Annotated in this window: 50 protein-coding genes, 4 pseudogenes and 1 riboswitch; of the genes and pseudogenes, 41 read left to right on the forward strand and 13 right to left on the reverse strand. The window is 73.2% G+C overall.

Going from position 1 to position 56,040, the window contains the following annotated elements; all coding sequences use genetic code 11:
* The first annotated feature begins 717 nt into the window (after positions 1-717).
* Complete coding sequence (locus EIO00_RS19215) at positions 718-1,422, forward strand: histidine phosphatase family protein (protein ID WP_140180948.1); 705 nt, start codon at positions 718-720, stop codon at positions 1,420-1,422.
* A 99-nt stretch (positions 1,423-1,521) separates the two neighbouring features.
* On the opposite strand, the gene EIO00_RS19220 is transcribed toward EIO00_RS19215, so the two are convergent.
* Together EIO00_RS19220 and EIO00_RS25385 are read right to left on the reverse strand one after the other, a co-directional pair.
* Positions 1,522-4,029 (reverse strand): VIT domain-containing protein, encoded by a 2,508-nt coding sequence (locus EIO00_RS19220; RefSeq protein WP_140180950.1) that lies wholly within the window; start codon positions 4,027-4,029, stop codon positions 1,522-1,524.
* Complete coding sequence (locus EIO00_RS25385; RefSeq protein WP_241661465.1) at positions 4,026-4,949, reverse strand: MerR family transcriptional regulator; 924 nt, start codon at positions 4,947-4,949, stop codon at positions 4,026-4,028. Before EIO00_RS25385 ends, EIO00_RS19220 begins: the two co-directional genes overlap by 4 nt.
* A 123-nt stretch (positions 4,950-5,072) precedes the next feature.
* Here EIO00_RS25385 and EIO00_RS19230 point away from each other — a divergent pair, with 123 nt between their 5' ends.
* The 3 genes from EIO00_RS19230 (at position 5,073) to EIO00_RS19240 (ending at position 9,071) form a co-directional block, all read left to right on the forward strand.
* Positions 5,073-5,846, forward strand: coding sequence for a nuclease-related domain-containing protein (locus EIO00_RS19230; RefSeq protein ID WP_140180952.1), 774 nt, complete (start codon positions 5,073-5,075; stop codon positions 5,844-5,846).
* 199 nt (positions 5,847-6,045) lie between these two features.
* On the forward strand, positions 6,046-7,692 hold the full coding sequence (locus tag EIO00_RS19235) for an RNA polymerase sigma factor (protein WP_140180954.1): 1,647 nt from the start codon (positions 6,046-6,048) through the stop codon (positions 7,690-7,692).
* 194 nt (positions 7,693-7,886) lie between these two features.
* Entirely contained in the window at positions 7,887-9,071 is a 1,185-nt protein-coding gene (locus EIO00_RS19240; RefSeq protein WP_241661466.1) for an NlpC/P60 family protein, read from the forward strand.
* A gap of 64 nt (positions 9,072-9,135) precedes the next feature.
* Here the strand turns inward: EIO00_RS19240 and EIO00_RS19245 are convergent, their stop codons facing one another.
* Positions 9,136-9,651: an inorganic diphosphatase gene (locus tag EIO00_RS19245; RefSeq protein ID WP_140180956.1), complete on the reverse strand. Its 516-nt coding sequence runs from the start codon at positions 9,649-9,651 to the stop codon at positions 9,136-9,138.
* Between the two features lie 144 nt (positions 9,652-9,795).
* On the opposite strand from EIO00_RS19245, the gene dacB reads away from it, so the two are divergent.
* The 12 genes and pseudogenes from dacB to EIO00_RS19305 all read left to right on the forward strand — a co-directional run bounded on the left by dacB (position 9,796) and on the right by EIO00_RS19305 (position 20,760).
* Positions 9,796-11,157, forward strand: coding sequence for a D-alanyl-D-alanine carboxypeptidase/D-alanyl-D-alanine endopeptidase (gene dacB / locus EIO00_RS19250; RefSeq protein WP_140180958.1), 1,362 nt, complete (start codon positions 9,796-9,798; stop codon positions 11,155-11,157).
* Positions 11,158-11,327: 170 nt separating this feature from the next.
* A complete protein-coding gene (locus EIO00_RS19255) occupies positions 11,328-12,467 on the forward strand; it encodes a zinc-dependent metalloprotease (protein WP_140181036.1) in 1,140 nt (379 codons plus the stop codon).
* A 33-nt stretch (positions 12,468-12,500) separates the two neighbouring features.
* Positions 12,501-13,484 (forward strand): tRNA lysidine(34) synthetase TilS, encoded by a 984-nt coding sequence (gene tilS / locus EIO00_RS19260; protein WP_140180960.1) that lies wholly within the window; start codon positions 12,501-12,503, stop codon positions 13,482-13,484.
* Positions 13,485-13,510: 26 nt separating this feature from the next.
* Positions 13,511-14,071 carry a hypoxanthine phosphoribosyltransferase gene (hpt, locus tag EIO00_RS19265; RefSeq protein ID WP_140180962.1) on the forward strand — a complete coding sequence of 187 codons (561 nt, stop codon included), beginning with the start codon at positions 13,511-13,513 and terminating at the stop codon, positions 14,069-14,071.
* Between the two features lie 256 nt (positions 14,072-14,327).
* A complete protein-coding gene (gene ftsH, locus EIO00_RS19270; protein ID WP_140180964.1) occupies positions 14,328-16,349 on the forward strand; it encodes an ATP-dependent zinc metalloprotease FtsH in 2,022 nt (673 codons plus the stop codon).
* A pseudogene (locus EIO00_RS19275) lies at positions 16,346-16,627 on the forward strand (GTP cyclohydrolase I); the annotation flags it as partial. The gene ftsH and the pseudogene EIO00_RS19275, both read left to right, overlap by 4 nt.
* A gap of 951 nt (positions 16,628-17,578) precedes the next feature.
* Positions 17,579-17,938: pseudogene (gene folE, locus EIO00_RS19280) on the forward strand (GTP cyclohydrolase I); the annotation flags it as partial.
* Between the two features lie 100 nt (positions 17,939-18,038).
* Positions 18,039-18,893 (forward strand): dihydropteroate synthase, encoded by an 855-nt coding sequence (gene folP, locus EIO00_RS19285; RefSeq protein WP_479681613.1) that lies wholly within the window; start codon positions 18,039-18,041, stop codon positions 18,891-18,893.
* Complete coding sequence (locus EIO00_RS19290; protein ID WP_140180966.1) at positions 18,890-19,327, forward strand: nuclear transport factor 2 family protein; 438 nt, start codon at positions 18,890-18,892, stop codon at positions 19,325-19,327. Before folP ends, EIO00_RS19290 begins: the two co-directional genes overlap by 4 nt.
* 13 nt (positions 19,328-19,340) lie before the next feature.
* Positions 19,341-19,718 carry a dihydroneopterin aldolase gene (folB, locus tag EIO00_RS19295; protein ID WP_206664193.1) on the forward strand — a complete coding sequence of 126 codons (378 nt, stop codon included), beginning with the start codon at positions 19,341-19,343 and terminating at the stop codon, positions 19,716-19,718.
* On the forward strand, positions 19,715-20,290 hold the full coding sequence (gene folK / locus EIO00_RS19300; protein ID WP_140180968.1) for a 2-amino-4-hydroxy-6-hydroxymethyldihydropteridine diphosphokinase: 576 nt from the start codon (positions 19,715-19,717) through the stop codon (positions 20,288-20,290). Before folB ends, folK begins: the two co-directional genes overlap by 4 nt.
* Complete coding sequence (locus EIO00_RS19305; protein WP_140180970.1) at positions 20,287-20,760, forward strand: DUF3180 domain-containing protein; 474 nt, start codon at positions 20,287-20,289, stop codon at positions 20,758-20,760. The genes folK and EIO00_RS19305 overlap by 4 nt, the downstream gene beginning before the upstream one ends.
* Before the next feature lie 79 nt (positions 20,761-20,839).
* On the opposite strand, the gene EIO00_RS19310 is transcribed toward EIO00_RS19305, so the two are convergent.
* Positions 20,840-21,997: an NADH-quinone oxidoreductase subunit D gene (locus tag EIO00_RS19310; protein WP_140180972.1), complete on the reverse strand. Its 1,158-nt coding sequence runs from the start codon at positions 21,995-21,997 to the stop codon at positions 20,840-20,842.
* A gap of 285 nt (positions 21,998-22,282) precedes the next feature.
* On the opposite strand from EIO00_RS19310, the gene EIO00_RS19315 reads away from it, so the two are divergent.
* Together EIO00_RS19315 and EIO00_RS19320 are read left to right on the forward strand one after the other, a co-directional pair.
* Positions 22,283-22,717 carry a PH domain-containing protein gene (locus tag EIO00_RS19315; protein ID WP_241661467.1) on the forward strand — a complete coding sequence of 145 codons (435 nt, stop codon included), beginning with the start codon at positions 22,283-22,285 and terminating at the stop codon, positions 22,715-22,717.
* Positions 22,714-24,159, forward strand: a complete 1,446-nt coding sequence (locus EIO00_RS19320) for a PH domain-containing protein (RefSeq protein WP_140180976.1) — start codon at positions 22,714-22,716, stop codon at positions 24,157-24,159. Before EIO00_RS19315 ends, EIO00_RS19320 begins: the two co-directional genes overlap by 4 nt.
* A 3-nt stretch (positions 24,160-24,162) precedes the next feature.
* Here the strand turns inward: EIO00_RS19320 and EIO00_RS19325 are convergent, their stop codons facing one another.
* Positions 24,163-25,176, reverse strand: a complete 1,014-nt coding sequence (locus tag EIO00_RS19325) for an SAM-dependent methyltransferase (protein WP_338325943.1) — start codon at positions 25,174-25,176, stop codon at positions 24,163-24,165.
* Positions 25,177-25,268: 92 nt separating this feature from the next.
* On the opposite strand from EIO00_RS19325, the gene EIO00_RS19330 reads away from it, so the two are divergent.
* The 12 genes and pseudogenes from EIO00_RS19330 to EIO00_RS19385 all read left to right on the forward strand — a co-directional run bounded on the left by EIO00_RS19330 (position 25,269) and on the right by EIO00_RS19385 (position 37,965).
* On the forward strand, positions 25,269-26,471 hold the full coding sequence (locus EIO00_RS19330) for a sensor histidine kinase (protein ID WP_241661468.1): 1,203 nt from the start codon (positions 25,269-25,271) through the stop codon (positions 26,469-26,471).
* Complete coding sequence (locus tag EIO00_RS19335) at positions 26,468-27,139, forward strand: response regulator transcription factor (protein ID WP_140180980.1); 672 nt, start codon at positions 26,468-26,470, stop codon at positions 27,137-27,139. Before EIO00_RS19330 ends, EIO00_RS19335 begins: the two co-directional genes overlap by 4 nt.
* 147 nt (positions 27,140-27,286) lie before the next feature.
* Complete coding sequence (locus EIO00_RS19340) at positions 27,287-28,030, forward strand: ABC transporter ATP-binding protein (protein WP_140180982.1); 744 nt, start codon at positions 27,287-27,289, stop codon at positions 28,028-28,030.
* 3 nt (positions 28,031-28,033) lie between these two features.
* Complete coding sequence (locus EIO00_RS19345) at positions 28,034-30,544, forward strand: ABC transporter permease (RefSeq protein WP_140180984.1); 2,511 nt, start codon at positions 28,034-28,036, stop codon at positions 30,542-30,544.
* Positions 30,545-30,604: 60 nt separating this feature from the next.
* Positions 30,605-31,513 (forward strand): Rossmann-like and DUF2520 domain-containing protein, encoded by a 909-nt coding sequence (locus EIO00_RS19350; protein ID WP_140180986.1) that lies wholly within the window; start codon positions 30,605-30,607, stop codon positions 31,511-31,513.
* Between the two features lie 53 nt (positions 31,514-31,566).
* Positions 31,567-32,430, forward strand: a complete 864-nt coding sequence (gene panC / locus EIO00_RS19355; RefSeq protein WP_140180988.1) for a pantoate--beta-alanine ligase — start codon at positions 31,567-31,569, stop codon at positions 32,428-32,430.
* Positions 32,430-32,855, forward strand: a complete 426-nt coding sequence (panD, locus tag EIO00_RS19360; RefSeq protein WP_140180990.1) for an aspartate 1-decarboxylase — start codon at positions 32,430-32,432, stop codon at positions 32,853-32,855. The genes panC and panD overlap by 1 nt, the downstream gene beginning before the upstream one ends.
* Before the next feature lie 76 nt (positions 32,856-32,931).
* Complete coding sequence (locus EIO00_RS19365) at positions 32,932-34,662, forward strand: L-aspartate oxidase (protein ID WP_140180992.1); 1,731 nt, start codon at positions 32,932-32,934, stop codon at positions 34,660-34,662.
* A 10-nt stretch (positions 34,663-34,672) separates the two neighbouring features.
* Complete coding sequence (nadC, locus tag EIO00_RS19370; protein WP_140180994.1) at positions 34,673-35,530, forward strand: carboxylating nicotinate-nucleotide diphosphorylase; 858 nt, start codon at positions 34,673-34,675, stop codon at positions 35,528-35,530.
* A gap of 15 nt (positions 35,531-35,545) precedes the next feature.
* On the forward strand, positions 35,546-36,331 hold the full coding sequence (locus EIO00_RS19375) for a type III pantothenate kinase (RefSeq protein WP_140180996.1): 786 nt from the start codon (positions 35,546-35,548) through the stop codon (positions 36,329-36,331).
* 190 nt (positions 36,332-36,521) lie between these two features.
* Positions 36,522-36,881: pseudogene (locus tag EIO00_RS19380) on the forward strand (OB-fold nucleic acid binding domain-containing protein); the annotation flags it as partial.
* A gap of 34 nt (positions 36,882-36,915) precedes the next feature.
* A complete protein-coding gene (locus tag EIO00_RS19385; RefSeq protein ID WP_241661469.1) occupies positions 36,916-37,965 on the forward strand; it encodes a DAK2 domain-containing protein in 1,050 nt (349 codons plus the stop codon).
* A 145-nt stretch (positions 37,966-38,110) separates the two neighbouring features.
* On the opposite strand, the gene EIO00_RS19390 is transcribed toward EIO00_RS19385, so the two are convergent.
* The 4 genes from EIO00_RS19390 to EIO00_RS19405 form a co-directional block, all read right to left on the reverse strand.
* A complete protein-coding gene (locus tag EIO00_RS19390; RefSeq protein ID WP_140181000.1) occupies positions 38,111-38,383 on the reverse strand; it encodes a hypothetical protein in 273 nt (90 codons plus the stop codon).
* Positions 38,384-38,472: 89 nt separating this feature from the next.
* On the reverse strand, positions 38,473-39,327 hold the full coding sequence (gene thiD, locus EIO00_RS19395; protein ID WP_140181002.1) for a bifunctional hydroxymethylpyrimidine kinase/phosphomethylpyrimidine kinase: 855 nt from the start codon (positions 39,325-39,327) through the stop codon (positions 38,473-38,475).
* Between the two features lie 63 nt (positions 39,328-39,390).
* The gene (locus EIO00_RS19400; RefSeq protein ID WP_140181004.1) at positions 39,391-39,960 is read right to left on the reverse strand and encodes a cellulose binding domain-containing protein; all 570 of its coding nucleotides are present in this window, start codon (positions 39,958-39,960) and stop codon (positions 39,391-39,393) included.
* A 171-nt stretch (positions 39,961-40,131) separates the two neighbouring features.
* Complete coding sequence (locus tag EIO00_RS19405) at positions 40,132-41,094, reverse strand: thiamine-phosphate kinase (RefSeq protein ID WP_140181006.1); 963 nt, start codon at positions 41,092-41,094, stop codon at positions 40,132-40,134.
* Between the two features lie 92 nt (positions 41,095-41,186).
* On the opposite strand from EIO00_RS19405, the gene EIO00_RS19410 reads away from it, so the two are divergent.
* Genes EIO00_RS19410 through EIO00_RS19420 form a run of 3 tightly spaced genes read left to right on the forward strand, consistent with a single transcriptional unit; the run spans position 41,187 to position 42,626 of the window.
* Positions 41,187-41,420, forward strand: coding sequence for an Lrp/AsnC family transcriptional regulator (locus EIO00_RS19410; RefSeq protein ID WP_140181009.1), 234 nt, complete (start codon positions 41,187-41,189; stop codon positions 41,418-41,420).
* A 4-nt stretch (positions 41,421-41,424) separates the two neighbouring features.
* Entirely contained in the window at positions 41,425-41,880 is a 456-nt protein-coding gene (locus EIO00_RS19415; RefSeq protein WP_241661471.1) for a DUF3515 domain-containing protein, read from the forward strand.
* 41 nt (positions 41,881-41,921) lie between these two features.
* Positions 41,922-42,626 (forward strand): maleylpyruvate isomerase family mycothiol-dependent enzyme, encoded by a 705-nt coding sequence (locus EIO00_RS19420; protein WP_140181013.1) that lies wholly within the window; start codon positions 41,922-41,924, stop codon positions 42,624-42,626.
* On the opposite strand, the gene EIO00_RS19425 is transcribed toward EIO00_RS19420, so the two are convergent.
* The gene (locus EIO00_RS19425) at positions 42,578-43,483 is read right to left on the reverse strand and encodes an oxidoreductase (RefSeq protein WP_175596280.1); all 906 of its coding nucleotides are present in this window, start codon (positions 43,481-43,483) and stop codon (positions 42,578-42,580) included. The genes EIO00_RS19420 and EIO00_RS19425 overlap by 49 nt on opposite strands.
* A gap of 200 nt (positions 43,484-43,683) precedes the next feature.
* Here EIO00_RS19425 and EIO00_RS19430 point away from each other — a divergent pair, with 200 nt between their 5' ends.
* Positions 43,684-44,394, forward strand: coding sequence for a helix-turn-helix transcriptional regulator (locus tag EIO00_RS19430; RefSeq protein ID WP_140181016.1), 711 nt, complete (start codon positions 43,684-43,686; stop codon positions 44,392-44,394).
* Here EIO00_RS19430 and EIO00_RS19435 read toward each other — a convergent pair.
* Together EIO00_RS19435 and EIO00_RS19440 are read right to left on the reverse strand one after the other, a co-directional pair.
* Complete coding sequence (locus tag EIO00_RS19435) at positions 44,352-45,551, reverse strand: globin domain-containing protein (protein WP_140181018.1); 1,200 nt, start codon at positions 45,549-45,551, stop codon at positions 44,352-44,354. The genes EIO00_RS19430 and EIO00_RS19435 overlap by 43 nt on opposite strands.
* 113 nt (positions 45,552-45,664) lie before the next feature.
* Positions 45,665-46,126 carry an RrF2 family transcriptional regulator gene (locus EIO00_RS19440; RefSeq protein WP_140181020.1) on the reverse strand — a complete coding sequence of 154 codons (462 nt, stop codon included), beginning with the start codon at positions 46,124-46,126 and terminating at the stop codon, positions 45,665-45,667.
* A 420-nt stretch (positions 46,127-46,546) separates the two neighbouring features.
* On the opposite strand from EIO00_RS19440, the pseudogene lysS reads away from it, so the two are divergent.
* A pseudogene (gene lysS / locus EIO00_RS19445) lies at positions 46,547-47,641 on the forward strand (lysine--tRNA ligase); the annotation flags it as partial.
* 934 nt (positions 47,642-48,575) lie between these two features.
* Positions 48,576-48,794, forward strand: a complete 219-nt coding sequence (locus EIO00_RS19450) for a LuxR family transcriptional regulator (RefSeq protein WP_422100059.1) — start codon at positions 48,576-48,578, stop codon at positions 48,792-48,794.
* A 91-nt stretch (positions 48,795-48,885) separates the two neighbouring features.
* On the opposite strand, the gene EIO00_RS19455 is transcribed toward EIO00_RS19450, so the two are convergent.
* Positions 48,886-49,944: a C40 family peptidase gene (locus EIO00_RS19455; protein ID WP_140181024.1), complete on the reverse strand. Its 1,059-nt coding sequence runs from the start codon at positions 49,942-49,944 to the stop codon at positions 48,886-48,888.
* A 3-nt stretch (positions 49,945-49,947) separates the two neighbouring features.
* A riboswitch (cyclic di-AMP (ydaO/yuaA leader) is annotated at positions 49,948-50,092 on the reverse strand.
* A 210-nt stretch (positions 50,093-50,302) separates the two neighbouring features.
* Between EIO00_RS19455 and EIO00_RS19460 the strand changes: the two genes are divergently transcribed.
* From EIO00_RS19460 to EIO00_RS19480, 5 genes are all read left to right on the forward strand, one after another.
* Positions 50,303-50,809 (forward strand): amino-acid N-acetyltransferase, encoded by a 507-nt coding sequence (locus EIO00_RS19460; RefSeq protein WP_422100058.1) that lies wholly within the window; start codon positions 50,303-50,305, stop codon positions 50,807-50,809.
* Between the two features lie 8 nt (positions 50,810-50,817).
* Positions 50,818-51,546 carry an RDD family protein gene (locus EIO00_RS19465; RefSeq protein ID WP_140181026.1) on the forward strand — a complete coding sequence of 243 codons (729 nt, stop codon included), beginning with the start codon at positions 50,818-50,820 and terminating at the stop codon, positions 51,544-51,546.
* 17 nt (positions 51,547-51,563) lie between these two features.
* Positions 51,564-52,028 carry an RDD family protein gene (locus tag EIO00_RS19470; protein ID WP_140181028.1) on the forward strand — a complete coding sequence of 155 codons (465 nt, stop codon included), beginning with the start codon at positions 51,564-51,566 and terminating at the stop codon, positions 52,026-52,028.
* A gap of 711 nt (positions 52,029-52,739) precedes the next feature.
* Complete coding sequence (locus tag EIO00_RS19475) at positions 52,740-53,060, forward strand: histone-like nucleoid-structuring protein Lsr2 (protein ID WP_140181030.1); 321 nt, start codon at positions 52,740-52,742, stop codon at positions 53,058-53,060.
* Positions 53,061-53,461: 401 nt separating this feature from the next.
* On the forward strand, positions 53,462-56,040 hold a 2,579-nt coding region (locus EIO00_RS19480), incomplete at its 3' end, for an ATP-dependent Clp protease ATP-binding subunit (protein ID WP_140181032.1).

The following is a 56,040-nucleotide window of genomic DNA, read 5'->3' on the forward strand; positions in this document are numbered from 1 at the left end:
ACGCCGACCCGTCCTCACACCACTCCCGCAGCAGCCTCAGCTCATGTGCCCGTCCCAGGAACGGCACCACGCCTCGGTCCGGCCGCAGCAACTCCGTCGGGCTCTCGTCGGCCACCGCCGCCTCACGATGTGTCACCAGTGCCTCCCGTCGTGCAGTCTCCTCCGCTATGACGGCGTCCCGACGTGCCCTGCGGGCGCGCCGTGGTTCGGCCTCTCACTGACGAACGAGCCGCGGCCTTCGTCGTGACGACCGCCACCACGCTCGGCACCGGTCGCACCGCCAGGTGCCACGACGAGGACGGCGATGGCACCGTCGTCGTCGGCAGCGGGAACATGAGCGGTCGCCGATGCCCGGCGCCGTCCATGCCTGCAAGGCTCTCCCAAGCCCACCCCTCACGGCAGCGAAAACCGACGAAGACCATCAGGCCGTGACCGGCCGGACACACCGCCCCAGCCCTCCTGCACCACTCGATCGGCCCGGCGAACACGCGACGACAAGACGATCACCGCCCTCCGACGACCGGACAGACGGCCGAAAGACGATCGACCGAGGTCCGAAACGATCAGGCGGTCGAGGCCGCAGTGCCGCCGCAAGGGCTTTTCACTCCGGGGCTTTTTTGCTGACGCCTGCGCCGACGGCCGTGCTCGACGGGGCGGGCGCCTTCCGGGAGCCTCTCGAGAGCCCTTCGCGGTCGGGTCTTGTGCCAGCCTGGGGCCATGGCGACCGAGCGGCGAGTGTGGCTGATCAGGCATGGGGAGAGCGAGTCGAACGCCGGGCTGCCGACGGACGGACCGGGGGCGGCCCCGCTCACGGAGCTCGGGCGGGAGCAGGCGGCGCAGGTGGCCGCGGCCTTCACCGCGCCGCCGGCGCTGATCGTCAGCTCGCCGTTCGTCCGCGCGCGGCAGACCGCGGAGGCGACCGCGGCGCGCTTCCCCGAGGTGCCGTATGAGGAATGGCCCGTCGAGGAGTTCACCTACCTGGGCATGCTGCACGGGAGGCGGACCACGGCGGCGCAGCGGCTGCCCCATGTCGAGGCCTACTGGGAACGTTCCGACCCCGCCTATGTCAACGGCGGGAACGGCGAGTCCTTCACAGCGCTCATCGCGCGCGTCCGCGCCTTCCTGGATCGGCTCGCCGAACGCCCCGAAGAGGGCCTGATCGCGGTGTTCACGCACGGCATCTTCATGAAGGCCGTGATCTGGTCGGTGCTCACCGGGGTCGTCGATCCCGACGCCGCGGCGATGCGCGCCTTCCGCCGCTTCCACGGCGCGTGCGTCATCCCCAACGGCGCCGTCGTCGAACTGTGGCGCCCGAACGGGCTGCAGGGGTTCCGGGTCGTCGGCGGCGGAGCGCTGCACATGGCGGGAACGCCCGCCGCCGGGGAGGCGCCCTCTCCGGCGGCCGTGGACTCCCAGGACTAGGCGGCGGGAGGACCCCCGGGCGTCCGCGGCCCGCACGCGCGTGCGGGCCGCGGACGCCCATGCCGGCTTCGCGTTCGGCCCGGTGCCGGCCCGAACGGCTCAGGAGGGCCGCTTCCAGAACGGACGGCGCTTGGCGGGCTGTGCGGGCGCGTCCTCCAGGTACGAGGTGAGGGTCTGGACGGTCAGCGCCCACAGCTCCTCCAGGCGGGACTGCTGGGCGGGGTCGTCGGTGACCTCCAGGGCCTGCACCAGGGTGAGGAGGGGCTCGGCGGGGAGGCCGGCGAGGCGGGCCGTGTCGACCAGGCCGCGCAGGCGGGTGCGCAGGTCGGACAGGTGCCGCCAGCGTTCCGGGGCGGAAGCGTCGGCGGCGGCGGTCAGGTGCTCGAGCTCCCGGCCGATCAGCCGACGCACTTCGTCCCGGTCGGGGATCGCGCCTCCGCCGGGTGCGGCGGGGCCTCCCGCGAAACCTCCGATGCGGCGGAAGAACGGCTGCTGACCGCCGTGGACGGGAGGAACGGGCGGCGGAGCGGACGTGCTTCCCGGCGGGGGCGGAGTGGGCGCGCCGCCCGGCGGGGGCGGAGGAGGCGCGCTCTGCGGGCTGTAAGGAGGCGGAGGCGCGCTCTGCGGAGGCGGCGGGGCGGCGGGGGCCGTCCGAGGCCGGGCCGCCCGCCGGCGCGCCCGGGGCTTCTCCATGGGAGGCAGGTCCCAGGTCGCGGTCTGCTCCCAGCCCGCGGGCCGCTCCACCGGCTGGATGACGCGGTGGGTTGGCCCGCCCTCGGCGACCTGGCGGCTGTCGACGGCCACGAAGGCGGTGAAGCGGCACAGGACGTTGAAGCGCAACGAGGTCTCGACGATGCGGCGCTCCAGGTCGGGCAGGCCGGCGACGGCGTAGCGGTCCTCCAGGTCGCGCAGATGGGCTCGGGCCCAGATCGGGGCGAGGACGGCGGAGCGGGCGACGGTGGCGGCGGCGTCCCGCCGCCAGGCGGTGCCGTCGGCCGTGACGGCGCGGACGGTGACGCGGGCGTCGGCGGGCGCGCCGCGGTAGCGGCCCGAGACGGTGAGGGGGACGCCGGGGAACAGCGCGCCCAGCCGGCGGGGGGTGATCGAGTCCGGGTCGACGTCCACGCCGGCCCACTCCAGGGAGACGCCGGTGAGCAGCGGGGCGCCGATGCGGTGGTGGATGTGCTCCATCGCCTCGTCCAGGCGGTCCTCGGACTCCACCAGCTCCAGCCGGCCGCGACCGGCCAGGGCGAGCCGCCCCAGGAAGCCGGCGTTGACGGCCTGGTCGATGCCCACCGCGTGGACGCGCAGGCCGGCCAGGGAGGCGTCGATCCGGGCGAGGATGTGGTCCTCGTTGCCGACCTGGCCGTCGGTGATGAGCACCAGGACCCGGTCGCGGTCGGAGTCCTCGCCGCCGCCGAGCAGGGCGGTGGCCTTCTGGAGCGGGGGCAGCATCTCGGTGCCCCCCTCGGCCTCGAGGCCGGCCAGGAACTCCACGGCGCGGAACCTGTTGCGGTCGGTGGCCTGCGCCAGCTCGGTCCCCAGCTCGGGCGGGGCGGCCATGGTGTGATCGAAGGCGATGACCGCGAACCGGTCCCGGTCGGTGAGGGTGTCCACAATGCGGGCGGCCGCCCGGCGGGCCGCCACCATGCTCCAGCCGGCCATGCTGCCGGAGTGGTCCAGCACGAGCACCACGTCGCGCGGGCGGGGCGGCGCCTGCCCGGCCGGAGGGAGCACGGTGAGCGTGAACGTGCCGGGCCCTTCGGGGTCGTCGGGGTCGTCGGGCGACAGTGTCAGCGCCGCGGCCGTGTCGTCGGCGTGCGCGTACCTCAGCCGCAGGATGAAGTCGCGGTCGAGCCGCTCGCCGGGGTGCAGCCGCACGGTGGTGCGGCCGTCGTCGTCGCTCTCCTGGGCGACCGCGTGGAGGCTGGAGCGGATCTCCTCCAGCGACAGGCCCCCCGGGTCGATGCCGACCGACAGCGACAGCCGTACTGGGCTGGGGAACCCGGGCAGCAGGACGGGCGGGCTGATGCGGGAGGCGTCGGGCACCAGGTCGGTGTCGGGGGCGACGCCGTCGCCGGCCTGCTCGACGGGCAGGGGGGCGCCGGGGATGTAGCGGGGGGCCGTCACCAGGGGGAACCGGAAGGTGGCGGCGTCGTCCTCGTACGGCAGCGGCTGGTGCAGGGTGAGCCGCACGGTCACCCGCTCGCCGGGCAGGATGTTGCCGACCCGCATGGTGAAGACGTCGGGCCGGTCCTCTTCGGCGATCGCGGCGCGCCGCCCGGCGGCCAGGGCCGCGTCGTAGTCGGCCCGGGCCTCTTCGCGCTCTTTGAGCGTTCCCTCCACCACCCGGTCGGCGGCCTCCATCCGCATGCGGGTGACGGCGGCGCGGTCGGGCAGCGGGAAGACGTAGACGGCCTCCACCGGCACGTCGAAGGGGTTGCGGAAACCCTGGGTGATCTCGACGCCGGCGACCAGGCCGTTGATGTCGGCGCGGACGTCCACGCTGTCCAGCGGGAGGTTCCCCCGCTCGGTGGAGAGGGCGCCCAGACCGGCGTCGGGCACCGAGGGCGTCGCGTCGGGCAGCGGCAGGATGGGCGTGCTCATGGATGCCTCCCGGTGAGGTCGCTGGGGGGAGCGGGGGCGTCGGGCGATGGGCTGTCGTGGGTGAGCCCGCGGCGGCGCAGCTCGGCCAGCAGCGGCTCGGCGGCCTCCCCGATGGCCTGCACGTCCTCGAGGGTGAGAGCGGCGGCGTCGAGGATCAGGCGGACGCCGGGGGCGAGCCGGACTCCGTGGATCGGCGCCAAGTCCGTCGCGGACGACGGCGGGTGTGCGGGAGGATCCTCAGCGGGGACGCCGCGGGCCCAGAACCGTCGCCGTGTCGGTTCCGGCCGCCGGGGGTCCTCCGCCGTGTCGTCCGCGGCGGGGCGGCCGGGTGCCGTGTCCGTGACGGGCGCGTCGTCGTGTTCCGTCGGCGCGCCGGGGGCGCGACCGGCGTCGGGGGCGGATGAGGGCGGGGGCGACGTCTGCCGGCGCCCGGTGCGCGCCGCCCGCCGCTCCGTCGGGGCGGCGTCCGCGGCGCCGGGACCGCCGGCGGCGCGTCGGCGGCGCGATCCGGCCGCCGGTCCGGTCGTCGGTTCGCCCGCCGGTCCGGTCGGCGCGGCGTCGGGAGCCGACGGCGCGCCGTTCCGCCCCGCCGTGGTGAGGGCGGAGACGTCGGGGATCCCGGCGATGGCGCGGAGAGTGGTGTTGGTGGCGCCCAGGAGTTCGGCTTGGATTTGGGCGATGGTGCGGCCGGCGGCCTGACGCCGCTTGATGGCGACCAGTTGCAGCAGGTGACGTTCGCCGTAGAGGGCGGTGCGGCCGCGGCGGCCGGAGGGGGGATCGAGCAAGCCGATGGTGGTGTACCAGCGGATGAGACGTTCGTTGGGCAGGTCGCGGACGCGGCCGTTGACCTGGACCGGGGCGTCGTCGAGCACCGCGGCGGCCGCCGCGGCCAGCTCGGAGATCGTCCAGGTGGGCTCCATGCCATCGATAGTGACACTGTCATGATGACAGTGTCAACTTATGGTGCGGCCGTCCGGCGGGATCCTTGCCGGACCACCGCCGGGGACACCACGCTGACCGGTAGCAACGGAGGAGGCTGAAGGGTGCCGGGAGGCAGGGCAGGAGGCGGCGAAGCCTCGCGCGCCGGGGCCTCCGCCTGGGCGCGTTACCAGGCGATCGCCGCGGAGTACCGGCGGGAGCGGATCATGGTCCGGTTGGCGCTGGCCGGAGCCGTCGCCGTGATCGGGCTGGGGGTCGCCGAATGGCGGGCCGGCCTGGCGGCGGGCGGGACGGTGTTCGTCGCGCACCTGCTCTATGACCGGCATCGGCCCGGCCCCGCCTCCAGCTGGCGGCGCGGGGCGCTGGCCGAACGGCGCACCGGGCGGAAGCTGGCGCGGCTGGGCAGGGGCTACCGGGTGCTGCACGACCTGGCGCTGCCCGGCGGCGCCACCACCAACGTGGATCACCTGGTCATCGGGCGGACCGGGGTGTACGCCGTCATCAACCGGCGATGGCGGCTCGGCACCCGGCTGTGGTCGGACGAGCGCCGGCTGTGGGCCGGGGCCGAACCGGTGGCCGCGCTGCCGGCGACGGCTCGGCGGATCGCCCGCATCGTGGGCGAGCTGCTGAGCGACGAGATGCGTTACACGGTCCCGGTGCGGCCCGTGGTGGCCGTGCACGGGGTGCGGATGCGCCGGGACGGGCTGCGGCATCGCGGGGTGGACTTCCAGCGGGCCGCCCGGCTGCCGTATTTCATCGCCGAACGCCCCGAGGTGTTCACCGGCGCCGAGGTGGCGGCCATCGCACTGGCCGCAGAACGGATTCTCCCTCCCATGGCGGACATCCTTGTGAAAAGGCGCGTCAGGGCGCGCAGATAATCATTCTGGAATGAATTGTCGGCATGTCCTCCATGGCGGACCCGGCGGATCCGCTCGACGGGGATTCGGTCATGTGTTCCGGTCGGCCGGATCGGTGGAAGATCGCATGCGCCGCCCTTTGGATGATCGTCGGGAAACGCCCATTGCGATTCGTTCGATTTCCGTGTGAAAGGCGATTGCAGCCCTTACCTTCGGGGGCATGAACGACCATGCCCTGGTCGGCGCCCTGCGGTCGGGGGACCCCGTGGGCCCGGCCGCGCTGTACGACGCCTATGCCGAACGGCTGTACCGCTACTGCCGGTTCCGGCTGCCCGACGAGGCGGCCCGGGCCGCGCTGATCGACGCGTTCGCCGCGGCCGGGGCGCACATCCACGAGCTGGCCGATCCGGGCAGACTCGGTCCCTGGCTTTATGCGCTGACCCGGCTGGAATGCCTTCGGCGCGAAACGCAGGATCTTCCGCAGCCAGAGGAGTCGGCGCAGCGCCTGGCGGCATGGCGGGCGATCCGGGGAATGCCCCCGATGAGCCGGGACGTCCTCGAGCTGAAGATCAGGCACCGGCTCGACATTCCGGAGCTGGCCGCGGTCGTGGACCTTCCGCACCACCAGATCAGGCTCGCCCTCACCCGGGCGCACACCGATCTGACGGAGGCCCTGAGCGCCGAACTGTTGGCCCTGCAGGAGGGCCGCGGCTGCGCCCGGCTCGCCGCCCTGCTGCGCGGGCGAGAGGGGCGGGTGCTGCCGGCCGCACTGCGGCGGCGGCTGCTGGAGCACGCCCGCGGCTGCGCCGCCTGCGGCGCCCGCATCCCGCACAGCGTGGCCCCCGGCAAGGTGTACGCGCTGCTGCCCGACCCCCTGCTGCCGCCCTCCCTGCGGGAACGCGTGCTGAGCCGCCTGCGCGACCCCGCCGACCGGCCCCGCACCGACATCGCCTTCCGCCCCGACGGGTTCCCCCGGCAGCCGCACCCGTCCCCGGGCCCGGCCCGCCCGGACCTCCCCCACGCCGCACGCGAGGGCTCCGGATGGGGCATCGTCGCGGTGACCGCGGGAACGGCCGCCCTCGTGCTCGCGACGACCGCCGTGGTCTGGCTGGGACGGGGCGGGGGGAGCGGCGCGACGGGCGCCGCCCCTGCGGACGCGCCCCCCGCCGCGGGCGCCCCGGAACGCCCCCCGGCCGATGACGGCACGGCCTCCTCGCCCACCTGGCCCCTCGGGGCGGTGGGCTCCTCCGCTCCGCCCACCGCGCACCCCGTCCCGCCGCGCACGCCCTCCCGGCCCGGGACGTGGCACGCCGGCGCGTCGAACCTCCCCGGCCGCCCCGCCCGCGGAGCGCTCACGGTGGCTCCGCGCCACCTCGACCTGGGCGGGGGGTGCGAGGGGACCATCGAGCTGCTCGCACACGAAGGGCCGGTCCGCTGGCGGGCCCGCACCCCCTCCCGGATACGGCTCAGCCGCACCTCGGGCGCGCTGGCCGCCGGGCAGCGCATCGTGCTGCGGCTGCGGGTGGACCGCCGCCCGGGCGACCACGGCCAGCAGACCGTCACCTTCCACCCCGGCGGCGTCCAGGTCGTCGTCACCTGGCGCACGATCCCAGCCCACCCGGCGCCTGCGCCCCGCCCCACCCCGCGGCCCACCCGCCCGGACCCTCCGACACGGCCCGCGCCGCATCGGCCGACCGGCACCGCGCCCACCGCCTCGCCGGACCGCCCCGGCCAGGGGCGGCCCACCGCCCCGCCCGCCTCCTCGCCGCCGTCCCCGCCGCCGTCCTCGACCGCGCCCGAGCCCGGGCCCCGGCAGCCGAGCCCGCCGCCGGCCTCCGGCCCCGTCCCGAGGCGATCGCCCTCCTGACGCGGGCGCCGGAGGCCCGGTCGCCGCCCGGGGACTCGACCGTTTCCTAGATGAGCCGGTGCAGATATGTACGCCCGGGTGAGTGTGTCTAGACCCTTGCTTGGACGGCCGTGGAGCAGGCCCGGGTACGAACCCGCTGAGACCGGTGAGGTCACTGAGGCTCATGCGACGGCAGAGGCCGAGGAGTGGGGGCAGTGGGGCATTCCAAAGGAGCCGGGCTGCTGGCCGGGACCGCGGTGCTGGTGTGCACGGCCGTGACCGTCTCGAGCGCCGCCCTCGCAGAGCCGGTGCCGGAACGGGACGCGGCCGAGCGGCTGGGACGGGCCAAGGCGCGGCTGGCCATCGCCGACGGGAGGCTGGAGGAGCTCTCCGTCCGGGCCGAGACGGCCGTGGAGCGGTACCACGGCGAGGTGGTGAAGCTGCACCGGGCGAGGGAGGAGCACCGCCTCGCCCGGCAGCGGCTCGCCGACGCGCAGCGCCGCTACCGGGAGGCTCAGGCCGAGCTCGCCGCGTACGCGGCCTCCGCCTACCGGGCGCGGACCGGGGGGACGCCGTGGACGGCCGTGGTCGCCGGCCGGGGCGGCCCCCAGCAGGCGATGGAGCGCGCGGCATTTCTGGAGATGATGAACCGGCACCGTGCGGGGGCCGTGCAGAAGGTCGAGGCCGCGCGCAACGTCGCCCAGATCTTCCAGGCCAGGGCCACCGCCGCCCTGCGCGCCCAGCAGGAGGCCACCCGCCGCGCCCGGGAGGCCAAGCGGGCCGCCGAACAGGCCGTCGCCCGCCAGCGGGCGGTCGTCGCCGAGCTGCGGGCCCGCAGGGAGCGCGCCGAACGGCTGCTCGCCGCCGCCCGTGCGGAGGAGGCCGCCCGGGCGCGCGAGTCCGCCCCGGCGCAGGGGTCCGCGCCGCACCGCAGGGCGGCCCCCTCATCCCAGGGGACCGGCCGGGGCCTGCCGGGGTACGTCCGGGGCTCCCACCGGGGGATCACGGTGGCGAGGGCCGCCCTGCGCTGGCTCGGCACCCCCTACTCGTGGGGCGGGGGGAACGCGAAGGGCCCCAGCTACGGCATCGCGCACGGGGCGCACATCAAGGGGTTCGACTGCTCAGGGCTGGCGTTGTACGCCTGGGCCAAGGTCGGGGTGCGGCTGGACCACTGGACGGGCACGCAATGGACCTCCGGGCCGCACATCCCCCTCGATCAGCTCCGCCCCGGGGACCTGGTGTTCTTCGCACGCGACACCGCCGACCCCGACACCATTCACCACGTCGGCATCTACCTCGCCCGGGGGCAGATGGTGGAGGCCCCCTACACGGGCGCCCGGGTGCGCATCTCCTCGATATGGCGGCGCGGGCTGATCGGCGCCACCCGTCCCGCCGGCTGACCGGCGGGACGGACGGGGACGGACGGGGGAGACCAACGCCCCGGCCTGGCCGGGCCGGGTCTGCTCACTCGGCGGATTCGGCCGAATCGGCGGACGCGTGGGCCTCGATGAAGCGCTTGCGGGACCGTTCGATCTCGGCCTCGGCCTCCACGCGCCCCACCCAGCTGGCGCCCTCGACGGACTTGCCGGGCTCCAGATCCTTGTAAACCTCGAAGAAGTGCTGGATCTCCAGCCGCTCGAACTCCGGCACGTGGTGGATGTCGCGGATGTGCTCCAGCCGGGGATCGGTCAGCGGCACGCACAACACCTTGTCGTCGCCGCCCGCCTCATCGGTCATGCGGAACATGCCGACCGCGCGGCAGCGGATCAAACAACCGGGGAACGTGGGCTCCTGCAGCAGGACCAGCGCGTCCAGCGGGTCGCCGTCCTCGCCGAGAGTGTCCTCGATGAACCCATAGTCGGCGGGATACTGCGTCGAGGTGAACAGCATCCGGTCCAGGCGGATCCGACCGGTCTCGTGGTCCATCTCGTACTTGTTCCGCTGGCCCTTCGGAATCTCAATGGTGACGTCGAAATCCAAGGTCTCCTCCGCTCCCCGCGCGGTCGCAGTGATTAGTGTCAGGGGGTGAGCGGGGGCCGCCGTGCCTCCGCTCATAGGTGTTCCCTTATACAAGGATGTCGCACGTCCTCGTGTACCGGGGTGGCGAGACGGGGGGTGGCCAGGGTGTCCAGGCGTGATCGGGCCGCGGCGCTCATCACCCTTTCCCTGCTTCAGGCCTTCGCGATCACGGCGGCGAGCGCAGTGGCGAACCTCACACCGTCGCGGCAGGACGCCCCCCAGCCCCCGTCGGTGGCCCGGCGTCCGCTGCTGCCTGCCGCCCCACCGCCGCCCCCGCTGGGCGATCTGACCCGCCCGCCCAGCGCGAGCGCCCTCGCCGCCGAGCTCGAGGACCTGGTCGAGGAGGACGACGAGCCGGGGATCGGCGCGGCGGTGGTGGACGTCGACACCGGCCGGGTGCTGTTCGACCGGGACGCGCAGCGCACCGCCATCCCCGCCTCCACCACCAAGCTCGTCACCTCGATCGCGGCCCTGTCGGCGCTGGGCCCCGATCACCGGATCGCCACCACGGTCGTGCGGGGCGGCGACGACTCCGTCGTCCTGGTGGGCGGCGGCGACCCCACGGTGACCGCGCGCCCGCCCGCCGACGGGGCCTATCCCCGCTACGCCTCGCTGGAGGATCTGGCCCGCCAGACCGCCGCCGCCCTGACGAAGGCCGGCGTGCGGCGGGTGCGCGTGGACTACGACGCCTCTCTCTACACCGGTCCCGGCACCGCCCCCGGATGGAAGCGCAACTATCTGCCCGACGGGGAGGTGGCCCCGCTGAGCGCGCTGACCGTGGACTCCGGCCGCACCGAGGACGGGGGCCGGGTGGAGGATCCGGCCGCGGACGCGGCCGAGAAGTTCGCGCGCCTGCTGGAGAAGGCCGGGATCGACGCCGAGGAGGGACGCCGCACCGTCGCCCCCCGCGGCGCCCCCGCGCTGGGCGCGGTGCACTCCCCGCCGGTCTCGGCCCTGGTGGAGCACCTGATGACGGTCTCCGACAACGACGTGGCCGAGGCGCTGTTCCGCCAGGTCGCCCTGGCCGGGAGACGGCCCGCCTCGTTCGACGGCGGCGCCCGGGCCGTCATGGACGAGCTGGGCAGGCTCGGCGCCGCCCAGGGCGTGGAGGTCTACGACGGCAGCGGCCTGTCCACCCGCAACCGCATCACCCCGCTGGCGCTCGCCCGCCTGGTGTCCCTCGCCGCCTCCGACGCCCACCCCGAGCTGCGCCCCGCCCTCACCGGCATGCCCGTGGCCGGGTTCACCGGCACCCTGGCCTCCCGCTACACCGGCGAGACCGCGGCGGGGGCCGGGAACGTGCGGGCCAAGACCGGCACGCTGTCGGGCGTCAGCACCCTGGCCGGCGTCGTCCAGGACGCGCGCGGGCGGCTGCTGGCGTTCGCGTTCATGCTCGGCGACGGCAAGAGGTCGGTGCAGTCGCGCCGGCTGGACCGGCTGGCCGCCGCCGTCGCCGAGTGCTGCTGACCCGCCGGCCCCGCCGGGCCGCTGCGGGGGCCGCCTCCGGCCCGGCGCATCCCCGCGTCTGGTGTGGATCCGGGCGTACGGGAGATAACTGGAACGTCCGTTCGTTGGACTGTGCGCAAGGGCGCTGCAGCGTCGGGTCGGAAACTACGGTGGGGTATATGAGCGCCCAGATGATCGACTGGAACGTCGCCGTCCAGACCGGAACCAGGCTGGTGCGCCCGGGTCCACAGGTCACCCCCGAGGAGGCCTTCGAAGTCGTGGACGAGCTGCGCCGGCTGGCCAAGGTCGCCGAGGGCCACGTCCGGGACTTCACCGGCATCGAGGCGGTGGGCTCTGAGGCGACCCAGGCGACGGTCGTGGACCGGCCCGGCTGGATCCGGGCCAACGTCGACGGCTTCCGGGTCGTCCTGGAGCCGCTCATGGAACGGCTGGCCGAACGGCAGGGCGGATTCGGCGGCCCGGGCGGCTCGTTCATCGCCGCGGTCGGGTCCCGGGTCACCGGCATGCAGGTCGGGGCGATCCTGGCGTACATGGCCAGCCGGGTGCTCGGCCAGTACGAGCTGTTCCTGCCCCCGGATCCGTCCGGGGAGGCCCCCACCGGACGGCTGACCCTGGTCGCCCCCAACATCGTGCACGTGGAGCAGGAGCTGGGGGTCGACACCCGCGACTTCCGGCTGTGGGTGTGCCTGCACGAGGAGACCCACCGCGCCCAGTTCACCGGGGTGCCGTGGCTGCGGTCGTACGTGCAGGAGCAGATGACCGAGTTCCTGCTGGCGTCCGACGTGGACCCGGTGGCGGTGCTGGAGAGGCTGCGGCAGACCGCGGAGGCCGTCATCGACGCCATCCGCGGCGACGAGGATCCCGACAACCCCCGCGGCGGGCTGATCGACGCGATCCAGTCCCCCCGGCAGCGCGCCGTCCTCGACCGCCTCACCGCCGTGATGACCCTGGTGGAGGGGCACGGCGACTATGTGATGGACGCGGTCGGCCCGGAGGTGGTCCCCTCGGTCAAGGAGATCCGGGCGCGCTTCCAGAGCCGCCGGGAGGGCGGCTCCCGGCTGGAGAAGGCCATCCGCCGGCTGCTCGGCATCGACCTGAAGATGCGGCAGTACGCCGAGGGCTCCCGGTTCGTGCGGCGCACCGTCGCCGAGGTCGGCATGGAGGGCTTCAACAAGGTGTGGACGTCCCCGGAGACCCTCCCGACCCACGCGGAGATCAAGGACCCCTCCGCGTGGATCGCCCGGGTGCTCGGCGCCCGTTCCCTGGAGGCGGGGGAGGCCGGTCCCGCCCCGGAGGCCGGACAGGGCTGAACCGCCGTACCCTGGCGCCCGTGAGGTGGGCGCATGGGGCCTGATCCGGCGGTGGCCGCGGTGCGGCGCGCGGTGCGGCGGGCGATCGCCGACCTGCCCGAGGGGACGCCGCTGCTGGTGGCGTGCAGCGGCGGGGCCGACTCGCTGGCGCTGGCCGCGGCGACGGCGTTCGAGGCGCCGCGCGCGGGCCGGGCCGCGGGCGGGGTGACCGTCGACCACGGCCTGCAGGAGGGCTCCGCCCGGGTGGCCGAGCGCGTCGTGCGGACCATGCGCGAGCTCGGCCTGGACCCGGCGGAGTCGGTGGCGGTCACCGTGGACGGCGACGGCGGCCCCGAGAACGCCGCCCGCCGGGCCCGGTACGCCGCCCTCGACGGGGCGGCCCGGCGGCTGGGGGCGGCGGTGCTGCTGGGCCACACCCTCGACGACCAGGCCGAGACCGTGCTGCTGGGGCTGGCGCGGGGGTCGGGCGCCCGCTCCCTTGCCGGGATGCCGCCCGTCTTCCGGCGGGGTGATGTCCGTTACATCCGGCCGCTGCTCGACCTGGACCGCACGACCACCCGCAAGGCGTGCACGGCCTTGGGCCTGCAGCCGTGGGAGGACCCCCACAACCGGGACCCCGCCTACACCCGGGTCCGGGTCAGGCACCGGGTCCTCCCCGCGCTCGAGGAGGCCCTGGGACCCGGGGTCCCCCAGGCCCTCGCCCGCACCGCGAGGCTGCTGCGGGACGACGCCGAGGCGCTGGACGCGCTGGCCGAGCGCGCCCACGCCGAGGCGGCCCGCGACGGAGAGCTGCAGGTCGCGGCCCTGGAGGGGCTGCCGAGGGCGGTGCGCACCCGGGTCCTGCGGAGGGCGGCGGTCTCGGCGGGCAGCCCAGCAGGTACCCTCGCGGCCGTACACGTCGACGAACTGGATCGGCTGATCACCAGATGGCGCGGACAACGTCACGTCGATCTGCCCGGCGGGGTGCGCGCGTTCCGCACGCGGGGCCGGCTGCGGTTCGAACGGCGTGAATGGTGACCGAACATGCGAAGTGCGGTGGGGTAGTGGACGAGAAGGACCTGGGCGCGGACCTGGCGAAGGTGCTGATCCCCGAGGACCGGCTGCAGGACAAGATCCGTCAGCTGGCGGCCCAGATCGACGCCGACTACGCGGGGCGCGACCTGCTGCTGGTGGGGGTGCTCAAGGGCGCGGTCATGGTGATGGCGGACCTGGCCAGGGCGCTGCACCTGCCGGTCTCCATGGACTGGATGGCGGTGTCCTCCTACGGCTCGGGCACCAAGTCCTCGGGCGTGGTGCGGATCCTCAAGGACCTGGACGCCGACATCACCGGCCGGCACGTGCTGATCGTCGAGGACATCATCGACTCGGGCCTGACCCTGTCCTGGCTGGTCAGCAATCTGGCCTCGCGCAATCCCGCGTCATTGGAGATCTGTGCGCTGCTGCGCAAGCCGGAGGCCGTCAAGACCGAGATCGATGTGCGCTACGTGGGCTTCGACATCCCCAACGAGTTCGTCGTGGGCTATGGCCTGGACTACGCCGAGAAGTACCGCAACCTGCCGTTCGTCGGCACTTTGGCGCCGCATGTCTATGGCGGCGGGAACTGATCCGGCGCCGCCGGACAAAGCACAAGGGAACATAGCAGGCCGCCGGTACGTTCCATGTCTGGACGGTCGTCGGAACCGGACGGGGCGCCCGAGCGCGCATGCTGCAGGCGGCATCACGCCGGTGTACCGTCGATGTCTCCGGGCATTGCCCGGGGTGTCGCACACACAGGGACCGCTCCGCCGGGCCGCCGGTCCGGTGGTTGCTTGCAGACGCTGGTCAGGAGGGACGGGACCTCGCGAAGGGGTTGCCGGATAAATGGACGTGAAGCGCTATTTCCGCGGGCCGCTGCTGTGGGTCCTGCTGCTCGGGCTCCTGGTCACCCTGGTGGTGTGGGGGGCCGGCTCGGGCAACGGCTACAGGGATGCCGACACCTCGGAGATCATCTCAGACATCCGTGACAACCGGGTCCAGTCCGCGAAGATCATCGACAAGGACCAGCGGATCGAGGTCACCCTCAAGGGCCGCCAGGCCGAGAAGAAGAAGGCCTCCTGGGTCAGCGGGCAGGGTCTGGAGCTGCAGAAGCTGCTCCAGCAGAAGGCCGACCAGGGACAGCTCCCCGGCGGGTACAACGTCGACGTCCCTCAGCAGAGCGTCTTCCTGAACCTGCTGTTCAGCCTGCTGCCGATCATCATCGTGGTGCTGATCTTCCTGTTCATCATGAACCAGATGCAGGGCGGCGGCTCCCGGGTGATGAACTTCGGCAAGTCCAGGGCCAAGCTGATCACCAAGGACACCCCCAAGACCACGTTCGCCGACGTGGCCGGCGCCGATGAGGCGCTGGAAGAGCTCGAGGAGATCAAGGACTTCCTGCAGAACCCGGCCAAGTTCCAGGCCATCGGCGCCAAGATCCCCAAGGGCGTGCTGCTGTACGGCCCGCCCGGCACCGGCAAGACCCTGCTGGCCCGCGCGGTGGCCGGCGAGGCCGGGGTGCCGTTCTACTCGATCTCCGGCTCGGACTTCGTGGAGATGTTCGTCGGCGTCGGCGCCTCCCGGGTGCGCGACCTGTTCGAGCAGGCCAAGGCCAACGCCCCGTCGATCATCTTCATCGACGAGATCGACGCGGTCGGCCGGCACCGCGGCGCGGGCCTGGGCGGCGGTCACGACGAGCGCGAGCAGACCCTCAACCAGCTGCTGGTCGAGATGGACGGGTTCGACGTCAAGGGCGGCGTGATCCTGATCGCCGCCACCAACCGGCCCGACATCCTGGACCCGGCGCTGCTGCGTCCCGGCCGGTTCGACCGGCAGATCACGGTGGACCGCCCCGACCTGGAGGGCCGCAAGGGCATCCTCAAGGTGCACGCCCGCGGCAAGCCGTTCGCCCCCGACGTCGACCTGGACGTGATCGCGCGGCGCACCCCCGGCTTCACCGGCGCCGACCTGGCCAACGTGATCAACGAGGCGGCGCTGCTGACCGCCCGGGCCGACCGCAAGCTCATCGACATGGACACGCTCGAGGAGGCCATCGACCGGGTGATGGCCGGTCCGGAGCGCAAGACCCGGGTGATGTCGGAGACGGAGAAGAAGATCATCGCCTATCACGAGGGCGGTCACGCGCTGGTGGCGCACGCGCTGCCGAACGCCGACCCCGTGCACAAGGTGACGATCCTGCCGCGCGGCCGGGCGCTGGGCTACACCATGACGCTGCCGATGGAGGACAAGTTCCTCACCACCCGTTCGGAGATGCTCGACCAGCTGGCGATGCTGCTGGGCGGCCGGACGGCCGAGGAGCTGGTCTTCCACGAGCCGACCACCGGCGCGGCCAACGACATCGAGAAGGCCACCACCCTCGCCCGCAACATGGTCACCGAGTACGGCATGAGCGAGCGGCTGGGCGCCCGCAAGTTCGGCTCCGGCCAGGGCGAGGTGTTCCTGGGGCGGGACGTCGGCCACGAGCGCGACTACTCCGAGGAGATCGCCTCGGCCATCGACGACGAGGTCCGTCGGCTCATCGAGGCGGCCCACGACGTGGCCTGGGAGATCCTGGTCGAGTACCGTGACGTTCTGGACGAGCTGGTGCTCCAGCTGATGGAGAAGGAGACCCTCTCCAAGGAGCAGGTGCTGGAGATCTTCGCGCCGGTCCGCAAGCGGCCCAAGCGCAACTCCTACACCGGCTACGGCAAGCGCCTGCCGTCCGAGCGTCCCCCGGTGCTGACGCCCAAGGAGCTGGCCCTGATGGGTCCCAAGGACGTTCAGGACCTGCCGGGCGGGTCCGACCTGGCCCAGGGCAACGGCCAGGGCGGCGCCGACCACCAGTCCGCCGAACCCTCCGAGAGCTGATCTTGACCCTTCCGTACGACGAGGACGCATCGCTCGATCGCAGGCTCCCCCGGTTCGACCACGAGCGCATCGAGCGGGCGGTCCGCGAGATCCTGATCGGGATCGGGGAGGATCCCGACCGCGACGGCCTGCGGGAGACCCCCGCCCGGGTCGCGCGCGCCTTCGCCGAGCAGTTCGCCGGCCTGCGCCAGCGGCCCGAGGACGTCCTGAACAAGGTGTTCGAGGCCGACCACGACGAGATGGTCCTGGTCAAGGACATCGAGGTGTACTCCACCTGCGTGCCGAGCCGGCAGACCGTCAACGCCGTGGGCGGCCGCAGGCGCGCCGCCGACGTGCGCGTCGGCGACGAGCTGTACACCCTGGTCGAGGGCGAGGTGCGCACCACGACCGTCACGCAGATCTCCGCCCGCAGGACGCGGGAGCTGGTGGAGGTCGTCACCGAGAAGGGATCGTTCACGGTCACGCCCGACCATCCGGTGGCCACCCCCGAGGGCTGGCGGGAGGCCGGGGACGTCGCCGGCCTGTTCATCGAGTGGACGCCCGTGCGCAGGCTCGCCCGCCGGCGGCCGACGATCGTCTACGGCCACGACTTCGGGTACCTGATCGGGGCGATCTGCGCGGACGGCACCGTCGACGACGGCGAGGTCCGCCTGATCGTCACCGAGCGGGAGTACGCCAAGAAGTTCGCCGAGGCGGCCCGGCGGTCGATGGGGCTGGAGGCCTCGATCGAGGCCGTGCCCGAGGGCTCCGCCGAGCCGGAGGCCTCCGGGTACCGGGTGCGGGTGGCCTCCTCGTATCTGGCGGATCTGGTGCGCCAGTACGTCGGCGGGGACGCCGCCCGCGGGCGGCGGCGCTTCCCGCGGGTGGTGCTGCGGGACCGGGAGACGTTCGGCGGTTTCCTGGAGGGCTGTCTCGACGGGGACGGCCGGCGGTCGGCGCGCCCCCACGGCTCCGCCCTCGATGGGAACGTTCCGTTCCTGGAGGATCTGGGACAGCTCGTCGGCGTGCGGTTCGCCCCGTCGACCCCCGGCGGGGCGGCGCTGTGGACGGCCGACGCCTGGTTCCGCAAGCACGGGTTCCCCGCCCACTACGAACGCCCCTCCCGGCTGGTGGAGTCGCAGTGGGTGAAGGTGCTCGAGGTGCGGCCGATCCGCGCCACCGGGAGCAGGCCCTACACCGTCTACAGCTTCACCTGCGACCCGCACCCCACGTTCCTGATCGGCGGGCACCTGACGCACAACTGCGAGCACCACCTGGTCCCGTTCCACGGGCTGGCGCACGTCGGCTACACCCCCAACGCGAAGGGGCAGATCACCGGGCTGTCCAAGCTGGCCCGGCTGGTGGACGTCTACGCCCGGCGCCCCCAGGTGCAGGAGCGGCTGACCAGCCAGATCGCCGACGCGCTGATGCGGATCCTGGAGCCGCGCGGCGTGATCGTGGTGATCGAGGCCGAGCACCTGTGCATGACCATGCGCGGGGTGCGCAAGCCCGGCGCCCGCACCGTCACCTCGGCGGTGCGCGGCGACTTCAGAGAGCACGCCGAGACCCGCGCCGAGGCGATGTCCTTGATCCTGGGCCGTTCGTCCTGACCGGTCCGGAGCGGGGTGTGCCGCCCGGGGTGCCGGGTATGGGGTGCTCCTGGCCGAGGATGCGCCTCGCGGGGTCCTGATCACGACATAGGGTGACCTCATGACCAGTGCCGTTCCCGGGCTGCCCGCTCCAGGGCGTTGCCTCGTCATGGGCGTGGTGAACGTGACCCCGGACTCCTTCTCCGACGGCGGGGCGTGGTTCGACCCCGACAAGGCCATCCGCCACGCGCACGACCTCATGCACGAGGGCGCCGACCTGATCGACGTGGGCGGGGAGTCGACCCGGCCCGGCGCGCAGCGGGTGTCGCTGGAGGAGGAGATGCGCCGGGTGATCCCGGTGATCGAGGCGCTGGCCGCCGACGGGATCCCGGTGAGCGTGGACACCATGCGCGCCGAGGTCGCCGAGGCCGCCGTCGAGGTCGGCGCGAAGCTGATCAACGACGTCAGCGGCGGGCTGGCCGACCCGGACATGGCCCGGATCGTGGCGGATGCGCGCGTGCCGTACGTGGTCATGCACTGGCGCGGGCACAGCAGCGACATGTACCGCCGGGCCGAATACCAGGACGTGGTGCGGGAGGTCCGCGACGAGCTGCGCGCCCGGGTGGACGCCGTGGTCGCCCAGGGCGTGGACCCGCGGATGATCGTGCTGGATCCGGGGCTGGGGTTCGCCAAACGCCCGCACCACAACTGGACGCTGCTGGCCCGGCTCGGCGAGCTGTCGACCGATCTGCCGATCCTGGTCGGGGCGTCCCGCAAGCGGTTCATCGGCAGGCTGCTGGCGGGCCCGGACGGGCATCCGCGGCCGTTCGTCGACTGCGACGACGCCACGGTGGCGATCAGCGCGCTGGCGGCGGCGGCGGGCGCCTGGGGCGTGCGGGTGCACCGGGTGCGGCCCAACGCCGACGCGGTCCGGGTGGCCGCCGCGATCCGAGCGGAACAGGAGGGACGGACATGACGCGTTCCGACCTGGCCGCGGTCGAGGAGGTCAACGCCGAGTTCTACGCCGCGTTCGAGGCCGGGGACCTGGACCGGATGTCGGCGGTGTGGGCGGGCGGCCCGTACGCCGACAAGGTGGGCTGCGTGCATCCGGGCTGGCCGCTGATCAGGGGCCGGGACGAGGTGCTGCGGTCCTGGGCGCTGATCATGGCCAACACCCCCTACATCCAGTTCGTGCTGACCGACGTGCACACCCAGGTGTTCGGCGACCACGCGCTGGTGACCTGCTCGGAGAACATCATCACGATGGACGACACCGCCGGGGAGTTCGCGTCGCTGGCCGGCGGCAGCATCGTCGCCACCAACCTGTTCCTGCGGGTGGAGGGGCGGTGGCGGCTGCTGCACCACCACGGTTCGCCGGTGCTCGACCAGGCGGAGGGGGACGAGGAGTGAGCGGAGAGCGCGCGTGAGCGAGGGCGTCGAGCTGGATCGCATCGAGCTGACCGGGCTGCGGGCGCGCGGCCGGCACGGGGTCCTGCCCGCCGAGCGGGAGCTGGGGCAGGAGTTCGTCGTCGACGTGTCGCTGGGCCTGGACACCCGGCCCGCCGCGCGGACCGACGACCTGTCGCGTACGGTCGACTATGGAGCGTTGGCCGACCGGCTGGTCGCCGTGGTGCAGGGCGAGCCGGTCGACCTGATCGAGACGCTGGCCGAGCGGCTGGCACAGGTCTGCCTGGAGGATCCGATCGTGCGGCAGGTCGACGTCACGGTGCACAAGCCGGCTGCCCCGGTGCCGCATCCGTTCGCCGACGTGGCCGTCAAGATCTCAAGGAGTCGCCGATGACCCGACCGGACCTGACCGCGACCGGCGGCCACATGGTCGTTCAGCAGCGCGTGGTGCTGTCGCTGGGCAGCAACCTCGGCGATCGGCTGGAGAACCTGCAAGAGGCGATCGACGCCCTGTTCGACGCCCCCGGCCTGACGTTCGTGGCGCTGTCGCCGGTGTACGAGACCGCCCCCTACGGCGGGCCGGACGGCGACATCCCCGAGCAGGACGACTTCCTGAACGTGATCGTGGTGGCCGACACCCGGCTGGCCCCCAGAACGCTGCTGGAGCGGGTGTTGAACATCGAGAACTCGATGCAGCGGGTCCGCGAGGTCCGCTGGGGCCCGCGCACCCTGGACATCGACATCGTGATGTTCGGCAACGTGACCGTGAACGAGCCGGACCTGGTCCTGCCGCATCCCCGCGCCCACGAGCGGGCGTTCGTGCTCGTCCCCTGGGCGGATCTGGAGCCGGACGTGCTGCTGCCCGGACACGGCAGGGTGGCCGACCTGGCCGCGAAGGCGTTGCGCGCCGTCGGCCCGGACGCGGTGCGGCGCCGGGACGACCTGACCCTCCAAGAGCCCGCGTGAAGCCCACCCGACCGGCGCTGCCCACGGCCCTGGCGGTCGCGCTCGCCATGGTCACCTGGGCGTTCCTGCACGGGACCTACGGCGCACTGCCCAAGCTGCCGTGGACGATGGCGCCGACGCTGCTGCTGCTCGGGCTCGGCGAGGCGTTCACCGCCTACAACCTGTGGCGGCGGATCCGGCGCCGGCCGGGCACCCGGCCGGTGGAGCCGCTGGTGGTGGCGCGGATGGTGGTGCTGGCCAAGGCGAGCGTGATCGCCGGGGCGGTGCTCGCCGGGATCTTCGCCGGGTTCCTGGTGTATCTGGCGCCGGAACTGGACAAGGCGGTGCCGCGGCAGGACTTCCTCGTCGGGGCGGGCACGTTCGTCGCGTCGCTGCTGCTGATCGGCGCCGCGATCTGGCTGGAGTACGCCTGCCGGGTGCCCAAGGGGCCCGAGGACGAGGACCGCGACCAGGGCGCCTCACGGGCCTGACCCGGCCGGCGGACCGGGCCGGGGTCCGTGCCGCCGGGCCGGTCGGCCGGTCGATGCACCGACGTCGCCGCCCGTGCCGTCACTTGTCGATGTCGCCGACCACGAAGAACATCGACCCCAGGATGGCGATCATGTCGGAGACCAGGGTGCCCGGCAGCATCTCGCTCAGCACCTGGATGTTGTTGTACGACGCCGACCGCAGCTTCATCCGCCACGGGGTCTTCTCGCCGCGCGAGACCAGGTAGTAGCCGTTGATGCCGAGCGGGTTCTCCGTCCACACGTAGGTGTGGCCCTCGGGGACCTTGAGCACCTTGGGCAGCCGCTGGTTGATCGGGCCCGGCGGCAGCTCGGCCAGCCGGTCCAGGCACGCGTCGGCCAGGTCCAGCGAGGCGTACACCTGGTCCAGCAGGCATTCGAACCGGGCCAGGCAGTCGCCCTCGGTGCGGGTGACCACCTTGACGTCCAGCTCCCCGTAGGCCAGATACGGCTCATCCCGCCGCAGGTCGAAGTCCACCCCCGAGGCGCGGGCGATCGGGCCGGACACCCCGTACTGGAGGATCTGCTCGCGGGTCAGCACCCCCACGCCCCGGGTGCGGGCGCGGAAGATCTCATTGTCCATGATCAGGTCGGCGATCTCGCTCATCCGGGCGCGGACCTGGGCGACGGCCGCGCGGGCCCGTCCCGTCCACCCGGCCGGCAGCTCCTCCTTCAGCCCGCCGACCCGGTTGAACATGTAGTGGATGCGGCCCCCGGAGACCTCCTCCATCACCCGCTGCAGCTGCTCGCGTTCCCGGAACGAGTAGAAGATCGGGGTGAGCGCCCCGACCTCCAGCGGATACGACCCCAGGAACATCAGGTGGTTGAGCACCCTGTTCAGCTCGGCCAGCAGGGTGCGGACCCACACCGCGCGCGGGGGCGCCTCCATCCCGAGCATCCGCTCCACGGCCAGCACCACGCCGAGCTCGTTGGCGAACGCCGACAGCCAGTCGTGCCGGTTGGCCAGCACGATGATCTGCCGGTAGTCGCGCACCTCGAACAGCTTCTCCGCGCCGCGGTGCATGTAGCCGACGATCGGCTCGGCCTTGGAGATGCGCTCCCCGTCCAGCGTCAGCCGCAGCCGCAGCACGCCGTGCGTGGAGGGGTGCTGCGGGCCGATGTTGAGGATCATGTCCTCGGTGGCCAGTTCCTTGGCCCCGGCGCCGATCCCGACGGTGCGTACGGTCTCGTGGGTGCTCACCCGACCATCGTCCCATGACCGGAGTGCGACGAAGAGTCGCGGGAGTTGGGGTGGTTCGGGTTGACTTGGAGCACCATGAACGCGCCGTATGGTCAGCCACCGGCCGGCCCCCCGCCACCCGGGGGCCCCGGCCGTCCGCCGGCGTCCGCGCCGCCCCCCTACGGGCCGCCGGCCGGCCCGCCCGCGCCTTTGCCCGCTCCCGCTCCCGCTCCCGCGCCCGCGCCCGCCGACGAGGAAGCGTTCGCGCCGCCGTCCGGGCTGGCGTGGCACCGGGTGTCGCCGCGGATGCCCTGGCACTGGCGGCTGTCGGCCGTGCTGCGCGGGATCCCGATCGCCGTCGTGGGCGGCTGGTGGGCGTACCAGGGCGGCGGGGCGGTCGCCCTGGGGGTGTGGGGCGCGGCGCTGCTGGTGTGCTGCGTGCTGATCTGGGGCTTCGGTGAGCTGGCGTACCGTTCGGCGGGGTACCTGGAGCGGGACGACGACCTGATGGTGACCGGCGGGGTGTTCGTCCGGCGGCTGGTGGTGGTGCCGTACGGGCGGATGCAGTTCGTGGACGTGACGGCGGGGCTGCTGGAGCGGTGGATGGGCATCGCGACCGTGCGGCTGCACACCGCCGCCGCGGCCACCGACGCCCGCATCCCCGGGCTGCCCGCCGCCGAGGCCGCCCGGCTTCGCGACCGCCTGGCGCACAAGAGCGAGGCGAGGAGCATGGGGCTGTGAGCGCGCCGTACGGGCCGCCGCCCGGACCGTACGGCCCACCGCCGGGACCGTACGGCCCGCCTGCGGGATCGCCCGGGCCCGCGCCGCCGCCGGGTCCGCCGCCGCCCGCGCCGACGCCGCCCGAGCCGCCGCGGTTCCACGAGGGCGTGCACCGGCTGCACCCGGTGACGGCGCTGCTGCGGGCGTTCGTGTTCCTGCTCGTCTACTTCGTGCTGATCGGGTTCTCGCTGCTGGTCACGCCGAAGGAGGACGGGTACGCCTTCTTCGAGCCGGAGGCGGTGCGGCGATTCGCGGCGGTGTCGATCCCGGCGGTGATCGCGGCCGTGGCGGCGGGCGTCTGGGGCTGGCTGGGGCTGCGGTTCTGGATCGCCGGCGACGACCTGGCGGTGGAGACCGGGGTGCTGCGCAAACGGCGCCGGCTCATCCCGCTGTCGCGGATCCAGGCGATCGACATCGTGCGTCCGCTGATGACCCGGCTCACCGGTCTGGCCGAGCTTCGGGTGGAGCTGGCCGGCGGCGCCGAGAGCGGCGTGGTGCTGCGCTATCTGGGCCGCCGCTCGGCGCAGCGGCTCCGCGCCGAGCTGCTGGCCCGCGCCGCCGGACTGCCCGGCCACACCCCGGAGGCCCCCGAGCAGCGGTTCTGGCGGGTGCCGCTGGGGGTCCTGGTGGCGGCGCTGAGCAGCCGGATGCCGGTGATCGGCACGGCCCTGCTGCTGGGCCTGCTGCTGATGGTCGGCTTCACCTATCTGGAGCCGGGGGTGCTCGGCGGCGCCGTCCCCGCGCTGCTGGGCCTGATCAGCGCGGTGATCGCCCCGGCGATCGTGTACGGCCGGTTCACCGTGGCGATCTCGCCCGACGGCCTGCGCCTGCGGTACGGGCTGCTGGAGACCCGCATGCAGACCGTGCCGCCGGGCCGCGTCCAGGCGGTCGCGATCGTCGAACCGCTGTTGTGGCGGCAGCGGCGCTGGGCGCGGGTGGACGCCACCGTCGCGGGATACGCCGGGGAGCGTCAGGCCCAGTCCACGGTGCTGCTGCCGGTGGCCCCCCGCGAGGTGGCCGTCGCCCTGGTGACGCACATCTTCCCCGGCGCCGACGTCGACGCCGTGCCGCTGCTGCCCGCCTCCGGCCGGGGCCTGTCCCTGGACCGCTTCGCCGCCGCGGGCACCGACGAGGTCGTCTTCGTCGCCCGCCGCGGTCTGCTGTGCCGCCGCACCACCGTCATCGCGCACGCCCGGACTCAGAGCGTCCGCCTCACCTCCGGTCCTCTGCGGCGCCTGCTGCGGTTGGGCACCGTCCACGTCGACGCCCCCTCCGGCCCGGTCCGCGTGGTCGCCGCCGACCGGGAGCTGGGCGAGTCCCGCGCCATCGTCGAGTCCGTCGCCGAACGCGCCCGCCGGGCCCGTTCCCGGGCCGGGGCCGATCCCGCCCGCTGGGCCCGCTGACCCTCACGCCGTCGCGCACTCCGCCAGGGGCTCGGGCAGCGGGATCCGCCTGGCCTGCGCGAGCCAGCCGAAACCGCCCAGGCCGGCCGGGTCGATGAGCTCGGCCTCCTCCCCGGCGCGGCGGAGGGCCAGCACGTAGCCGCGCGGGTCCTGATGGGCCAGCCGGATCGGCGGGCGGGCCCCGGTCAGGCCCAGGGCGCGCAGGGCCCGGCGCTGGGTGGTCAGGGCGGTGGCGGCGGCCCCCGCCCGGACGCCGGCGGCGGCGCAGGCGTCCAGGGCCACATGGGCGGTGATGTCGCAGGAGCCGTCCGGCACCGGGGGGACGACGCGGCCGTCGCGGTAGCCGGTCAGGGTGCCGTGGGCGGGACGGTCCCGCCGGGTGTGGGAGTAGTCGATCGCCACCGCCAGGCCGGCGCGCAGGCGGGTCAGCACGTCGGACCAGGCGGTGCACCGGGGACGGCCGATCTCGGCGCGGTCGCCGGGATTCGTCAGCGGCCACCAGCGCTCCAGCCAGGCCAGGTCCTCCTCGGCGGGGGGCGGGCCGAGCCGTTCGGCGCCGGTGGCCGGATCCACCAGCACCAGGCGGGGCCCCTCGGGGGTGAGCTCGACGACGTCCAGGGGGATGTTGTCGAGCCACTCGTTCGCGATGATCAGGCCGGTGACGGCGTCGGGGAGCGCAGCCCGCCAGCCGATCCGCTCGGGCAGCTCCGCCGGGCGGGGCGCCAGCTCCACGGCGACCGGGGCGAGACGTTCGGCCAGGTCGGGGCGGGCGGCCTGGAGGACGCGGACGAGCAGCTCGCCGCAGCCCGCGCCGACGTCCACCAGGTCGAGCCGGGGCGGGTGCCCCAGGGCCGCGTCCACCTGGGCCAGCAGCCGGGCGACCGCCTCGGCGAAGCGCGGGGAGGCGTGCACGGAGGTGCGGAAGTGGGCGGCGGGCCGTTCGCCCCGTCGGTAGAAGCCGCCCTCGCCGTACAGCGCCCGCTGCATCGCCGTCCGCCACCTCACCCACCCGTGCACGACAGCGAACGCTACCGTCACGCCGCCGGCCGCAGGGGCGGTACGACTCAGGTCGGATGGCCTCTCGCCGCGCCGAACGTAGGCTCGAGACCATGGTGGGGAGAGCGTGGGCGTGGTGGCGGAGCAAGAAGCCGCTGGTCGACTTCGCCTTCATGTCGCCGCTGCTGCTGCTGTCGATGCTGACCGCGTCCGCCTACACCGCCCCGGCGGCGTATCCGCCCCCGGGGGAGCCCATCCCCCGGTGGGCCTATCTCGCCCTGGTGTCGGGGCTGCTGGGGCCGCTGGTCGTGCGGCGGCGGTGGCCGCTGCAGGTCTTCGCGGTGATCGCCGCGGTGTCGTTCCTGCAGTGGCTCGCCGGCTTCACCATGATCCCGGCGAACGCGGCGGTGCTGATCGCCCTGTACACGGTCGCGGCCTGCTGCACCTCCCGCTGGGAGGCGGTGGCCGCCGGGCTCGTCGCCGAGCTGGGGGCGGTCCTGGCGGCGGTCCGCTACACGGTGAGCCCCGCGGACTACCGGTACGGGCTCGTCATGCTGAGCGTGGTGGTCGCCGGGGTGTGGATCCTCGGCGTCTACATCAACACCCGGCGCGCCTACACCCGCTCGCTGGAGGAGCGCGCCGAGCGCCTGGAGCGCGAGCGCGACGCCCAGATCCAGATCGCGATGGCCGCCGAGCGGGCGCGGATCGCCCGGGAGCTGCACGACGTGGTGGCGCACAACGTCAGCGTCATCGTGGTGCAGGCCGACGGCGCCTCCTATGCGATCGACACCGACGTCGAGCGCGCCAAGCGGGCGCTGGAGACGATCTCCCAGACCGGGCGGCTGGCGCTGGCGGAGATGCGGCGGCTGCTGGGGGTGCTGCGGGAGGGCGACGATGCGGGCTCCTACCGGCCCCAGCCCGGCGTCGCCCAGCTGAACGACCTGGTGGAGCAGATCCGCGAGTCGGGGCTGCCGCTGGACTTCCGGGTCGAGGGGGTGCCGGTGGAGCTGCCGCCGGGGATGCAGCTGACGGTGTTCCGCATCGTCCAGGAGTCGCTGACCAACATCGTCAAGCACGCCGGTCCGCGGGCGACGGCGCAGGTGCGGCTGCACTACGGTGACGAGGCGATCCAGGTGACGGTGACCGACGACGGGCGCGGCGCGGCGGCCCCCGACGACGGCATGGGACACGGGCTGGTCGGGATGCGGGAGCGCGCCGCGGTCTACGGAGGCACCGTGCGGGCGGGACCGCGGGCGGGCGGCGGGTTCGAGGTGGTGGCCCGATTGCCGTTGCGCGAGGAGGCGAGGAGCGCTTGATCCGAGTGATGCTGGTCGACGACCAGGAGCTGGTCCGTGCCGGATTCCGCATGGTGCTGGACGCCCAGCCCGACATCGAGGTGGTCGCCGAGGCGGGGGACGGCGCACAGGTGATGGACGTCCTGCGCGCCGTCACCGCGGACGTGGTGCTGATGGACGTGCGGATGCCCCGGGTGGACGGCATCGAGGCCACGCGCCGGATCGGGACGCTGCCCGCCGAACGACGCCCCCGGGTGATCATCCTGACCACGTTCGACCTGGACGAGTACGCCTTCGCGGCGATCAAGGCGGGCGCGGCCGGGTTCCTGCTCAAGGACGCCGGGCCGCCTCAGCTCATCGAGGCGATCCGGGCGGTGCACTCCGGCGACGCGGTGGTCGCGCCGTCCACCACCCGGCGGCTGCTGGACCGGTTCGCGGTGCACCTGCCGGACACCGAGCAGCAGGCCGCCCAGGGGGCGCTGGCGACGTTGACGAGCCGGGAGCGCGAGGTGCTGCACCTGGTCGCCCGGGGGCTGTCGAACGCCGAGATCGCCGGCCGGCTGTACGTGTCGGAGGCGACGGTCAAGACCCACGTCGGCCGGATCCTCACCAAGCTGGGGCTGCGCGACCGGGTGCAGGCGGTGGTGTTCGCCTACGAGACCGGGCTGGTGCGCAGGGGTCAGGCGTAGGTCGTATCCGGGAGTGCGCCTGAAGTCGTACGACGGCGGGCGGATCAGCCGCGGCGCGCATCCCGATCATGGCCGCGGGGCCGATGGCAGCGAAGGCGCCCGTTCCTAGCGTGGATCCCGTTCAGCCGAACGGAACGAGGAGTCCACGTGACCAGCACGCTCGTCTCCCCTCCGGCGGTCACGGCCGTCGGAGTCGACAAGGTCTACGGAACCGGCGACGCCGCGGTGCACGCCTTGCGCGGGGTCGACGTGGCGTTCGCCAAGGGCGCGTTCACCGCGATCATGGGCCCGTCCGGGTCCGGCAAGTCCACCCTGATGCACTGCCTGGCCGGGCTGGACACCGTCACCGCGGGCCGGATCACCCTCGGCGACGTGGAGATCACCGCGTTGGGCGACAAGCGGCTGACCCTGCTGCGCCGGGAGCGGATCGGGTTCATCTTCCAGGCGTTCAACCTGCTGCCCACCCTGACCGCCGAGCAGAACATCCTGCTGCCGCTGGAGCTGGCCGGCCGCCGGCCCGACCGCGCCTGGTTCGAGCAGGTGGTGGACGTGCTGGGGCTGCGCGACCGGCTCGGGCACCGGCCGAGCGAGCTGTCCGGCGGGCAGCAGCAGCGGGTGGCGTGCGCCCGGGCGCTGGTGACCCGGCCGGAGGTGATCTTCGCCGACGAACCCACCGGCAACCTGGACTCCCGGGCCGGGGCGGAGGTGCTGGGGTTCCTGCGCACCTCGGTGCGGGAGCTGGGGCAGACGGTGGTGATGGTCACCCACGACCCGGTGGCGGCCTCCTACGCCGACCGGGTGGTGTTCCTGCGCGACGGCCGGATCGTCGACGAGCTGGCCGGGCCGACCCCCGACACGGTGCTGGACCGGCTCAAGGCGCTGGGGGGCTGACCGATGCTGAAGATCTCCCTGGCGGGGCTGCGCGCCCACAAGGTCCGGATGCTGCTGACCGGGCTGGCGATCATGCTGGGCGTCGGGTTCATCGCGGGCACGTTCGTGCTCACCGACAGCATGCAGGCGGGCATCGACGAGGAGTTCGCCGGGTCGGCGGGCAAGGTCGACGTGGCGGTGCTGCCGAGCGAGGGCCGGCGGCTGCCCGCCTCGACGGTCCAGACGGTCCGGAGCGTCCCCGGGGTGACCGAGGTCCACGCGATGATCCGCGGCGACGCGGCGCTGATCGGCAAGGACGGCAAGGTCTACGGCGACCTGCCCACGGTCGGCCTGTCGGTCGCCCAGGGCCGGCTGCAGCGCTACGACATCGTCTCCGGCCGGGCCCCCGGCGCGCCCGACGAGGTCGTGCTGGAGGAGCGGACCGCCGAACGGAACGACTACCGGGTCGGCTCCACCGTCACCGTCGTGGACGGCGAGGGCGCCCGGCACGCGTTCACCGTGACCGGGCTGGCCGACTTCGGCATCGACGACGAGGTGGGCTTCCGCGGCGCGGTCGGCTTCACCCCGGAGACGGCCGTCCGCATCACCGGCCGGCCGGACCCGGTCGAGATCGACATCGCCGGGAGCGGCGATCCGCGGGAGCTGCGCGAGGCGGTCGCCGCGGCGCTCGGCGGCGACCACGAGGTGCTGGACGGGCGGGCGCTGGGCGACCGGCTGGCGGCCCGGGCGGGCGCCGACACCGCGATGATCCGGACCGGGCTGCTGCTGTTCGCGCTGGTGGCGATGCTGGTGTCGGCGCTGGTCATCTACAACACGTTCGCGATCCTGGTGGCCCAGCGGACCCGGGAGATGGCGCTGCTGCGCTGCGTGGGCGCCACCCGGCGGCAGATCTTCCTCGGGGTGCTGGCGGAGTCGGCGCTTCTTGGGCTGGTCGCCTCGCTGGCCGGACTGGGCCTCGGCGTCGCGCTCGCCGGCGGACTGCTGGCGTTGATCGGCGACGGCGCCGGCGGCATCCCCGGCGGGGACCTGACCTTGACGCCGCCGGCCGTGGCGGCCGGGCTGGGCGTCGGCGTGGCGGTGACGGTGGCGGCGGCGCTGCCCCCGGCCCGCTCGGCGACCCGGGTGGCCCCGGTCGCCGCGCTGCGCACCGAACGGGAGCCCGGCTCGGGCCGGTTCCGCCTGGGGTGGCCGCGGCGGATCCTGGCGGCGCTGCTGGGCGCGGCCGGACTGGCCTCGGCGGGCCTGGGGGCGCTGGCCCTGGAAGAGGGGCAGACGGCGATGTTCCTGGTCGCCGGGGGCGGCGCGCTGGTGTTCCTGGCGGTGATCGCGGTGATGCCCGCGCTGGTGCGGCCGCTGAGCCGGGCGACCGGGGCGCTGCCGGCCCGGCTGGCCGGGGTCCCCGGGCGGCTGGCGGTGTCCAACGCCTGCCGCGCCCCCCGCCGGACCGCCACCACCGCCGTCGCGCTGACCGTCGGGGTGGGGCTGATGAGCCTGTTCGCGGTGGTCGCCGCCGGAGGCCGGGCCACCGCCGACGCCCAGCTGGCCGAGCAGTTCCCGGTCGACTTCCAGCTCCGCGGCCAGTACGCCACCGGCGACCGGCCCCCGCACCCGGTGCCCGCCGCGGTCGTCGCCGAGCTGCGCGAGCGTCCGGAGATCGGCGAGGTCATGGAGCTGCGGATCCACCGGGAGTCCGCCGAGGGCGGCCGCACCGAGCACATCGGCGCGGTCACCCGCTCCGCCCTCGGCACGATGATCAGACCGACGGTGGAGAAGGGGTCGCTGCAGGACCTCACCCCCGGCACCGTCGCCGTCCAGGCCGACCGCGCCCGGGGCCGCGACGTCGGCGACACGGTGACGATCCCCACCCCGCGGGGCCGGGTCGAGCTCAGGGTCGTCGCCCTGTTCTCCGGCAACACCCCGCTGCCCCCGTACGTGGTGACGGAGGAGGACTTCGCCCGCCACTTCGGCCCCCGGGACGCCGAGGCGGTCTACCTGAACGCCGCCCCCGGCGTCGACCCCGACCGCGCCCTGGAGACGGTGGAGCGGATCATCGCCCCGTACCCGACCCTCAAGGTGGCCTCGACGGCGGGGTTGAAGGAGCGGTTCGACGAGGCCATCGACACCATCCTGGCGGTCGTCGGCGGGCTGCTGGGCCTGGCGGTGATCATCGCCCTGTTCGGCATCGCCAACACCCTCGGCCTGTCGGTGGTGGAGCGCACCCGCGAGTCCGCCCTGCTGCGCGCCCTCGGCGTCACCCGGGTCCAGCTGCGGCTGATGCTGTCGCTGGAGGCCGTCATCATGGCCGTCATCGGCGCCGTGATCGGCGTCGGGCTGGGGGTCGTCTTCGGCTGGGCCGCCACCGAGTCCATGGCGCCCTCCGCCGTGCCCGCCGTCCCCTACGCCCAGATCGCCGGCCTGGTGGCGCTGGCCGTCGTCGCCGGACTGGCCGCCTCCGTGCTGCCCGCCCGGCGCGCCGCCCGGACCTCCGTGGTGGAGTCCCTCGCCTACGACTGACGGAGGCGAGCGGGTACTCTGATGGCCGTCCGGTACCCCCTAGCGAGGACTGGAACGGTCATGAGGTCTTCCGACGTGCCGTCCGTCGCGCCCGCGGACCGGCCCGCCCGGCTCGAGGTGGGCGTCGTGGGCGCGGGACGGGTCGGCACGACGCTGGGCGCGGCGCTCGCACTGGCCGGTCACCGGGTGACGGCGGCCAGCGCGGTGTCGGACGCCTCCCGGCGCCGGGTCGCCGAGCGGCTCCCCGACGCGGTGGTGGCCACCCCCCAGGAGGTGGTCGCCGGATCGGAGCTGGTGCTGCTGACCGTCCCGGACGACGCGCTGCCGGAGCTGGTGAGCGGTCTGGTGACGACCGGCGTCCCCGTGACGGGCAAGCTGCTGGTGCACACCAGCGGCCGGTACGGGGTGCAGGTGCTGGAGCCCGCCACGCGGGCGGGGGCGCTGCCGCTGGCGCTGCACCCGGTGATGACCTTCACCGGACGTCCCGACGACCTGGACCGGCTGGCCGGGATCTCGTTCGGGGTGACCTCGCCGGAGACGCTGCGGCCGGCGGCCGAGGCGCTGGTGGTGGAGATGGGCGGGGAGCCGGTGTGGATCCCCGAGGAGCGCCGCACCCTCTACCACGCGGCGCTGGCCGGCGGCGCGAACCACCTGGTGACGCTGGTGGCCGAGGCGATGGACCTGCTGCGCGCGGCCGGCGTCGCCGATCCCGCGCAGATGCTCGGACCGCTGCTGGGGGCGGCGCTGGACAACGGGCTGCGGCTCGGCATGAACGGCCTGACCGGGCCGGTCGCCCGGGGCGACGCGGGCACGGTCGCCGGGCACATCGCCGAGCTGTCCAAGGTCTCGGCCGAGAGCGCCCGCGCGTACGTGGCGATGGCGCGGCTGACCGCCGACCGGGCGTTGGACGCCGGGCTGCTCAAACCCGAGGACGCCGCGCGGCTGTTGGAAGTGCTGGCCGACTCCTGACGGCCTCGGCGCGCCCGGTGCGCCGGGGCCTCGAGCAGAAAGGGAAACCGTTCATGACACCGGTCATCGCCCGGACCCGTGAGGAGCTGGCCGCCGCCCGCGCCCGGCTCCGCGGCACGGTGGCGTTCGTCCCCACGATGGGCGCGCTGCACGCCGGGCACCGGTCGCTGATCCGCCGGGCGCGGGAGCTGGGCGACGCGGTGGTGGTGAGCATCTTCGTCAACCCGCTGCAGTTCGGGCCGAACGAGGACCTGGACCGCTATCCCCGCACCTTCGACGACGACGTCGCGATGTGCGCGGCCGAGGGCGTGGACCTGGTGTGGGCGCCGACCCCGGAGGTGATGTACCCGGTCGACCCCCAGGTGCGGCTCAGCTCGGGCCGGATGGGCGCGATCGTGGAGGGCGCGGCCCGGCCGGGGCACTTCGACGGGGTGCTCACGGTCGTCATGAAGCTGTTCCACCAGGTCCGCCCGGACGTGGCGGTCTTCGGGGCCAAGGACGCCCAGCAGCTCGCCCTGGTCCGCCGGATGGTCGCCGACCTGGACGTGCCGGTGCGGATCGAGGCCGTCCCCACCGTCCGCGAACCGGACGGGCTGGCGCTGTCCAGCCGCAACCGCTACCTCTCGGACGCCGAACGGGCCACCGCCCGCCACCTGTCGCGCGCCCTGCGGGCGGGCGCCGAGCGGGTCGCCGACGGCCCGGCGGCCGTGCTGGAGGCCGCGCGGGCCGTGCTGGACGAGGCGACCCGGGCCGACCCCCCGCTGCACGTGGACTACCTGGTCCTGGTCGACCCGGCCACCTTCGAGGAGGTCGGCCGCGACCACGTCGGCGAGGCCGTGCTGGCCGTCGCCGGCAAGGTCGGCACCACCCATCTGATCGACAACACGCCCCTTCGGTTCGGCCCCCGGGAGAGCTGATGTTCCGCACCATGTTCAAGTCGAAGATCCACCGCGCCACGGTGACCCAGGCCGACCTGCACTACGTGGGGTCGCTCACCGTGGACCGGGATCTGATGGACGCCGCCGACCTGCTGCCCGGCGAGCAGGTGCAGGTGGTCGACATCGACAACGGCGCCCGGCTGGAGACCTATCTGATCGCTGGCCCCCGGGGCAGCGGCGTGATCGGCGTCAACGGGGCCGCCGCCCGCCTGGTCAGCCCCGGCGACCTGGTGATCATCATCAGCTACGCCCAGATGACCGACGAGGAGGCGCGTTCGTTCACGCCGCGCGTGGTGCACGTCGACCGCGACAACCGGATCATCTCGCTCGGCGACGACCCCGCCGAGCCGGTTCCCGGCTCAGATCAGCTCCGCGGCGACGCCGTCGGGCCGACGGCCCGTTGACGGACCCCCGGGGATCATCCCGTGTTCCCCACCGGTTAATGTCATTGTGACGAAAAATCCCCCAGGGGAGGGCGAGATGATCCCTCGACGTCTGCGCGCGCCCGAGCCCGGCTGGAGCGTCGACACCGACGTGGTGGTGGTCGGCTCCGGCGTCGCCGGGCTGGTCGCCGCGCTGGCCGCGGCCCGCGAAGGGCTCGGCCGGGTGCTGATGGTGACCAAGTCCCGGCTGGAGGCCGGGTCCACGCGGTGGGCGCAGGGCGGGATCGCCGCCGCCCTCGCCCCCGAGGACAGCCCGCACGAGCATCTGGCGGACACCCTCGCCGCCGGCGCCGGGCTGTGCGACGAGGAGGCCGTGCGGATCCTGGTCACCGAGGGGCCGGCCGCCGTGCGGCGGCTGATCGCGCTGGGCGCCGGCTTCGACCGGGACGCCGACGGCGGCCTGGCGCTGACCCGCGAGGGCGGCCACCGCCGGCGCCGGATCGCGCACGCGGGCGGGGACGCCACCGGCGCGGAGATCAGCCGGGCCCTGCTGGAGGCCCGCCGGGCGGCCGGGATCGAGGTCATCGAGCACGCTCTCGTGCTGGACCTGCTGCTGGACTCCGCCGGCCGGGCCTGCGGGATCACCCTCCACGTCATGGGGGAGGGACGGCGGGACGGGGTCGGCGCCGTGCGGGCGAAGGCCGTGGTGCTGGCCACGGGCGGCCTGGGCCAGGTCTTCTCCGCCACCACCAACCCCGAGGTGTCCACCGGCGACGGCGTGGCGCTGGCGCTGCGCGCCGGGGCCGAGGTCACCGACCTGGAGTTCGTGCAGTTCCACCCGACCGTGCTGTGGCTGGGCGAGGACGCCCGCGGCCGCCAGCCGCTCATCTCCGAGGCCGTCCGCGGCGAAGGGGCGTTCCTGGTCGACCGGTCCGGCGAACGCTTCATGGTCGGCCGCCACGAGCTGGCCGAGCTGGCGCCGCGGGACGTGGTCGCCAAGGGCATCATGAGCCGGATGCGCGAGACCGGCGCGCCCTGCATGTACCTCGACGGCCGTCACCTCGGCGCCGAGCTGTGGCGGCACCGCTTCCCCACCATCCTGGCCGCCTGCCGGGAGCACGGCGTCGACCCGGTCACCGATCTGATCCCGGTCGTGCCGGCCGCCCACTACGCCAGCGGCGGCGTCCGCACCGACACCTGGGGCCGCACCTCGCTGCCCGGCCTGTACGCCTGTGGGGAGGTCGCCTGCACCGGGGTGCACGGGGCCAACCGCCTGGCCTCCAACTCCCTGCTGGAGGGCCTGGTGTTCGGCGAGCGCATCGCCGCCGCCATCGGTGCGGACCTGGCCCGTCCGTCCGTCCGCCCGTCCCGCCGGCCGGCCGCCGCGGCCTGTGACGCCCGCCCGCAGGGCCTGCTCGACCCGGCGGTGCGCGAGGACGTCCAGCAGATCATGACCGCCCACGCGGGGGTGCTGCGCGGCGCCGAAGGGCTGCAGACCGCCGCCCGGGAGCTGGCCGCCCTCGCCGGCAAGACCGGCGGCGACCCCTGCGTCGAGGCCTGGGAGGCCACCAACCTGCACGCCGTGGCCTCGGCGATCGTCGCCGCCGCCCGGCTGCGCACCGAGACCCGCGGCAGCCACTGGCGGCACGATCACCCCGCCGGCGACGACTCCGCCTGGCGGGGGCATCTGGTGACCACCCTGACCGACGACGGCCTGACCACGGTGTACGAGCCGCTGCGGCCGGCGGCGGAGACGGCGGACGCGTCCGGGGAGGGCCGGGGAGGCGGACGGGCGTCCTCCGCGGGGACGCGGGAGACGGCGGCGTGAGGAGCAGGCGATGACCCCAGAGCTCACCGAGCGGCTCACCGAGGCGGGGCTGGACCCGCGGGCCGTGCAGGACCTGGTGGAGCGGGCGCTGGCCGAGGACGGCGAGGTGGACGTCACCAGCGAGCCGATCTTCGGGCCGCAGGAGACCGCCCGCGGGGAGTTCACCGCGCGACAGGACGGCGTGGTCGCGGGACTGCCCGTCGCCGCCGCCGTCTGCCAGGCGCTCGGCCTGCGCCCCGTGCCGCACGTCGAGGACGGCCGGCGGGTCGTCGCCGGGCAGGTGCTGATGACCGTCTCCGGGCCGACCCGCGCGGTGCTGCGCGCCGAGCGGGTCGCGCTGAACCTGCTCACCCACCTGTCGGGGGTGGCCACCGAGACCCGTCGCTGGGTGGACGCCGTCGCGGGCACCGGCGCGAAGATCCGCGACACCCGCAAGACGCTGCCGGGCCTGCGCGCCCTGCAGAAGTACGCGGTGCGCTGCGGCGGCGGCGTCAACCACCGGATGGGCCTGCACGACGCCGCGCTGATCAAGGACAATCACATCGCCGCGGCCGGTTCGGTGACCAAGGCCTTCCAGGCGGTCCGCGCCGTGTACCCGTCCTTGCACGTGCAGGTCGAGTGCGACACCCTCGCCCAGGTCGCCGAGGCGCTGGAGGCCGGGGCGACCTCGATCCTGCTGGACAACATGGACGTCGAACGACTGCGGGAGGCGGTGCGGCTGGCGGCGGGCCGGGCCGAGCTGGAGGCCAGCGGAGGCCTCACTCTGGACCGGGCCCGAGACGTCGCCGTGACCGGGGTGGACTACCTTGCGGTAGGGGCGCTGACGCACTCGGCGCGCTCCTTCGACATCGGCCTTGACTTTTCCTGAAACAGCGGGGACCTGATGCTGCTCACCATCGACGTCGGCAACACCCACACCGTGCTCGGGCTCTTCGAGGGCGAGGAGGTCATCGAGCACTGGCGGATCAACACCGACGCCCGGCGCACCGCCGACGAGATCGCCGTCGTCCTCCAGGGGCTGATCAGCCAAAGCCCGTTGCTGGCCGACACCGACATCAGCGGCATCGCGGTGTGCTCGACGGTCCCCTCGGTGCTGCACGAGATGCGCGAGATGTGCCGCCGCTACTACGGCGACGTGCCCGCGGTCATCGTGGAGCCCGGCGTCAAGACCGGCGTTCCGGTCCGGATGGACAACCCCAAGGAGGTCGGGGCCGACCGGGTCGTCAACGCCCTGGCCGCCATCCACCTGTACGGCGGTCCGGCGATCGTGGTCGACTTCGGCACCGCCACCACGTTCGACGCGGTCTCCACCAAGAACGAGTACGTCGGCGGCGCCATCGCCCCCGGCATCGAGATCTCCATCGACGCCCTGTCGGCCCGCGGCGCCCAGCTGCACAAGATCGAGCTGAGCCGGCCGCGCCACGTGATCGGCAAGAACACCGTCGAGGCCCTGCAGTCCGGCATCATCCACGGGTTCGCCGGCCAGGTCGACGGGCTGGTGGAGCGGATGGCCGAGGAGCTGACCGACGACCCCGACGAGCTGACCGTCGTCGCCACCGGCGGGCTGGCCCCCATGGTCCTCGACGAGGCCCGCAACATCGACGTGTACGAGCCCTGGCTGACCCTGATCGGCCTGCGCCTGATCTACGAGCGCAACGTCGGCTCCTGAAGGGCGCCGCGGCGGGGCCGGCCCCGGCGCGGGAGCGGGGCGCCGGCCGGGCCCCGCCGCGCCGCCGGAGCCGGCGGGCCGGGAGGGACGGACCGGGCCGGGCCCCGCCGCGGTTCGCGGGCGGCGGCCCCGGATCGGTAGCCTGGCGTGCGTGAGTGCGCAGCAGGACTACGAGGACCTTCCGGAGCAGATGCGGGTCCGGCGGGAGAAGCTGAACCGCCTCCGTGAGAAGGGGATCGACCCCTACCCGGTGAACTTCCCGCGGACCCACACCCTCGCCGAGGTGCGCGAGCGGTACCCGGATCTGGAGCCGGGCGCCGAGACCGGTGAACGGGTGGGCGTCACCGGGCGGGTCATGCTGCTGCGCAACACCGGCAAACTGTGCTTCGCCACGATCCGGGACGGGTCCGGCGAGCTCCAGGTGATGCTGTCGCAGGCCAAGGTCGGCGAGGAGCAGCTGGCCGCGTGGAAGCGGGACGTGGACCTGGGCGACCACATCGGGGTCGAGGGCGAGGTCGTCACCTCCCGGCGCGGCGAGCTGTCGGTGATGGNGGCAGCTGGAGGTCCTGGCCGCCGACGGAGTGGTGGACGCGGGCGCGGCCGGATGGTGCGTGCTGCTGGACGCGTTGGCGGCCGCGATCACCGGCGAGCGCCCCGAGCGGCGCGCGGTGCCCGCGCCCAGACGCCCTCCGGACCTCGCGCCGCGGTCCGCCGGCCCCCGCGACGAGGCCCCCGGCCGGGACGGCCCCGGCTATGAGGTGATGTACGCGCTGGACGCCCCGGACGAGGCGATCGGCGGCCTGCGGAGGCGGCTCGCCGGGCTCGGCGACTCGCTGGTGGTGGTCGGCGGGGACGGACTGTGGAACGTGCACGTCCACGTCGGCGACGCGGGGGCGGCGATCGAGGCCGGGCTGGCGGTGGGGCGCGTGCACCGGATCAGGGTGACGTGCCTGCACGCCGCACGGCGTCCGCGGCCGCCGCGCCGGGGGCGCGCGGTGGTGGCGGTGACCGCGGCGGACGGTCCGGCGGCGCTGCTGGAGGAGGCCGGGGCGCGGGTGGTGCGGCATGAGCCGGGCGCGGCGCCGTCGGCGGCGGCGCTGGCGGAGGCGATGCTGGCGGCCGGGGACGAGGTGGCGGTGCTGCCGGACGGTCCCGAGGCGCTGGCGGCGGCCGGGGCGGCGGCCGAACGCGTCCGCGGCGGCGGGACGCGGGTCGCGGTGCTGCCGATCACGGAGGTCGTGCAGGCGCTGGCGGCGCTGGCGGTGCACGACCCCTCGCGCCGGTTCGACGACGACGTGCTCGCGATGAGGCGGGCGGCGGAGGCGATGCGGGTCGGGCGTCTGCGGTTCGCCGGCGGCGAGGGCGCGGGCGGAGGTCGGGCCGGAGAGGTGCTGGGCCTGGTGGAGGAGGAGGTGGTGGCGTCCGGGACCGACCCGGCGACGGTGGCCCGCCGGGTGCTGGACCGGCTGCTGGACGGCGGCGGCGAGCTGGTCACGCTGGTCGTCGGGGAGGACGCCCCCGACGGCCTGGCGGCGCTGCTGCAGGAGTGGCTGCGGCGGGAGCGGCCGGATGCGGAGCTGGTCGTCTGCGAGGGCGGCCGGCCGGACTGCCCGCTGCTCATCGGGGTCGAGTGAGCGACGGGGACGGCCCGGGGAGGGCCCGGGGAGGGCGCGCGACACGGCGACGCCCCGGCCGGGCAAGGGGGATGGGGGATGCCCGGCCGGGGCGTCGCCGCGGGGGTGGGGGGACTCGGGGCGCCGTAGCGGGCTCGGGCGGCGCTCAGGCCGCGACGCCGAGCACGCGGCGGATGTCGTCGACGGCGCGGTCCAGTTCGCCGGCGGGGGCGATGCGCTCCGCCCAGGCCCACCAGAACCAGGCCTCGTCGCTGCAGGCCTCGATGATCACGTGCTCCTCGGCGACGGGCAGGTCCGGGTTGAGAACGTGCAGGCGCGGGGCCCTGCCGAGCGGCTCCTCAAGACGCGTGCACAGGCCGGCGCGGCTCAGGCGGGCGGCGAGCTCCTCCAGGTGGCGGTATGGCGATTCGGTCGCCATGACATGACCTCCAGGTGACCGACGGGTTTCGGTCCACGCCTTCAGGATGGGCCGCCTTTACCTGAACGAGCAAATCTCGCAGGCAGTTTTTACCTTTCCTGTGTTTGATCGCCGGCTTCACCGGGGACTCGCAACCGCCATCCGTGGTCCACCGGGCCGATGCCGGAGCCCAGCGGGAAGCCCGCCGCGATGGCCCCGGTGATGTACTCCTTGGCCAGCCGCACCGCCTCGGGCACGTCGGCGCCGAGCGCCAGATGCGAGGCGATCGCCGAGGCCAGGGTGCACCCGGTGCCGTGGGTGTGCCGGGTGTGGTGCCGGGGCGCGGCGAACCGGTACTCGCGCTCCCCGTCGAACAGCAGGTCGACGGGGTCGCCGGGCAGATGACCGCCCTTGATCAGCGCCCACCGCGGGCCGAGCGCCACGATCGCCTCGGCGGCCTCGCGCTGCCCCGCCTCGTCGACCACCTTCACCCCGGTGAGCTGCTCGACCTCCCACAGGTTGGGGGTGGCGACGGTGGCGGTGGGCAGCAGCGCGGTGCGCACCGCGTGCACCGCCTCCGGGGCCAGCAGCGGGTCGCCGTGCTTGGAGACGCCGACCGGGTCGACGACCACCGGCACGTCCTCCAGCCCGGCCAGGACCTCGGCGACCGTCTCCACCAGGACCGGGGAGGCGAGCATGCCGGTCTTGACCGCCTGCGCACCGATGTCGGACAGCACCGAGTCCAGCTGGGCCCGCACCGCCTCCGGGGGCAGCTCCCAGGCGCCCTGAACGCCCAGCGAGTTCTGCGCGGTGACGGCCGTGACGACGCTCATCCCGTGAACGCCCAGGGCCAGCATCGTCTTCAGATCGGCCTGGATGCCGGCGCCGCCGCCGGAGTCGGAGCCCGCGACGGTGAGCACCCGGGCGGGCGTGGAAGAGGGCGGGAAGGGGGGATTGTCGGTCATGCGGCCCACCTTAGCCGCGCCGCCCAGCCCCGAGGCCGCGGCCGCCGGGGGCCGGGGCGAGATTCAGCCCAGCTCGCAGGGGGCGTCGTTGAACTTGCACACCGTGGGACGGGCCGGGGTCCCGACGGCGGTGTAGGTGATCTCGACGGTCTCGCCGGGGCCGAGGACCGGGGTCGTGGTCCGGTTGCGCAGCCAGGTGACCTGACCCTTGGACTCGACCACGGCGTTCTCCACGGTCAGCACCCGGGCGTCGGCGAACTTGAAGCCCAGCCGCCAGCCCGCGACCGGCTCGTCGCCGTGGTTGGCGATGGTCACGGTGCCGGTGTAGCCGGTCTCGGTGCGCCGGTCCACCTGGAACGAGACCAGCACGCCGTCGCGCGGCGCACCGGCCGCCGGCTCGCGGCGGCCGGAATCGGCCTGCGCCTGCCGCGGCGGACCGCCGGCGAAGTTCAGCGAGATCTGCGAGGTGCCCCACGCGTACGAGACGACCCCGATGGCGACCACCAGCGCGACCATCGGCAGCAGCGGCACCGAGACGAGCATCTTGCTCCAGCTGCGGGCCGGACGTCGGCGCGGCCGGCTCTCTTCGTCGGCGGGGGCGTCGCCCTCGGTCAGCTTGGCTTGTCGTCCCATTCCGTCCTCATTCGGTCCTTGGCAGATATATCAAAAGGTCGACCAAGCGCGCCCACTGTAGCGACAAAACCGCCAATGTGATCTCTCCGGCGAGTCGGGCGGGCGGCCGGCGGGCGGACCGTCGGGAACGGGCCGGGGACGGACGCGCGGAGCAGGCCTCGGGGGCGGGCCTCAGGAGCGGAAGTGGTCCCAGCCCCCCGCCTCGACGGGGCGCCCGTCCACCGCGACCCCGGCCGGGCCCGCCGCGGCCCGCCCGATGACGGTCCACTCCGGAGGGAGCGGGACGTCCGGCGGGAAGGTGCCCGCGAAGGCGTGGTCGTCGCCGCCGGTCAGCACGTGCCGGAGCCCGTCGGGTCCCAGTTCGGCGGGCACCGGCAGCGCCGCGGAGTCCACCTCGATCCGCACGCCGGAGGCGGTCGCGATGTGCCCCAGGTCCTGCACCAGCCCGTCGCTGACGTCGATGAGGGAGGTCGCCCCCAGCTCGCGGGCCTGCGGGCCGGCCTCGTAGGGAGGGCGCGGCCTGCGGTGCGCCTCCAGCAGCCCGGCGGGCCCGTCCCGGCCCTCCGCCAGCAGCGCCAGCCCGGCCGAGGCGTGTCCGAGCCGTCCGCGCACGGCCACCGCATCGCCGGGGCGGGCGCCGGACCGGGTCAGCGGCGGACCGCCGCCCAGGTCGCCCAGCGCGGTGACGGCGAGCGTGACCTGGGGGGCGCGCACCACGTCGCCGCCGACCACCGACGCCCCGACCAGGGCGCACTCCTCGCGCAGCCCGTCGACCAGGCGCAGCGCCCACTCCAGCGGCGTGTCCGGGGGCGCGGCCAGCCCCAGCAGCAGGGCGGTGGGGCGGGCGCCCATCGCGGCCACGTCGGCGAGGTTCTGCGCGGCGGCCTTGCGCCCGACGTCGTAGGGGCCCGACCAGTCGCGCCGGAAGTGACGGCCCTCCACCAGGAGGTCGGAGGTGGCGACCACCCGGCCGTCGGGGGCGGCGACCACGGCCGCGTCGTCGCCGGGGCCCAGGGCGACCCGGGGCCCTTGGGGCAGCCGTGCGACGAGCCGCTCGATCAGGGTGAACTCACCCGCATCGCCAATGGTGTTCACCGTTCCTTTTCGCCCCGCTCTGTCCCATCGACGTCCCATGCCGTAAGTTTTCCGGGGGCGGGGCGGTCCGCCCCGCGGATACACGATACGGTTGCCGTCCAACGGCTCTTTCTCCGCCCGGGGAGGACGTGATGGTGCAGGCCTACATCCTCATCCAGACCGAGGTAGGCAAAGCAGCCGAAGTGGCTCACCACATCTCGGGCATTCCCGGAGTGACCCAGGCGGAGGACGTGACCGGACCCTACGACGTGATCGTGCGAGCGGAGGCGCGGAATGTGGACGAGCTCGGCAAGCTCGTCGTCGCGCGAATCCAGACGGTGGAGGGGATCACCCGCACGCTCACCTGCCCGATCGTGCACATTTAGTCGCGTGCGCGCATTGCCGCTGCCCGGGCTGCTCGGGCTGCTCGTGGTGTTGACGGCCTGCGGGGACGGCGCGGTGAGAGTGCCTCCCCCCGCGGCGGACACGGCGTCCGCGAAGTTGTGCGCGGGCCTGCGGCTGCCCGAACGGGTCAAGGGGCGGCCGCGCCGGGACACCTCGCCGGAGTCGCCGCTGACCGCCGCCTGGGGGTCGCCGGCGATCGCGTTGCGCTGCGGAGTGCCGCGGCCCGCGGCGATGCGGCCCGACGCCCAGCTGATCACGATCAACGGGGTGCACTGGTTCCCCTACCCGCAGGACCGTCCGGTGACCTACACGGCGGTGGGCCGGCAGGCCTATGTCGAGGTGACGGTCCCGGCCAAGTACGAGCCGGCCGGGGACGTGCTGATCGAGCTGGGCGACGCCATCAAGACCACGATTCCGGAAAAACCCGAAGGACAGATGTGACCGTTCTGTGATAGGGCGTTCGGGCGTCTTAGATTGGTCTGGTGGACGTTGCACCGCTGCAGGACCTCGACCCGTTCGACATCTTCGACGCCGAGGCCGCCCGGTTGGAGGCGTACTTCACCGGCCTGTCCGGCCGGGAATGGGACCGTCCCTCGCGATGCGCCGGCTGGTCGGTGCGGGACGTGCTGGCCCACCTGGCCGGTGAGGAGCTCTACAACCAGGCCTGCCTGGACGACGACCTGCCCGGCCTGTTCGCCCGGCTGGAGCGGGAGGGCGTCACGGGGCTGGCCGCGTTCAACGACTGGTGCGTGGCCGTCCGCCGGGACCGGCCGGTGCTCCAGGTGCTGCGGGAGTGGCACACCAAGAACGCCGACACCCGGCGGCGGATGCGCGAACGCGGCGCCGACGCGACGCTGCCCACCATGGCGGGCCCGTATCCGGTGGGCCTGCAGACCTTCCACTACTGCTCCGAGTACGCCACGCACGCCGACGACGTCGGGGCGCCGGTGCGCGCCGAGGAGGAGCCGGCGCGCACCGACTGGCGGTGCCGGGTGGGGCTTTTCGCGCTGAGCGAGCTCGACGGGCCCGTCCGGGTGGAGGCCGCGGGCGACCGGTACCTGGTGCGGTTGGGAGAACAGCGGGCCGAGCTGTCGCCGGCCGAGTTCGTGGACGCCACCACCGCCCGCCTTCCGGCCCATCACCCGCTGCCCTCTCCGCTGCGCACCGCGCTGCGCTGTCTGGCCTGAGCCGGTCGGCCGAGCGGCGTCCCGAGCTCGGCGAGGTCCTCCTCGGTGAGCTCGATCCGGGCCGCCGCCACGTTCTCCTCCAGGTGCCGCAGGGAGGAGGTGCCGGGGATGGCCAGGATCGCCGGAGACCGCGCCAGCAGCCAGGCCAGCATGATCTGGGCGGCGGTGGCGCCGTGCCGGGCGGCGACCTTGGCCGCGCGCTCGTCGGGCAGCCCCCACAGCGGGAAGAACGGCACGTAGGCGATGCCCGCCCGGGTGCACTCGTCCACCAGCGGATCGTCCTCCCGGGCGGTCAGCGCGTACTTGTTCTGCACCGCGGCGACGGGGGCGATGGCGCGGGCCTCGGCCAGGTGGGCGGCGCTGACGTTGCTGATCCCCAGGTGCCGGATCAGGCCCTCCTCCCGGAGGGCGGCCAGCGCGGCGAACCGTTCGGCGATGGACTCGGCGGGCGGTCCGCCCAGCCCGCCGACCCGCAGGTACACCAGGTCGAGACGGTCGACCCCCAGTTCCCGCAGGTTGCGCTCGACGGAGGCGCGCAGCCGGTCCGCCGTCTCCTCGCCCGAGGGCCGCCCCCGCTCGTCCAGCCGCGGTCCGACCTTGGTGGCGATGACCAGCCCGTCCGGGTAGGGGTGCAGCGCCTGGCGGATGAGCTCGTTGGCGGCCAGGTCCCCGTAGGTGTAGAAGGCGGCGGTGTCGATGTGGTCGACGCCCAGTTCCACGGCCCGGCGCAGGACCGCCAGCGCGGTGTCGCGGTCTCCGGCGGGGCCGTCCCAGCTCTTGGCGGGCAGCCGCATCGCCCCGAACCCCATCCGGGCGATCGGCGTGTCCCCGCCGAGGTTCCAGCGTTCGTTCGGCATGCCCCCAGCCTCGGCGGGGACGGTTCCGCAGGCGAGCGGATGGCAGCTTGCTGCCATTTCACCCCGAACCGGTTCCGCCCTCGGCGACGCGGGACGCCCGCACGGGCCGGTCACGCGGATCCCCGTGCGCATCCCGTGCGCATTTCGTGCGGCCCGGTGGCGCGGTCGGATCCGCGGATCGATCGTGCAGACTGGTCGTGATGACGGCAGACCTGGACCGCAACGTCGTCCTGCGAGGCGAACGGGAGCTGGTGGAACGGGCGGGGCCGCTGCTGGCCGCCGCGCGCGAGGAGTTCGCCTGCGCCGCGGCGGATCTGCGGACCTGGGCGCTGCCCGGGGCACGCGAGGAGATCGTGGCCGAACGCCATCGGCGGGCTCCCGGCCTGCGCGCCCGCAAGCTCTACAGTCCGCTCGCCCTGGCCGACGAGGAGTCCGAGCGGCTCCTGGTGGAGCTGGCCGACCGAGGCGCGCAGGTGCGGATCTGCCGCACCCCGCTGCCGCAGGAGACGATCCTCGTCGACGGGCGGGCGGCGGTGCTGGCCGGTCCCGTGGAACGGGGAGTGCGCACCTTCACCGTGGTGCGGTCGCCGGACGTGGTGCGCGGGGTCCGGGCGCTGTACCGGGCGGCCTGGGAGTCGGCCGTCGATCTGGCCGCCTACCGCCGGGCCCGGCCGCCGATGCCCGACGAGGAGGGGCGCCGGGTGCTGGGCATGCTCGCCGCCGGGCTCACCGACGAGGCCGCCGCCCGACGGCTGGGGGTGTCGCTGCGGACCTACCGCCGCCGGGTCGCCGCGCTGATGACGCTGCTGGGCGCGGACTCCCGCTTCCAGGCGGGGCTGCGCGCCCAGCAGCTGGGGCTGGTGCCGGCTCAGACGTCGGCCAGCCACAGGTCGGGGCCGAAGACCTCGTAGTGGATGCGGGACGGCGGGACGCCGCGGTCCAGGAGCTGGGAGCGGACGGCGCGCATGAACGGGAGCGGACCGCACAGGTAGGCGCGGACGTCCCGGGGGAGGTCGATGCCGGACAGGTCGGCCAGGCCGGTCCGCTCGGCGGGCCACTCCCCCGTCGGCCGCTCGTACCAGACGTGCGCCTGGGCGTCGGGGAGCTTGTTCAAAAGCAGGTCCAGGTCGGCGCGGAAGGCGTGGGTGCGTTGGCTGTGGTCGGCGTGCACCACGACGACCCGGCGCGAGGCCCCGGTGTTGGCCAGGTGGGCGAGCATGCTGACGGTCTGGGTGCAGCCGATGCCGGCGGAGGCCAGCAGGACCGGTGATTCGCCGTCGTCGAGCACGGTGTCGCCGAACGGGACGCTGACGGTGAGCACGTCCCCCTCCCGCACGTTCTCGTGCAGCCAGGTGGAGACCTCACCGGCCGGGGCGTCGTCGGTCGCGTCCACCCGCTTGACCGTGATCCACCGGTCGGTGCCGTTGGGGGCGCACGAGAGGCTGTACTGGCGAATCTGGTTGGCCCCGTCCGGCAGCGGGACGCGCACCGACACGTACTGGCCGGGCTTGAACGGCGGGGCCGGCGACCGGTCGGCGGGACGCAGCATGAACGTCACCACCCCGGGGACCTCCTCCAGACGCCCGACGACCTTCCAGGGCCGCCATACGTCGCCGTCGGCGACCCCGGCCTCGGCGTACAGCCTGGCCTCGGCCGCGATCAGCGCCCCGCCCATCAGCCAGTAGACCTCATCCCAGGCCGCGGCGACCTCGGGGGTGATCGCATCGCCGAGCACGTCGGCGATGGCGGCGAACAGGTGCCGCTGCACGATCGGGTACTGGTCGGCGGTGATGCCCACGGAGGCGTGCTTGTGGGCGATCCGCGACAGCATCACGTCCGGTCGCCGGTCGGGGTGCTCCAGCAGCATCCGGGCGAACGCGGCGATCGAGCCGGCCAGCGCCCTGGCCTGCTCGCCGTTGGCCTGGTTGCCGCGGTTGAACAGGTCGCGGAGCAGTTCGGGATGGGCGGTGAACATCCGGTCGTAGAACCGCGGAGTGATCTCTTCTATGGCGTTCGCGACGGCGGGCAGCGTGGCGCGGACGAGCTCGGCCGACTTGTCAGACAGCATCGATCCTCCAAATAGGAATCTGATAGTCAAATTATCTGGTCGCCCTGGCGAGGGGTCCGCAGGGGGGGTGGAGGAACCGTCGGAAGGCCCGCCGGGGCGGGCCGGAGAGGACGTCAGGAGGGGCGGTCGGTGAGCTGGATGAGCACCGGCCCGCCGGACTGCTCCAGCGGCTCATTGGATCGGTCCACCAGATCGCGCACCGTCACCGGGTCGAGGGCCGCGTAGAACGCCTCCTGGGCCTCGCGCAGCGCCTTCCGCAGCCGGCAGATCGCCCGCAGCGGGCAGGGCGGAGCGTCGTCGCAGCCCGCCACGTCCCCCGACCCCTCCAGCTCGCGCATCAACGCACCGATGGAGAAGTCCCGGCCGCGCTCGGTCAGCACCAGCCCGCCGCCGCGCCCTCGGCGGGCCTCCACCACGCCGAGCTCGCTCAGCCGGCTGACCACCTTGGCCACATGGGTGTACGGAGCGTTCACGGCCTCGGCGACCTGTCGGGTGGTGTGGATCTCGGCGGGGTCGGCCACCGCCAACCGCATGGCGATCCGCAGGGCCAGATCCGTGAACCTCGTGAGCCGCACGCCACTCACGGTACCGAGCCGGACCCGATGGGTGCACGGCATCGGGCGAATCCGACGCACACCGGCGCACATCCGGCGCGCATCCGGCGAACTCCGCGGGTCGCACGCCCTCGCCGGCCCGGGGGCTGCGAAAGAAGGCATGCGCGCATAGCAAGGCCCTCAGGGCGACCGAGGGCACCCGATCAGCGTTCCCACAAGGGATCCGTCACAAACGATCAACTCGTCCATGACCGCGTCTTTTCGCTAGCGGCGTACGGAGGAAGCATCGGGGGCCGGAAGGTAGTTGGATGTCTTGTACGGCTCACTAGTCCCCGACCTCAAAGGTCTCCTTGGGGACCGGCGCCTGAGGAGGCGACTGGATGTTCGAGAGGTTCACCGACCGTGCGCGGCGGGTCGTCGTCCTGGCCCAGGAAGAGGCCNGCCGACCGGTACGCGATCACCTCCAAGTGCCTGCGTCCGCTGCCGGAGAAGCACGCCGGGCTGACCGACCCGGAGGCCCGGGTGCGGCTGCGGTACGTGGACCTGATCGTCAACGACGAGGCCCGTCGGATGGCCCGCCTGCGCAGCGAGACGGTGCGGGCGGTGCGGGACTTCTGGCACGAGGAGGGGTACCTCGAGGTCGAGACCCCGATGCTGCAGCCGATCCACGGCGGTGCGGCGGCGCGTCCGTTCGTGACGCACATCAACGCCTACGACATGGACCTGTACCTGCGGATCGCCGTGGAGCTGTACCTCAAGCGGCTGGTCGTCGGCGGGATCGACAAGGTCTTCGAGGTCAACCGCAACTTCCGCAACGAGGGCGCCGACTCCACCCACAACCCCGAGTTCACGATGCTCGAGGCGTACGGCACCTACCTCGACTACAACGACATGGCCGAGCTGACCCAGCGGATGTACCAGCGGGCCGCGCAGGCGGCGCTGGGCACCACCGTGGTCGTGCACGACGGTCAGGAGGTGGATCTGGGGCTGGCGGAGTGGCCGCGGATCACCCTCTACGGCGCGGTGTCGGAGGCGTTGGGCGAGGAGGTCACCCCGCACACCCCGCTCGAGCAGGTCCGCAAGCTGGCCGACGCCCGGGACGTGTCCTGGGACCCCTCCTGGGGGCAGGGGCGGATCGTTCAAGAGCTGTTCGAGGAGCTCGTCGAGCACACCCTGATCCAGCCCACGTTCGTGATGGACTATCCGCTGGAGACCTCCCCGCTGACCCGGCAGCACCGCTCCGAGCCGCTGCTGACCGAGAAGTGGGACCTGATCGGGTTCGGCACCGAGCTGGGCACCGCCTACAGCGAGCTGATCGACCCGATCGAGCAGCGTCGCCGGTTGACCGAGCAGTCGCTGCTGGCGGCCGGCGGGGACCCGGAGGCCATGCAGCTGGATGAGGACTTCCTGCGGGCGCTGGAGTACGGCATGCCGCCCACCGGCGGCGTGGGCGTCGGCATCGACCGAATGATCATGGCCTTCACCGGCAAGGGCATCCGGGAGACCATCCTGTTCCCGCTCGTCAAGCCGGAGTGAGTGAAAAGTCCGTTGTCAGCCTCTGGACAACCCGGCGGTGGATGTCCGTAAATCCCCCGTGGGGCGATCCGCCCACCGGTGCCCGCGGGGCGGGCACCGGTGGGCCTCCGTGGCCGTCGAGGGTCGCCCGCACCCGGCCCCGCTTTTCGGATGGGAAGCTCGGTGAATTGAGGACGTCTGCAAAAGCCCGATCCGAGCGGATGAGGATCCTCACGCAAGGCCGCTCCGGGCGCTGCGCCCCTCGCCCGGCCGCGTTGTGAAAGCGTTGTTTGCGCAGGTCACTGCCGTGCAGTCAAGAAGATCGTAATGATCTGTGACGTTCGGTGGTGCTATGAGCGCAGAGCGTGACATTTACTCGCTTGACGACCTCTACCCGGCCGCCTAGCGTTCCGTCCCATAACGCACCACGACCATGGCCGATCATCGCCGCCGGGTGGTCAAAGACGCGGAAAGGGCAGGGCGAAAGAGGGCTCGACATGACCCATTCCGGACACGACCGTCCCGGCCCCGTCGCGTGCGGCATCGCCCGGTGCGGGCTTCGGCGCCCGCCGGATCCCGCCTCGCGGCCGCTTCGCGCACCCTCGGCGCGACGGGCCCGGTGGAGGTCCTTCTCTGCATGGTTACCCACTGCCGCCCGGATGCGCCATAGCTCGGGGGCATCGGCCGAATTCGGCCACATCGTCGGAGCCGGTGGACGCTCCGACGCGTCGGATCTACCAGGAGAGCGGCGCCGCTCTCCCACAACCGAACACTACGCGCACCCAGTCGGCTGTTGTGGGCCGGTCGACGACTCCCTCACCCCGCAACCAGCGCGTACCGATTAAGGCCTACCCGTACCTATGCGGCACGCGGCCCCGGCCGTGCCGCATCCCCGCGGTCAGCACCACGGACGAGGGAGGACGGAGTGGAACAGGCCACACTCGCACGTCGTGGCATCGAGGAGCCGCGCCTCACCGAGGAACCGCGCCTCAGCGAAGACGACATCCGGCTGCTCGCCCAGATCGCCACCGGCGTCACCGCAGATGTCGCGGCGCGTCGGCTCGAACTGAGCGCGCGGACGCTGCGACGGCGGTTGCGGGCCATCTGCGACAGGCTCGACGTGAACACCCCCATTGAGGCCGTCGTGTGGGCGGCCCGAAGGCAGCTGATCTGACCGACGCCGGACCAGAGCCCGGAACCGACGTGTGACGGGGGCGGGCGGGCGCACGACGGGGTGCGCCCGCCTCGACGTGTTCAGGGCGTGCTCAGGCCACCCGGACCGCGCCCGCGAACGGACGGCCCGCCAGCGGCGAGATCTTGACCACGTCGCCGGTCTGCGGGGCGTGGATGAACTTCCCGTTCCCCACGTACATCCCCACGTGGTGCAGGTCGGAGTGGAAGAACACCAGGTCGCCCGGCTGGAGCTGGCTGCGGGGGATCCGCGTGCCGGCGTTCCACTGGCTGCCGGTGTAGTGCGGCAGGTTGATGCCCACCTGCTTGTAGGCCCACATCGTCAGGCCCGAGCAGTCGAACGCGTTGGGTCCCGCGGCCCCCCACACGTACGGCTTGCCGAGCTTGGTCATCGCGTACCGCAGCGCCTGGGCGGCCTTCCCGGTGCCCACGACCGGCAGCCTGGCCAGCGCGCTGGGGTCCCGCTCGACGACCTGGCCGCGGACCTTCTCGTACAGCCGGGTGACCTCCTTGCGCTGCCGGTCCAGGTCCGCGCGCAGCTTCTCCACCTGCGCGGCGCGGTCCTCGGCCGACTTGCGGGCCCGCTGCGCGGACTGCATGGCCTGCAGCAGCCCTCGCACCTTGGTCCCCTCCTGGGTGGAGAAGTACTGCAGGGCGGCGGCCTGGTCGAGGACCCGCTGGGGATCGCCGCTGCTGATCAGCGCCACGGCCGGGTCCACGCCGTTGTGCATGTAGCTGTTGGCGGCCAGGCTGCTGACCTTCTGGCGGATCTCCTCCAGCTCCTTCTCCTGCCGCTCGGCGTTGGCGGCGGCCACCTGGGCGGCTCGCCGCGCCTGCGACAGCTGGACCCTCAGCCCGTTGTACCGCTCGGTCAGCTGCTCGAGCCGGTCGGCGAGCTTGAAGGCCTGGTCGGTGAGCTCCTTGGTGGAGGGTTCGGGGTCGGCGTGCGCCGGGGCCGGAGCCAGCGCCGTGACCGCCAGCACGGCCCCGGTCAGCCCGGCCAGCGCGGCGCTCCGCCATCGGCCGCGGGAGGTGCGGGATGAGCGCCTGCCTCCTCGCCCGGCCGGGCGGACCGTGTCGTGCTGGGCGGATGGGAGGCCCTGCGGATCGGCTTCGGGGCGGATGGACTCCACTCGGTCTCCTCTCCTGATCCGCCTACCGGGTTAGCTGACGGGTTCGGGCGAAGGAGGGCCCTACCGCGGTCGGCGCGCCGCATCGGGCGCCGGAGCGGACTCACCCCCAGGGGCGCACCCTCTCAGTCGGGTCCGGCGGAGCCCATGCTCCTGCCTGCCCAGGGGCGTCGGATGGGTCCCCGGCTCCACCGGGCATCGGGGCGCCCGGCGGACTCGGCGGTCGGTCTCAGCGCAGGACGCGCTGATGTCAGCGTCGCAGACTAACGGAGTCCGACCGCCCTGCCAACAGGGACATGGCCCGCCGCGGCGGCGCACCGGTACGACGAGGGGGTCCGGCGACCGATACGCTCAGCTGCTTGTGGAGGTCACGATCAGGCGGGCGCGAACGGCCGACGTCCCGGCGATCCACCGGCTCATCGACAAGTACGCGGGCGACGGACGGACGCTGCGGAAGTCGATGGTGACCCTCTATGAAGACGTGCAGGAGTTCTGGGTGGCCGACGACCGCGAGCTCGGCGTCGTCGGCTGCGGCGCCCTGCACGTGATGTGGGAGGACCTCGCCGAGGTCCGCTCCGTGGCGGTCGACGAGCGCTGCTGCCGCCGCGGCATCGGGCATCGGATCGTGACCCGGTTGCTGGAAACCGCCCGGGAACTCGGCGTGCGGAGGGTGTTCTGCCTTACCTTCGAAGTGGAGTTCTTCCGGCGTCACGGCTTCCGCCCGATTCAGGGCACTCCGGTGTCGCCGGAGGTGTACGAAGAACTCCTGCGTTCTTATGACGAAGGCGTGGCCGAGTTCCTCGATCTCGACCGCGTCAAGCCGAACACCCTGGGCAACACCCGGATGCTGCTACGCCTGGAGGAGTGACCGAAGCGATGAGCGACCCGTACCGCGGGGGGCAGGCCTACAACCCGCACTGGCAAGGGGGGAACGCGCCCGGGCAGTGGCAGCGACCGCCACAGGCGCAATGGCAGTCTCCGCCTCCGCCCGGCGGGCAGGCGCCGGGCGGGTACGGCGGTTATGACCATGCTCCGGCGGACGACCTGCAGCTGGCCCCGATTGCGCGGCGGGCGGGCGCCCGGCTGATGGACAACGTCCTTGTGGCGGTGTTCGGATTCGCGCTCGTACTGCCGATCACATGGGGCGTGATCGGGCTGGACGCGCCCGGCAGCGATACCCGCACCGAAGGCGGTGTGTGGAACTGGCCGATCATCATCACGCTGTTCGTGGTGCTGGCCGTGCTGCCTTTCCTCTATGAGGCGCTCCAGCTGGCGTTGTGGGGCCATACGCTCGGCAAGCGGATGCTGGGGCTCAGCGTCGTGCGCGACGACGGCGAGGCGATGACGGTGACCCAGGCGGTTTGGCGCGCGGCCGTCAACAACATCGGCTATCAGCTCGCCCTGTTCCTGTTCCTGATCCTCGCGGTGAAGGTGTGGGAGTACTTCGCCTACGGGATGCTGCTGGTGTCGATAGGCATGGTGATGGCTTATCTGTGGGCGATCTGGGATCAGCCGCTCCGCCAGGCGGTGCACGACCGGCTGACCGGGACCGTGGTCGTGGACGACCGGGTGCCTCTCGAGGACGCGCACTACGACGCCGCCTGAGGGCGCCTGAGCGGGTCATGCGCGACGGCGGAGCGCCGGATGGGGCGCCGGCGGAGCCCGCCCAGCGGCTGGCGGCCAGGGTCGTCGACACCCTCGTGGTGGGGTTGCCGGTGACGCTGGTGACGACGTCGGAGCCGCTGGGCCTCCCTCCGGCCACGGCGGAGACGCTGACCGCTCCGATCCTGGCCGGGCTGCTGCTGGTGTACGAGACGGTCCAGCTCGCCTTGTGGGGGCGCACGCTGGGCAAAAGGCTCGTCGGGCTGCGGGTGCGCAGCGAGGACGGCGCCGGGGCGGGACCGGGGGTCGGCCATGCGGCCCTGCGGGCGACCGTGTACGCGGCGCCGATCGCGATGCAGCCGATCCCGCTCCTGGGGCCGGTGATGGGCGTGCTGTGGGTCGGCAACGCCCTCTTGACGCTGAGAGAGCCGCGGCGGCCGTTGCACGACCGGCTGGCGGGCACCGTGGTGGCCGCGGCCCCCTAGAGACCCGTCCGGACCGGCCCGGCCGCCGGAGCGACGCTCGCATTCGGAGCTTTTCTGCTCCTATCGGGCTGCTACGGTGAAAAACCGTCCGGACGTCGCCGCGGATGGAGCACGGATTTCCCGGGACGGCGCCCGGGACGGCCCTGTGGAGGCCGTCCCGATCGCCGGCCCGCGAGGGCCCGCGGGCCCGCCATTCCATGGCCCGTGGGGCTTAGCGGCGTTGCCCGCGGGCTAATCCGCGACGGGGACGCGGCGCCCCCCGTAGTCCGTTAAGGTAGTTGTGGGGCCTATTTATCTGCTATCTTCCGCCCGGACTTGCCTCCGACTTGCCCCGGACTTGCCGCGCGGCGCCGTCGGGGGAGGCTACGCGGCGTGTCCGCACCGAGGCTTTACCGAGGACCGCCGGATTGCCTCCCGGGAACTTGCGATCTTGACGCCCGCGAGAGCGGCCCCCCTGATCGCGGGTGCGCAAAACGCCCATGCCGGGGCGGCTCGGCGGGATGCGCCGGTCGGACAATTCCTGCTGCCCGCTCCCGGGAGCGCGCCGGGGAGCGGACTAAGCTGGGCATAGCGGATTCGCCCCCGCTGATTACGGCGTGTTACCGCCCTGTCGGGAATCTTCCCCGCGCGGCGTTGAATTGTCATCCGCAAGCGCTTCGGTATATCTTTGGAAACCGAATGTAGTTTGCTCCGGCGGAAAGGTCTGTCCCCATGGCACAGAAGGTTCAGGTGCTTCTCGTCGACGACCTCGACGGTGGCGAGGCGGACGAGACCGTGTCGTTCGCGCTCGATGGCACCTCGTATGAGATCGACCTCAGTGGCGAGAACGCAAAGAAGCTGCGGGACTCTCTTGCGCCGTTCGTGCAGCACGCCCGTAAGGCGGGTTCTACGCGACGTCGCCGTTCGCGCGGCGCGTCCAGCCGGGAGCGCAGCGCGGAGATCCGTGCCTGGGCCAAGGCGCAGGGCATCAAGGTCAGCGAGCGGGGTCGCATCCCGGCGAGCGTCGTGGAGAAGTACGAGGCGAGTCACTGAGTCGTCACCGGTGACGGCCCGCCCACCGGGTGACCCGGGGCGGGCCGTTCGCTTGCGGCGAAGCACCTGTGTCCGCCCCGGGGAACGGACACCTGCGCCCGGAGCCGGCCCATCGCCGCGAGTCCGTCCATCGGAATGAGAATGCCCAGGTCGGGCGAGGTCCGGACCGATCCGTGACCGGGCTCGCAGAGCGTCGCGCGAGCGGGGTGAAAGCCGTTCGCTGGAGGCGTACCGGGAACATGCCGGGGCCGCGTGGTAGTTGGATGAGGATGAACAGCGCTTAGCTGGGGAACGTCTCCTGGTGGGAGTGCACCGGGTGGCCTCCTCGGGGCGGGCTAGTCGGCGGGAGGACGGGTTCGGAGACACCGGATCCGACCGACCGCTCTCAGAGGAGCGACGAGATGTTCGAGAGGTTCACCGACCGCGCGCGGCGGGTCGTCGTCCTGGCCCAGGAAGAGGCCCGGATGCTCAACCACAACTACATCGGGACCGAGCACATCCTTTTGGGTTTGATCCATGAGGGTGAGGGGGTCGCGGCGAAGGCCCTGGAGAGTCTGGGGATCAGCCTGGAGGCGGTGCGGCAGCAGGTCGAGGAGATCATCGGTCAGGGTCAGCAGGCGCCGTCGGGGCATATTCCGTTCACGCCGCGGGCCAAGAAGGTGTTGGAGCTGTCGCTGCGTGAGGCGTTGCAGCTGGGGCACAACTACATCGGGACCGAGCACATCCTGCTGGGGTTGATCCGGGAGGGTGAGGGCGTCGCGGCGCAGGTTCTGGTGAAGTTGGGCGCGGATCTGAACCGGGTGCGCCAGCAGGTGATCCAGCTCCTGCACGGATACCCCAACCCCAAGGAGACCACCGCCCCGGGCCCGTCGGAGTCGACGCCGCAGGGGTCGGCCGTGCTCGATCAGTTCGGGCGTAATCTGACGCAGGCGGCGCGTGAGGGCAAGCTTGATCCGGTGATCGGGCGGGATGCCGAGATCGAGCGTGTGATGCAGGTGTTGTCGCGNNNGGGCAAGCTTGATCCGGTGATCGGGCGGGATGCCGAGATCGAGCGTGTGATGCAGGTGTTGTCGCGGCGGACGAAGAACAACCCGGTGTTGGTGGGTGAGCCGGGTGTGGGCAAGACCGCCGTGGTGGAGGGGCTGGCGCAGAAGATCGTCAAGGGTGAGGTGCCCGAGACGCTGCGGGACAAGCAGCTGTACACCCTGGATCTGGGTGCGTTGGTGGCCGGGTCGCGGTATCGGGGGGATTTTGAGGAGCGGCTGAAGAAGGTGCTCAAGGAGATCCGCACCCGTGGGGACATCATCTTGTTCATCGATGAGATCCACACGCTGGTGGGGGCGGGTGCCGCGGAGGGCGCGATCGATGCGGCCAGCATCCTCAAGCCGATGCTGGCGCGGGGTGAGCTGCAGACGATCGGGGCGACCACGCTGGATGAGTACCGCAAGCATCTGGAGAAGGATGCGGCGTTGGAGCGGCGGTTCCAGCCGATCCAGGTGGCCGAGCCGTCGTTGGCGCACACCATCGAGATCCTCAAGGGGCTGCGGGATCGGTATGAGGCCCATCATCGGGTGTCGATCACCGATGGGGCCCTGGTGGCGGCGGCGCAGCTGGCCGACCGCTACATCTCTGATCGGTTCTTGCCGGACAAGGCGATCGATCTGATCGATGAGGCCGGGTCGCGGATGCGGATCCGGCGGATGACCGCGCCGCCGGACCTGCGGGAGTATGACGAGAAGATCGCCGCGGTGCGTCGGGAGAAGGAGTCGGCGATCGATGCGCAGGACTTTGAGAAGGCCGCGGCGTTGCGGGACAAGGAAAAGCAGCTGCTGGCGGCCAAGGCGCAGCGGGAGAAGGAGTGGAAGGCCGGCGACATGGACGTGGTCGCCGAGGTCACCGAGGAGCTGATCGCCGAGGTGTTGGCCACGGCGACGGGGATCCCGGTGTTCAAGCTGACCGAGGAGGAGACCTCCCGTCTGTTGCGGATGGAGGAGGAGCTGCACAAGCGGGTGATCGGTCAGCATGATGCGATCAAGGCGTTGTCGCAGTCGATCCGGCGTACCCGGGCGGGGTTGAAGGATCCCAAGCGGCCGGGCGGGTCGTTCATCTTCGCCGGCCCGTCGGGGGTGGGCAAGACCGAGCTGTCCAAGACGCTGGCGGAGTTTTTGTTCGGGGACGAGGACGCGCTCATCCAGTTGGACATGAGCGAGTTCATGGAAAAGCACACCGTCTCCCGGCTGTTTGGGTCCCCGCCGGGGTATGTGGGGTATGAGGAGGGCGGTCAGCTGACCGAGAAGGTGCGGCGCAAGCCCTTCTCGGTGGTGTTGTTCGATGAGATCGAGAAGGCTCATCCGGACATCTTCAACAGTCTGCTGCAGATCTTGGAGGATGGTCGGCTCACCGATGCCCAGGGCCGGACGGTGGACTTCAAGAACACGATCATCATCATGACCACCAACCTGGGCACGCGGGACATCTCCAAGGGTCAGTCGCTCGGGTTCGCCCGCGCTGATGATCACGTGGGGGACTATGAGCGGATGAAGGCCAAGGTGCAGGAGGAGCTCAAGCAGCACTTCCGGCCGGAGTTCCTCAACCGGGTCGATGACATCGTGGTGTTCCACCAGCTGACTCCCAAGGAGATCATCCAGATCGTGGATCTGATGATCGCTCGGGTGGATGAGCGGCTGCGGGATCGGGACATGGGGATCGAGTTGAAGCCGGCGGCCAAGGAGTTGTTGGCCGAGCGGGGGTATGACCCGGTGTTGGGGGCGCGGCCGTTGCGGCGCACGATTCAGCGGGAGATCGAAGATTCCCTGTCGGAGAAGATCTTGTATGGGGAGGTGAAGGCCGGGCAGATCGTCATCGTGGATGTCGAGGGTGAGGGTGAGCAGGCCCGGTTCACCTTCCGGGGGGTGCCCAAGCCGGTCGCGGTGCCCGATGGTCCGCCGCCGGTGGAGGGCGCAGTGAACTTCAACAAGGA

It is taken from the genome of Thermomonospora catenispora (assembly GCF_006363815.1).
GTDB lineage: Bacteria > Actinomycetota > Actinomycetes > Streptosporangiales > Streptosporangiaceae > Thermomonospora > Thermomonospora catenispora.

Excerpts from the sequence above, each read along its gene's own strand:
- thiD (WP_140181002.1), bottom strand. The coding sequence starts at position 39,327 with ATGACCGACAATCCCCCCTTCCCGCCCTCTTCCACGCCCGCCCGGGTG.
- EIO00_RS19390 (WP_140181000.1), bottom strand. The coding sequence starts at position 38,383 with ATGGCGACCGAATCGCCATACCGCCACCTGGAGGAGCTCGCCGCCCGC.
- EIO00_RS19425 (WP_175596280.1), bottom strand. The coding sequence starts at position 43,483 with ATGCCGAACGAACGCTGGAACCTCGGCGGGGACACGCCGATCGCCCGG.
- panD (WP_140180990.1), top strand. The coding sequence starts at position 32,430 with ATGTTCCGCACCATGTTCAAGTCGAAGATCCACCGCGCCACGGTGACC.
- EIO00_RS19220 (WP_140180950.1), bottom strand. The coding sequence starts at position 4,029 with ATGAGCACGCCCATCCTGCCGCTGCCCGACGCGACGCCCTCGGTGCCC.
- EIO00_RS19290 (WP_140180966.1), top strand. The coding sequence starts at position 18,890 with ATGACGCGTTCCGACCTGGCCGCGGTCGAGGAGGTCAACGCCGAGTTC.
- EIO00_RS19470 (WP_140181028.1), top strand. The coding sequence starts at position 51,564 with ATGCGCGACGGCGGAGCGCCGGATGGGGCGCCGGCGGAGCCCGCCCAG.
- panC (WP_140180988.1), top strand. The coding sequence starts at position 31,567 with ATGACACCGGTCATCGCCCGGACCCGTGAGGAGCTGGCCGCCGCCCGC.
- EIO00_RS19255 (WP_140181036.1), top strand. The coding sequence starts at position 11,328 with ATGATCGACTGGAACGTCGCCGTCCAGACCGGAACCAGGCTGGTGCGC.
- folP (WP_479681613.1), top strand. The coding sequence starts at position 18,039 with ATGACCAGTGCCGTTCCCGGGCTGCCCGCTCCAGGGCGTTGCCTCGTC.
- EIO00_RS19365 (WP_140180992.1), top strand. The coding sequence starts at position 32,932 with ATGATCCCTCGACGTCTGCGCGCGCCCGAGCCCGGCTGGAGCGTCGAC.
- EIO00_RS19435 (WP_140181018.1), bottom strand. The coding sequence starts at position 45,551 with ATGCTGTCTGACAAGTCGGCCGAGCTCGTCCGCGCCACGCTGCCCGCC.
- EIO00_RS19465 (WP_140181026.1), top strand. The coding sequence starts at position 50,818 with ATGAGCGACCCGTACCGCGGGGGGCAGGCCTACAACCCGCACTGGCAA.
- EIO00_RS25385 (WP_241661465.1), bottom strand. The coding sequence starts at position 4,949 with ATGGAGCCCACCTGGACGATCTCCGAGCTGGCCGCGGCGGCCGCCGCG.
- EIO00_RS19330 (WP_241661468.1), top strand. The coding sequence starts at position 25,269 with ATGGTGGGGAGAGCGTGGGCGTGGTGGCGGAGCAAGAAGCCGCTGGTC.
- EIO00_RS19345 (WP_140180984.1), top strand. The coding sequence starts at position 28,034 with ATGCTGAAGATCTCCCTGGCGGGGCTGCGCGCCCACAAGGTCCGGATG.
- EIO00_RS19375 (WP_140180996.1), top strand. The coding sequence starts at position 35,546 with ATGCTGCTCACCATCGACGTCGGCAACACCCACACCGTGCTCGGGCTC.
- EIO00_RS19405 (WP_140181006.1), bottom strand. The coding sequence starts at position 41,094 with ATGGGACGTCGATGGGACAGAGCGGGGCGAAAAGGAACGGTGAACACC.
- EIO00_RS19235 (WP_140180954.1), top strand. The coding sequence starts at position 6,046 with ATGAACGACCATGCCCTGGTCGGCGCCCTGCGGTCGGGGGACCCCGTG.
- nadC (WP_140180994.1), top strand. The coding sequence starts at position 34,673 with ATGACCCCAGAGCTCACCGAGCGGCTCACCGAGGCGGGGCTGGACCCG.
- EIO00_RS19315 (WP_241661467.1), top strand. The coding sequence starts at position 22,283 with ATGCCCTGGCACTGGCGGCTGTCGGCCGTGCTGCGCGGGATCCCGATC.
- EIO00_RS19475 (WP_140181030.1), top strand. The coding sequence starts at position 52,740 with ATGGCACAGAAGGTTCAGGTGCTTCTCGTCGACGACCTCGACGGTGGC.
- tilS (WP_140180960.1), top strand. The coding sequence starts at position 12,501 with ATGGGGCCTGATCCGGCGGTGGCCGCGGTGCGGCGCGCGGTGCGGCGG.
- EIO00_RS19215 (WP_140180948.1), top strand. The coding sequence starts at position 718 with ATGGCGACCGAGCGGCGAGTGTGGCTGATCAGGCATGGGGAGAGCGAG.
- folK (WP_140180968.1), top strand. The coding sequence starts at position 19,715 with ATGACCCGACCGGACCTGACCGCGACCGGCGGCCACATGGTCGTTCAG.
- EIO00_RS19400 (WP_140181004.1), bottom strand. The coding sequence starts at position 39,960 with ATGGGACGACAAGCCAAGCTGACCGAGGGCGACGCCCCCGCCGACGAA.
- EIO00_RS19350 (WP_140180986.1), top strand. The coding sequence starts at position 30,605 with ATGAGGTCTTCCGACGTGCCGTCCGTCGCGCCCGCGGACCGGCCCGCC.
- EIO00_RS19410 (WP_140181009.1), top strand. The coding sequence starts at position 41,187 with ATGGTGCAGGCCTACATCCTCATCCAGACCGAGGTAGGCAAAGCAGCC.
- ftsH (WP_140180964.1), top strand. The coding sequence starts at position 14,328 with ATGGACGTGAAGCGCTATTTCCGCGGGCCGCTGCTGTGGGTCCTGCTG.
- EIO00_RS19430 (WP_140181016.1), top strand. The coding sequence starts at position 43,684 with ATGACGGCAGACCTGGACCGCAACGTCGTCCTGCGAGGCGAACGGGAG.